Source organism: Streptoalloteichus tenebrarius, from assembly GCF_024171885.1.
GTDB lineage: Bacteria > Actinomycetota > Actinomycetes > Mycobacteriales > Pseudonocardiaceae > Streptoalloteichus > Streptoalloteichus tenebrarius.
In genome coordinates this window covers 57,672-113,681 of record NZ_JAMTCP010000017.1, presented here as the reverse complement: position 1 = coordinate 113,681, position 56,010 = coordinate 57,672, and the positions used below count along the sequence as shown (strand labels likewise).

The 56,010-nt window shown below is 74.2% G+C and carries 56 protein-coding genes and 1 riboswitch (1 of these 57 cut by a window edge); of the genes, 23 read left to right on the top strand and 33 right to left on the bottom strand.

Annotation, left to right across the window (positions count from 1 at the left end; translation table 11 throughout):
* Positions 1-11: 11 nt before the first annotated feature.
* The 9 genes from LX15_RS16305 to LX15_RS16265 all read right to left on the bottom strand — a co-directional run bounded on the left by LX15_RS16305 (position 12) and on the right by LX15_RS16265 (position 10,063).
* On the bottom strand, positions 12-1,388 hold the full coding sequence (locus LX15_RS16305) for an APC family permease (RefSeq protein ID WP_253670443.1): 1,377 nt from the start codon (positions 1,386-1,388) through the stop codon (positions 12-14).
* A gap of 1,497 nt (positions 1,389-2,885) precedes the next feature.
* Positions 2,886-4,202, bottom strand: a complete 1,317-nt coding sequence (locus LX15_RS16300; RefSeq protein ID WP_253670442.1) for an MFS transporter — start codon at positions 4,200-4,202, stop codon at positions 2,886-2,888.
* 171 nt (positions 4,203-4,373) lie between these two features.
* Positions 4,374-5,027: a pyridoxamine 5'-phosphate oxidase gene (gene pdxH, locus LX15_RS16295; RefSeq protein ID WP_253670441.1), complete on the bottom strand. Its 654-nt coding sequence runs from the start codon at positions 5,025-5,027 to the stop codon at positions 4,374-4,376.
* Positions 5,028-5,223: 196 nt separating this feature from the next.
* Positions 5,224-6,003, bottom strand: coding sequence for an urease accessory protein UreD (locus LX15_RS16290; protein WP_253670440.1), 780 nt, complete (start codon positions 6,001-6,003; stop codon positions 5,224-5,226).
* 82 nt (positions 6,004-6,085) lie between these two features.
* Positions 6,086-6,844 (bottom strand): urease accessory protein UreG, encoded by a 759-nt coding sequence (gene ureG / locus LX15_RS16285; RefSeq protein WP_253670439.1) that lies wholly within the window; start codon positions 6,842-6,844, stop codon positions 6,086-6,088.
* Positions 6,834-7,550 (bottom strand): urease accessory protein UreF, encoded by a 717-nt coding sequence (locus LX15_RS16280; protein WP_253670438.1) that lies wholly within the window; start codon positions 7,548-7,550, stop codon positions 6,834-6,836. Before LX15_RS16280 ends, ureG begins: the two co-directional genes overlap by 11 nt.
* Position 7,551: 1 nt before the next feature.
* Complete coding sequence (locus LX15_RS16275) at positions 7,552-9,318, bottom strand: urease subunit alpha (protein WP_253670437.1); 1,767 nt, start codon at positions 9,316-9,318, stop codon at positions 7,552-7,554.
* Positions 9,315-9,683 carry an urease subunit beta gene (locus tag LX15_RS16270; RefSeq protein WP_253670436.1) on the bottom strand — a complete coding sequence of 123 codons (369 nt, stop codon included), beginning with the start codon at positions 9,681-9,683 and terminating at the stop codon, positions 9,315-9,317. The genes LX15_RS16275 and LX15_RS16270 overlap by 4 nt, the downstream gene beginning before the upstream one ends.
* 77 nt (positions 9,684-9,760) lie before the next feature.
* A complete protein-coding gene (locus LX15_RS16265; protein ID WP_253670435.1) occupies positions 9,761-10,063 on the bottom strand; it encodes an urease subunit gamma in 303 nt (100 codons plus the stop codon).
* A 253-nt stretch (positions 10,064-10,316) separates the two neighbouring features.
* Here LX15_RS16265 and LX15_RS16260 point away from each other — a divergent pair, with 253 nt between their 5' ends.
* The 4 genes from LX15_RS16260 (at position 10,317) to sepH (ending at position 14,898) form a co-directional block, all read left to right on the top strand.
* Complete coding sequence (locus LX15_RS16260) at positions 10,317-11,450, top strand: citrate synthase 2 (protein WP_253670434.1); 1,134 nt, start codon at positions 10,317-10,319, stop codon at positions 11,448-11,450.
* A gap of 121 nt (positions 11,451-11,571) precedes the next feature.
* The gene (locus LX15_RS16255; protein ID WP_253670433.1) at positions 11,572-12,528 is read left to right on the top strand and encodes an SEC-C metal-binding domain-containing protein; all 957 of its coding nucleotides are present in this window, start codon (positions 11,572-11,574) and stop codon (positions 12,526-12,528) included.
* A gap of 139 nt (positions 12,529-12,667) precedes the next feature.
* Positions 12,668-13,804 (top strand): phosphoserine transaminase, encoded by a 1,137-nt coding sequence (serC, locus tag LX15_RS16250; RefSeq protein WP_253670432.1) that lies wholly within the window; start codon positions 12,668-12,670, stop codon positions 13,802-13,804.
* 197 nt (positions 13,805-14,001) lie between these two features.
* The gene (gene sepH, locus LX15_RS16245) at positions 14,002-14,898 is read left to right on the top strand and encodes a septation protein SepH (RefSeq protein WP_253670431.1); all 897 of its coding nucleotides are present in this window, start codon (positions 14,002-14,004) and stop codon (positions 14,896-14,898) included.
* Positions 14,899-15,023: 125 nt separating this feature from the next.
* Here the strand turns inward: sepH and LX15_RS16240 are convergent, their stop codons facing one another.
* Both LX15_RS16240 and LX15_RS16235 read right to left on the bottom strand, forming a co-directional pair.
* On the bottom strand, positions 15,024-15,665 hold the full coding sequence (locus LX15_RS16240) for an NADPH-dependent F420 reductase (RefSeq protein WP_253670430.1): 642 nt from the start codon (positions 15,663-15,665) through the stop codon (positions 15,024-15,026).
* Positions 15,658-15,933 (bottom strand): YciI family protein, encoded by a 276-nt coding sequence (locus tag LX15_RS16235; RefSeq protein WP_253670429.1) that lies wholly within the window; start codon positions 15,931-15,933, stop codon positions 15,658-15,660. Before LX15_RS16235 ends, LX15_RS16240 begins: the two co-directional genes overlap by 8 nt.
* Positions 15,934-16,063: 130 nt before the next feature.
* Between LX15_RS16235 and LX15_RS16230 the strand changes: the two genes are divergently transcribed.
* Positions 16,064-16,972, top strand: coding sequence for a LysR family transcriptional regulator (locus LX15_RS16230; protein ID WP_253670428.1), 909 nt, complete (start codon positions 16,064-16,066; stop codon positions 16,970-16,972).
* A gap of 139 nt (positions 16,973-17,111) precedes the next feature.
* On the opposite strand, the gene LX15_RS32530 is transcribed toward LX15_RS16230, so the two are convergent.
* Positions 17,112-17,246 carry a hypothetical protein gene (locus LX15_RS32530; protein WP_301304687.1) on the bottom strand — a complete coding sequence of 45 codons (135 nt, stop codon included), beginning with the start codon at positions 17,244-17,246 and terminating at the stop codon, positions 17,112-17,114.
* A 384-nt stretch (positions 17,247-17,630) separates the two neighbouring features.
* Positions 17,631-17,873 (bottom strand): hypothetical protein, encoded by a 243-nt coding sequence (locus LX15_RS16225; protein ID WP_253670427.1) that lies wholly within the window; start codon positions 17,871-17,873, stop codon positions 17,631-17,633.
* Between the two features lie 191 nt (positions 17,874-18,064).
* Between LX15_RS16225 and LX15_RS16220 the strand changes: the two genes are divergently transcribed.
* Together LX15_RS16220 and LX15_RS16215 are read left to right on the top strand one after the other, a co-directional pair.
* The gene (locus LX15_RS16220; RefSeq protein ID WP_253670426.1) at positions 18,065-19,915 is read left to right on the top strand and encodes an ABC transporter ATP-binding protein; all 1,851 of its coding nucleotides are present in this window, start codon (positions 18,065-18,067) and stop codon (positions 19,913-19,915) included.
* Entirely contained in the window at positions 19,912-21,987 is a 2,076-nt protein-coding gene (locus LX15_RS16215; protein ID WP_253670425.1) for an ABC transporter ATP-binding protein, read from the top strand. Before LX15_RS16220 ends, LX15_RS16215 begins: the two co-directional genes overlap by 4 nt.
* Here LX15_RS16215 and LX15_RS16210 read toward each other — a convergent pair.
* Positions 21,924-22,541 carry a DUF2537 domain-containing protein gene (locus tag LX15_RS16210; RefSeq protein WP_253670424.1) on the bottom strand — a complete coding sequence of 206 codons (618 nt, stop codon included), beginning with the start codon at positions 22,539-22,541 and terminating at the stop codon, positions 21,924-21,926. The genes LX15_RS16215 and LX15_RS16210 overlap by 64 nt on opposite strands.
* A gap of 50 nt (positions 22,542-22,591) precedes the next feature.
* Entirely contained in the window at positions 22,592-23,404 is an 813-nt protein-coding gene (locus LX15_RS16205) for a TrmH family RNA methyltransferase (protein ID WP_253670423.1), read from the bottom strand.
* Between the two features lie 200 nt (positions 23,405-23,604).
* Here LX15_RS16205 and LX15_RS16200 point away from each other — a divergent pair, with 200 nt between their 5' ends.
* Entirely contained in the window at positions 23,605-25,101 is a 1,497-nt protein-coding gene (locus tag LX15_RS16200) for a glutamate-cysteine ligase family protein (protein WP_253670422.1), read from the top strand.
* 40 nt (positions 25,102-25,141) lie between these two features.
* Here the strand turns inward: LX15_RS16200 and LX15_RS16195 are convergent, their stop codons facing one another.
* Positions 25,142-26,110, bottom strand: a complete 969-nt coding sequence (locus LX15_RS16195; protein WP_253670421.1) for a helix-turn-helix transcriptional regulator — start codon at positions 26,108-26,110, stop codon at positions 25,142-25,144.
* 62 nt (positions 26,111-26,172) lie between these two features.
* On the opposite strand from LX15_RS16195, the gene LX15_RS16190 reads away from it, so the two are divergent.
* Both LX15_RS16190 and LX15_RS16185 read left to right on the top strand, forming a co-directional pair.
* Positions 26,173-26,571, top strand: a complete 399-nt coding sequence (locus LX15_RS16190; protein WP_253670420.1) for a DUF3224 domain-containing protein — start codon at positions 26,173-26,175, stop codon at positions 26,569-26,571.
* Between the two features lie 195 nt (positions 26,572-26,766).
* Positions 26,767-27,399 (top strand): superoxide dismutase, encoded by a 633-nt coding sequence (locus LX15_RS16185; RefSeq protein ID WP_253670419.1) that lies wholly within the window; start codon positions 26,767-26,769, stop codon positions 27,397-27,399.
* Between the two features lie 187 nt (positions 27,400-27,586).
* Here the strand turns inward: LX15_RS16185 and LX15_RS16180 are convergent, their stop codons facing one another.
* The 4 genes from LX15_RS16180 to LX15_RS16165 all read right to left on the bottom strand — a co-directional run bounded on the left by LX15_RS16180 (position 27,587) and on the right by LX15_RS16165 (position 32,276).
* Entirely contained in the window at positions 27,587-28,342 is a 756-nt protein-coding gene (locus LX15_RS16180) for an ABC transporter permease (protein WP_253670457.1), read from the bottom strand.
* Between the two features lie 466 nt (positions 28,343-28,808).
* Positions 28,809-30,059: an MFS transporter gene (locus tag LX15_RS16175; protein ID WP_253670418.1), complete on the bottom strand. Its 1,251-nt coding sequence runs from the start codon at positions 30,057-30,059 to the stop codon at positions 28,809-28,811.
* Positions 30,060-30,260: 201 nt separating this feature from the next.
* Positions 30,261-30,713, bottom strand: coding sequence for a MarR family winged helix-turn-helix transcriptional regulator (locus LX15_RS16170; protein WP_253670417.1), 453 nt, complete (start codon positions 30,711-30,713; stop codon positions 30,261-30,263).
* A gap of 99 nt (positions 30,714-30,812) precedes the next feature.
* Positions 30,813-32,276, bottom strand: coding sequence for an NCS2 family permease (locus LX15_RS16165; RefSeq protein WP_253670416.1), 1,464 nt, complete (start codon positions 32,274-32,276; stop codon positions 30,813-30,815).
* A 47-nt stretch (positions 32,277-32,323) separates the two neighbouring features.
* On the opposite strand from LX15_RS16165, the gene LX15_RS16160 reads away from it, so the two are divergent.
* Positions 32,324-32,671: a DUF2530 domain-containing protein gene (locus LX15_RS16160; protein ID WP_253670415.1), complete on the top strand. Its 348-nt coding sequence runs from the start codon at positions 32,324-32,326 to the stop codon at positions 32,669-32,671.
* A 128-nt stretch (positions 32,672-32,799) separates the two neighbouring features.
* A complete protein-coding gene (locus LX15_RS16155) occupies positions 32,800-33,486 on the top strand; it encodes a pentapeptide repeat-containing protein (protein WP_253670414.1) in 687 nt (228 codons plus the stop codon).
* A gap of 55 nt (positions 33,487-33,541) precedes the next feature.
* Here LX15_RS16155 and LX15_RS16150 read toward each other — a convergent pair whose 3' ends face one another.
* A complete protein-coding gene (locus LX15_RS16150; RefSeq protein ID WP_253670413.1) occupies positions 33,542-36,547 on the bottom strand; it encodes a sacsin N-terminal ATP-binding-like domain-containing protein in 3,006 nt (1,001 codons plus the stop codon).
* A 4-nt stretch (positions 36,548-36,551) separates the two neighbouring features.
* Positions 36,552-37,328, bottom strand: coding sequence for a DUF3027 domain-containing protein (locus LX15_RS16145; RefSeq protein WP_253670456.1), 777 nt, complete (start codon positions 37,326-37,328; stop codon positions 36,552-36,554).
* A gap of 220 nt (positions 37,329-37,548) precedes the next feature.
* On the opposite strand from LX15_RS16145, the gene LX15_RS16140 reads away from it, so the two are divergent.
* From LX15_RS16140 to LX15_RS16130, 3 genes are all read left to right on the top strand, one after another.
* The gene (locus LX15_RS16140; RefSeq protein ID WP_253670412.1) at positions 37,549-38,319 is read left to right on the top strand and encodes a glutaminyl-peptide cyclotransferase; all 771 of its coding nucleotides are present in this window, start codon (positions 37,549-37,551) and stop codon (positions 38,317-38,319) included.
* Positions 38,320-38,576: 257 nt separating this feature from the next.
* Complete coding sequence (locus LX15_RS16135; protein ID WP_253670411.1) at positions 38,577-40,325, top strand: MFS transporter; 1,749 nt, start codon at positions 38,577-38,579, stop codon at positions 40,323-40,325.
* A 74-nt stretch (positions 40,326-40,399) separates the two neighbouring features.
* A complete protein-coding gene (locus LX15_RS16130) occupies positions 40,400-40,924 on the top strand; it encodes a DUF2771 family protein (RefSeq protein WP_253670410.1) in 525 nt (174 codons plus the stop codon).
* Between the two features lie 193 nt (positions 40,925-41,117).
* Here LX15_RS16130 and LX15_RS16125 read toward each other — a convergent pair whose 3' ends face one another.
* Positions 41,118-41,504, bottom strand: a complete 387-nt coding sequence (locus LX15_RS16125) for a cold-shock protein (protein WP_073480119.1) — start codon at positions 41,502-41,504, stop codon at positions 41,118-41,120.
* Between the two features lie 179 nt (positions 41,505-41,683).
* On the opposite strand from LX15_RS16125, the gene LX15_RS16120 reads away from it, so the two are divergent.
* Positions 41,684-41,902 (top strand): hypothetical protein, encoded by a 219-nt coding sequence (locus LX15_RS16120; protein WP_253670409.1) that lies wholly within the window; start codon positions 41,684-41,686, stop codon positions 41,900-41,902.
* 4 nt (positions 41,903-41,906) lie between these two features.
* Here the strand turns inward: LX15_RS16120 and LX15_RS16115 are convergent, their stop codons facing one another.
* Positions 41,907-42,551 (bottom strand): HAD family hydrolase, encoded by a 645-nt coding sequence (locus LX15_RS16115; RefSeq protein WP_253670408.1) that lies wholly within the window; start codon positions 42,549-42,551, stop codon positions 41,907-41,909.
* Positions 42,552-42,838: 287 nt separating this feature from the next.
* Here LX15_RS16115 and LX15_RS16110 point away from each other — a divergent pair, with 287 nt between their 5' ends.
* The 3 genes from LX15_RS16110 (at position 42,839) to LX15_RS16100 (ending at position 45,151) form a co-directional block, all read left to right on the top strand.
* Positions 42,839-44,074, top strand: a complete 1,236-nt coding sequence (locus tag LX15_RS16110) for an Nramp family divalent metal transporter (protein WP_301304707.1) — start codon at positions 42,839-42,841, stop codon at positions 44,072-44,074.
* Positions 44,075-44,372: 298 nt separating this feature from the next.
* Positions 44,373-44,723, top strand: a complete 351-nt coding sequence (locus LX15_RS16105; RefSeq protein WP_253670406.1) for a hypothetical protein — start codon at positions 44,373-44,375, stop codon at positions 44,721-44,723.
* A 26-nt stretch (positions 44,724-44,749) separates the two neighbouring features.
* Positions 44,750-45,151, top strand: coding sequence for a YccF domain-containing protein (locus LX15_RS16100; protein WP_253670405.1), 402 nt, complete (start codon positions 44,750-44,752; stop codon positions 45,149-45,151).
* Positions 45,152-45,217: 66 nt separating this feature from the next.
* Here LX15_RS16100 and LX15_RS16095 read toward each other — a convergent pair whose 3' ends face one another.
* The 6 genes from LX15_RS16095 to LX15_RS16070 form a co-directional block, all read right to left on the bottom strand.
* Positions 45,218-45,982 (bottom strand): HAD-IIA family hydrolase, encoded by a 765-nt coding sequence (locus tag LX15_RS16095; RefSeq protein ID WP_253670455.1) that lies wholly within the window; start codon positions 45,980-45,982, stop codon positions 45,218-45,220.
* Between the two features lie 96 nt (positions 45,983-46,078).
* Positions 46,079-47,203: a sulfate/molybdate ABC transporter ATP-binding protein gene (locus tag LX15_RS16090; protein WP_253670404.1), complete on the bottom strand. Its 1,125-nt coding sequence runs from the start codon at positions 47,201-47,203 to the stop codon at positions 46,079-46,081.
* Entirely contained in the window at positions 47,200-47,973 is a 774-nt protein-coding gene (locus tag LX15_RS16085) for an ABC transporter permease (protein ID WP_253670454.1), read from the bottom strand. Before LX15_RS16085 ends, LX15_RS16090 begins: the two co-directional genes overlap by 4 nt.
* 101 nt (positions 47,974-48,074) lie before the next feature.
* On the bottom strand, positions 48,075-48,833 hold the full coding sequence (modA, locus tag LX15_RS16080) for a molybdate ABC transporter substrate-binding protein (protein WP_253670403.1): 759 nt from the start codon (positions 48,831-48,833) through the stop codon (positions 48,075-48,077).
* Entirely contained in the window at positions 48,830-49,234 is a 405-nt protein-coding gene (locus tag LX15_RS16075; protein WP_253670402.1) for a TOBE domain-containing protein, read from the bottom strand. The genes modA and LX15_RS16075 overlap by 4 nt, the downstream gene beginning before the upstream one ends.
* A 91-nt stretch (positions 49,235-49,325) precedes the next feature.
* Complete coding sequence (locus tag LX15_RS16070; RefSeq protein WP_253670401.1) at positions 49,326-49,841, bottom strand: MarR family winged helix-turn-helix transcriptional regulator; 516 nt, start codon at positions 49,839-49,841, stop codon at positions 49,326-49,328.
* A 194-nt stretch (positions 49,842-50,035) separates the two neighbouring features.
* On the opposite strand from LX15_RS16070, the gene moaA reads away from it, so the two are divergent.
* The 4 genes from moaA to LX15_RS16050 all read left to right on the top strand — a co-directional run bounded on the left by moaA (position 50,036) and on the right by LX15_RS16050 (position 53,899).
* On the top strand, positions 50,036-51,094 hold the full coding sequence (moaA, locus tag LX15_RS16065) for a GTP 3',8-cyclase MoaA (RefSeq protein ID WP_253670453.1): 1,059 nt from the start codon (positions 50,036-50,038) through the stop codon (positions 51,092-51,094).
* A gap of 3 nt (positions 51,095-51,097) precedes the next feature.
* Positions 51,098-51,370 carry a MoaD/ThiS family protein gene (locus tag LX15_RS16060; protein WP_253670400.1) on the top strand — a complete coding sequence of 91 codons (273 nt, stop codon included), beginning with the start codon at positions 51,098-51,100 and terminating at the stop codon, positions 51,368-51,370.
* Positions 51,371-51,675: 305 nt separating this feature from the next.
* On the top strand, positions 51,676-52,554 hold the full coding sequence (locus LX15_RS16055; protein ID WP_253670399.1) for a phosphatidylinositol-specific phospholipase C/glycerophosphodiester phosphodiesterase family protein: 879 nt from the start codon (positions 51,676-51,678) through the stop codon (positions 52,552-52,554).
* Between the two features lie 489 nt (positions 52,555-53,043).
* A riboswitch (cyclic di-AMP (ydaO/yuaA leader) is annotated at positions 53,044-53,209 on the top strand.
* Positions 53,210-53,212: 3 nt separating this feature from the next.
* Positions 53,213-53,899, top strand: a complete 687-nt coding sequence (locus LX15_RS16050; protein WP_253670398.1) for a transglycosylase family protein — start codon at positions 53,213-53,215, stop codon at positions 53,897-53,899.
* Between the two features lie 377 nt (positions 53,900-54,276).
* Here the strand turns inward: LX15_RS16050 and LX15_RS16045 are convergent, their stop codons facing one another.
* The 3 genes in view from LX15_RS16045 to LX15_RS16035 are tightly spaced (at most 32 nt apart) and all read right to left on the bottom strand, a layout consistent with a single transcriptional unit that may run on beyond the window.
* Positions 54,277-55,239, bottom strand: coding sequence for a molybdenum cofactor biosynthesis protein MoaE (locus tag LX15_RS16045; protein ID WP_253670397.1), 963 nt, complete (start codon positions 55,237-55,239; stop codon positions 54,277-54,279).
* Positions 55,215-55,697, bottom strand: coding sequence for a cyclic pyranopterin monophosphate synthase MoaC (gene moaC / locus LX15_RS16040; protein ID WP_253670396.1), 483 nt, complete (start codon positions 55,695-55,697; stop codon positions 55,215-55,217). Before moaC ends, LX15_RS16045 begins: the two co-directional genes overlap by 25 nt.
* Positions 55,698-55,729: 32 nt before the next feature.
* Positions 55,730-56,010, bottom strand: partial view of a globin domain-containing protein gene (locus LX15_RS16035; RefSeq protein WP_253670395.1) — the 3' end only. The gene runs 967 nt beyond the window's last position; 281 of the gene's 1,248 nt are visible here — the last part of the coding sequence; its start codon lies off the right edge, out of view; its stop codon occupies positions 55,730-55,732.

Sequence of the window (56,010 nt, the reverse complement as noted above, 5' to 3'; positions counted from 1 at the left end):
ACCCGGTCGCCTCACGTGCCCGGTTCGGTGGCCGCGGCCCGGCTCCCGCGCAGGAACACCCGGTTGAGGCCCCACAGCGCCAGGCCGACCAACAGCAGGACCCCGGCGATCAGGTACTCCTTGGCCGGGCGGCCGGACAACGGGCTGGCCAGGTACGCGCAGGTGATCGCCCCGAGGATCGGCACCGCCGTCGGGGTGCGGAAGTGCTTGTGCGGCGCCTTCTCCCTGCGCAGCACCAGCACCGCGATGTTGACGATGGTGAACACCACCAGCAGCAGCAACGACGTGGTGCCGCCGAGCAGCGCGAGGTCCACCGTGGACACCAGGACCACGGCGATCGCGCTGGTGAACAGGATCGACACCCACGGCGTGCGGCGCATCGGGTGCACCCGGCCGAACTGCTTCGGGATGATCCGCTCGTTGGCCATGCCGTAGACGAGCCGGCTCGCCATCAGCATGTTGATCAGGGCGGAGTTGCTGACGGCGAACAGGCCGATGAACGCGAAGAGCTGGAGCGGGAAGTTCTCGGCCCCGGTCTGCACGACCTTGAGCAACGCGCCGCCGCCGGCCCCCTTGAGCTGGTCCACCGGCACCAGCAGCGAGGACGCCAACGCCACCAGCAGGTAGATCAGGCCGGCCGCCCCCATGCCCATGAGCATCGAGCGGGGGAAGATCCGCACCGGGTCCTGGCACTCCTCGGCCATGTTCACCGAGTCCTCGAACCCGACCATCGCGAAGAACGCCAGCGAGGTCGCCGAGGTGATCGCGAACAGCGTGGTCTGCCCCTGGGTGTTGAACTCCAGCAACCGGCCGGGCTCGCCCTTGCCCTGGACCACGGCGAGGACACCGATCACGATCACGATCAGCAGGCCGGTCAGCTCGACGCAGGTGAGCACGACGTTGGCCTTCACCGACTCCCCGACGCCCCGATAGTTCACCAGGGCCAGGAGCACGATGAACCCGATCGCGACCACCCACGCGGGCACCGTGACGAACTGCTGGAGGTAGGTGCCGCTGAACGCCTGCGCGGCGGACGACGCGGAGGTCAGGCCGGAACTCATCACCGCGAACGCGACCATGAAGGTCAGGAACGGGATGCCGAACGCCCGGTTGGTGTACAGCGCGGCGCCCGCCGCCTTGGGGTACTTGCCGACCAGCTCCAGGTAGCTGAAGGCCGTCAGGAACGCGACCAGGAAGGCCAGCAGGAACGGCACCCACAGGGCCCCGCCCACCTTGCCGGCCACTGTGCCGGTGAGGGCGTAGATCCCGGTGCCGAGGATGTCGCCGATCACGAAGAACAGCAGCAGCTTGGGTCCGATCGCGCGCCTCAGCTCGGGCTGCGCGGCGGGACCCGGCGTCGCCCCCGACGCTGTCGTCTCGCTCGCCATGGCAGAGGAGTGTGCCCCGTCACACCGTTCGGGTAACAGGCCGCCCCCACCTGGAGTCACCAAATCATCACCATTTGTCGCAACCCTCCTGGGCCCAAGGGCTGCGGTCTGGCCCCAGCAGCGACCCGGAGACGACCATCGCGAGGTTCTGGTCCTCACCGGCACCGTTGCGCTCCTCGCCGGCCCCGACGGGCCGACACTACGAAAGTAGAGGCCGGTGCTGCCGGGCAGGAGGCGGTCCAGCTCCCGGGCCAGCGCGTTTCAATCCTCGCCAACCCACAAGGGCCGGCGCTGCCCCCGCCTGATCGTGGTGGCCGAGGCGTGGCTGTTGATGGTGCGATCCGCGCCGGGCCTGAGGATCCAGCGCTGCCTGCTTCAGGCGAACGCGCTGCCCGCGATCGCCCCGTGGTGATCCTCGCCGGTCCCGGAGGGCCGGCCCTGCGTCCAGAGTGCACTCGCAGCCGGAGAGGGCAGCGCGTTGCGATCCTCACCAAGCCTGAGAGGCCGGCGCTACTTGCAGACGTGGGCGCGCGCCCAGTCCCAGATCGGGTTGCGATCCTCGCCGGGCCGGAACGGCCGGCGCTGCCTGGACGCCGCGCACCCTGCGCCCATCAAGGTCCGGGTTGCGATCCTCGCCGGCCCCCAAGGGCCGGCGCTGCGGGCACGGCGTTCGCCGAGGTCACGATGATCGGGGCGTTGCGAGCCTCGCCGCCCCCGAAGAGCCGGCGCTGCGCAGATCCGCAGCCTGCGAGAGTCCGGCGGCCACATGTTGCGATGCTCGCCGGACCTGAGAGGCCAGCGCCGCCAGGAGTGGCAGGTTGCCGGGTGGCTGACCCGGTGGTTGCGTTCCTCGCCGGCCCTCCAAAGGGCCGGCGCTGCGCGCGGACCCCAGCCGGTGTCGCTCGTCCGCGTCGGTGTTGCGATCCTCGCCGGACCCCAGGGGTCGCCGATGCCAGCGCGAGCCATGCGGCCAGCTCCACGACCACAGGGGTGAGATCCTCGCCTGGCCTGAGAGGCCGGCGCTGCTCCAGCGCGGACAGTCGCTCGGCGCACATCTCGGTGTTGCGATCCTCGCCAGACCCGAAGGACCCGCGCTGCACACGGCACCCTCAGCCGCGACCCAATCCCCGAAGACGTTGCGATCCTCGCCGGCCATGAGAGGCCGACGCTGCTCGGCCACGGCCTGCAACTTGGCGGCCACTTGAGCGTTGCGATCCTCGCCGGACCCAAAGAGTTGGCGCTGCCGGGCAGGGAGACGGTCCAGCTCCCGGGCCAGCGTCTTGCGATCCTCGCCGGGCCTGAAGGGCCGGCGCTGCCCTGCGTGAGCGGCCATTATCGCCGAGGTGGGCGACACGATCGAACCGAGGGAGCTGGGGGCGGGCGCGACACGCCGAGAGGGTGGTTCGGAACCTCCCGGCGTTTCCCGGCGCACCAGGGGTTCCGAACCTGCGCGTCCTTCACCCGCGCCCTGGGATCGCCCTCGGATGTGGGGGGTGGTCAGTCGGCCGTGGCCGCGCGGTAGCGGAGGAACGCGGGCAGGCACGCGGCCGCGAGCAGCATGAGCACGACGACGAGCACGCCGCCGCCGGCCGCCGCCGCCGAGGGGCCGACCGCCGAGCCGGCCGCGCCGTGCAGCACGTCGGCCAGCCGGGGGCCGCCCGCCACGACCACGATGAACACGCCCTGCATCCGGCCGCGCATCTCGTCGGTCGCCGCCTCCTGGAGCATCGAACCCCGGAACACCATGCTCACGAAGTCGGCGGCGCCGGCCAGTGCCAGGCAGATCACGGCCAGCGGCAGCGTCGGCGCGAGGCCGAAACCGATCATGGCCACGCCCCACGCGCACACCGCGACGGTCAGCCCGACGCCGTGCCGGCCGATCCGGGACACCCAGCCGGAGACCAGGCCACAGGCGAGCGCCCCGAGCGGGATCGCACCGTACAGCCACCCCAGCGCGTTGCCGCCGCCCGGCGGGTCGCCGAAGAGGTTCTGCGCCATCTCGGGGAACAGCGCGCGCGGGCTGCCGAACACCATCGCGATGATGTCGGCCAGGAAGGACGCCAGGAGCACGCCCTGGGTGGCGAGGTAGCGGAAGCCGGCGAGCACGTCGCGCAGCCCGGCCCGGCTCGGCGTCTCCCCGAGCGGGGGCAGCGGCGGCATCCGGAGCACGGCCCACAGCACCGCGCTCAGCGCGACCGCGTCGAGCAGGTACAGCACCGGGAGGCCGAGCACGGGGATCAGGACGCCGGCCAGCAGCGGCCCGACCACCGCCCCGAGCTGCATGACGGTGGAGTTGAGCGCGTTCGCGGCCGGCAGCAGCTCCTTCGGCACGAGCCGGGGCACGGAGGCGCTGCGCGCGGGCATGTTGACGGCGGCGAACGCCTGTTGCAGCGCCAGCAGCCCGAAGATCACCCACACGGAGCGGTTCCCCACGGCGGCCTGGGCCCAGAGGGCGATCGAGGCCACCGCGATGCCCACGCTGGTGAAGAGCATCAGGCGACGCCGGTCCACCGCGTCGGCGACGGCCCCGCCCCACAGGCCGAAGACGACCAGGGGGACGAGCCCGAACAGGCTGGCCAGGCCGACGTAGGCGGAGGAGCCGGTGAGGTCGTAGATCTGCTTGGGCACCGCGACGGTGGTGAGCTGGGCGCCCAGGATGGTGACGATGCCGGACAGCCAGAGCCGGCGGAACGCCGGGTGCCGCAGCGGCCGGGTGTCGATCACGACCCTGGAGGCGACGCTACGACGCCGAGGGGGCGTCTCGGGCGGTGATGATTCGGAATCCGTTCGCTCGTCGACGCCCTGCCCAGTCATGAGGGCAGCCTAAGGAGACGCGTAGCGAGTCGGCCGTCACATTTAACGGGGCTCACACACGCGCGGCCAGAAAAGGTGGTTGATGACACTTTGTCGACATGACGTCCGATTTCGGACGTCATGTCGACAATGCGCTGGCTCAGACCAGGGGCACGGGTGTGGCCGGACCGGTCACGGCCCGAGGCGCTCGACCCGCCAGCCGTCGGTGGAGGCGCGGAAGCGCAGGCGGTCGTGCATCCGGTCGCGGCGGCCCTGCCAAAACTCGACGACCTCGGGCCGGATCCGCCAGCCGCCCCAGTGTGGCGGCACCGGTACCTTCTCCGCGTCGGCGAAGCGGCGCTCGACCGCGGACAACGCGGCCTCCAGCGCCTGCCGGTCGGCCACGACGCGCGACTGCGGCGACGCCCACGCGCCGATCTGGGAGCCGCGCGGGCGGCCCTCCCAGTACGCGGCCGTCTCGGCCTGGTCGACCTTCTCCACCGGGCCGCGCACGGTCACCTGCCGCTGCATCCCGAACCACGGGAACGTGGCCGACGCGTAGCGCGTGGCGCGCAGGTCGTGGCTCTTCTGCGAGGTGTAGTTGGTGAAGAACACGACCCCGCGCTCGTCGAGGCCCTTGCACAGCACGGTCCGCGACGACGGCCGGCCCTGCGGGTCGGCGGTGGCCAGCACCATGGCGTTCGGCTCGGCCAGCCCGGCCCCGATCGCCTCGTCCAGCCAGCGCTGGAGCTGCTCGTGCCAGGTCGACGCGAGCGAGGCCTCGTCGAGCGAGCCGGCCTCGTAGGACACCCGCATCGCCGGCAACGCGATGTTCCCTTCCGGCATTGGAACTCCCTCCCCGACACCTCGCGGCCCGATCCGGTGCCGGATCGGTCGACCACACACCGTGTCGACGGACCGTACGGCGTGGAACCGGCCCGCCGGAACCGCCCGAGTGGTGATGGCTCAAGCGTCACACGACATTCGAGGTGCCGTATCGGTTCAGCAATCGGTTCAGAACGATCGACGGAAGCGACACGGATCACCCGTTGGAATGGCGGGGGATCGTTTCCCGCAGTCCGGGGTGGGCCGCGACGGCCGTCGCCAGCGCGTGGTGGGCGGTGACGGCGTCGGCCGCCAGCGCGGTGGCCATCGACCCGCCGCGCGCCAGCGGGACGAGCGACCACCAGTCCCCGCTGGCGGGCTCGGCGGGGTCGGGTCCCCACACGAGGAGTTCGGTGGCGAGCACCCTGCGGCCGGCGAGGTGCGCGGCGCTGGCGTCCAACCAGGCCTCGCCCACGTCGACCCGCTGGCGCAACAGCGGCTCGCCGGCGCGTGTCAGGTGGACGGTGCTGCGCAGGCGCCCGGCGCGTTCGCCGCTGCGCCCCAACACCAGCACCTCACGGCTACGGAACCGGGCGTCGGACGCGAGGTCGACGCGCAACGTCGCGGTGTGGTCGGCGCGGGCGGTGACGACCGTGGGCTCGGGCAGGTACTCCAGCCATCCGCCCTCGGCCACCTCGATGCGCACGTCCGCGCCGCTGCCGCCCGGGTGGTGGCCGGGCAGCGCGAGGGTGGCCGCGACGCCGTGCAGCCGCAGCCCCGCGCCCGGCCCCACCACGACGGTCAGGTCCAGCTCGTCGCCGCCCAGCGGGGCGGTGGCGGAGCTGACCAGGTGGACCGTTGCCGCGTCGTCGCCGTCCCGCGCCCGGACGCGGGGCCGCCGGGGCACGAGCGTCAGCGGTGTCATCGACCGCAGCTCCCGCACCACCGTGCGCCCCGCGTCGTCGCGCGCGACGACCAGCCGCGCCCGCGCCCTCACCCGGCCGCTCCGGTTCCCGCGCCCGAGCTGCCCACGCGACCAACGCTGTCCACGCGACCCACGCTGTCCACGCAGCCCACGCTCAGCGCGGCGCGGCGACCGGCTTCGCGGCGTACTCGGCCAGCCGCTCCCGCACCCAGGCGGCCACGTCCGGCGCGTCGGGCGTCCGCACGAGCGACTGGGTGACCACGGGGAGCCGGCCGGCGCGCATCCGGTGCGCGTCGCCCACCATCACGTCGAGGTCGGCGCCCACCTGCTCGGCCAGGTCGGTCTTGTTGATGACGAGCAGGTCGGCGGTGGTGACGCCGGGGCCGCCCTTGCGCGGCACCTTGTCGCCGCCGGAGACGTCCACGACGAAGATCTGGTGGTCGACCAGCCCCTTGCTGAAGGTGGCGGTCAGGTTGTCCCCGCCGCTCTCGATGATCACCAGGTCGAGGCCGGGGAAGCGCTGTTCCAGCACGTCCACCGCGTCGAGGTTGGCGGTGATGTCGTCCCGGATCGCGGTGTGCGGGCAACAGCCGGTCTGCACGGCCTCGATGCGCTCAGGTGCGAGCACGCCCGCGCGACGCAGGAACTCGGCGTCCTCCGTGGTGTAGATGTCGTTGGTCACCACGGCCAGCTCCAGGTCGCCGCCCAGGGCGCGGCACAGCGCGGCGACCAGCGCGGTCTTGCCGCAGCCGACCGGGCCGCCGATGCCGATGCGCAGGGCGCGCGCGCCGCCGGGCGCCGCGGGGTGCGGGTCGGGTTCGAGGGCGCTGGGGTCGAAGTTGATCGGGTGGGTGTGCCCGTGGCCGTGGCCCCGCTCGTCGGGGCCGTGGTCGTGGGTGTGGTCAACTGGCAAAGAGACGCACCTCCTGACGGTGGATGCGGATGTGGGACTCCGCGAACAGGTCGAGCGCGGGCGAGCCCGGCGCTGGCAGGTCGGCCGGGGCGGTGCCGGCGTGTCGGGCGGCCTCGGCGGCCACCCGTTCGGTCGCGGGGGCCAGTCGGGCCAGGACGGCGTTGACCGCGAAGGGGTCCAGTCCGAGCAGGCGGACGGCGGCGCCGGCGGGGCCGCTCACCGCCAGGTAGGCGGTGACCAGCGCGGCGTGGGCGGGACCGCCGCCCGCCAGGCCGACCAGGGTGCCGACCACGACCGGGTGGTGCGGGCGCGGCGCGGCGGCGAGCAGGTCGTCCAGCACCGGGGAGGGCCAGGCGACGCGGCCGGCCCTGGCGGTGCCGGCGCCCTGGGCACGGGAGGCGGCGCGTTGGGCTGGCGACGGGGTCCGCGCGTCCAGTTCGGCGTCCAGCTCGGCCCAGAACGCCCTGCCGCGCCTGCGGAGCGCGCCGTGCGCGGCGGCCGCGGCGAAGACGGCGGCCAGCTCGCCGGCGGTGCGCAACCGCCCGGACAGGAAGGACGCGAGGTCGTCGACGTCGCGCACGAATCCGCGCGCCGCGGCCTCCTCCAGTCCGCCGGAGTGGACGTGGCCGCCGCCGGGGAAGCGGGAGTCGGCCAGGGACAGCACGGACGCGGCTCCCGGTCCGCCCAGGAAGTCCATAGTGGACATATCAGTAGAGGAAGTACCGCTGGGCCATCGGCAGTTCGCCGACGGGCTCCGGCTCGACCAACTCCCCGTCCACGCGCACCGCGAAGCTGTCCGGGTCGACCCGCACGTCCGGCAGCGCGTCGTTGAGCAGCATGTCCGCCTTGCCCCGACGCCGGGTGTCGGCGACCGCGGCCATCCTGGTCCACGTCTCCACCCGCTCGGGCAGGCCGTCCTCCAGCGCGGCCTGGGACACGAAGTGCAGGCTGCTGGCGGCGGCCACCCTCGGCGACGCGCCGAACATCGGCCGGCCCCACACCGGTTGGGGCGTGGGGATCGAGGCGTTGGGGTCGCCCATCGCCGCCCACGCCACGAACCCGCCCTTGAGCACCAGGTGCGGGCGCACGCCGAAGAACTTCGGCTCCCAGAGCACGAGGTCGGCGAGCTTGCCCACCTCGACCGAGCCGACCTCGTGGTCCAGCCCGTGCGCGATGGCCGGGTTGATCGTGTACTTCGCGACGTAGCGCCGGGCGCGCGCGTTGTCCGCCCGGGTGTCGCCGGGCAGCGCACCCCTGCGCCGCTTCATGACGTGCGCGGTCTGCCACGTGCGGATCACGACCTCGCCGATCCGCCCCATGGCCTGCGAGTCCGAGCTGATCATCGAGATCGCGCCGAGGTCGTGCAGCACGTCCTCGGCGGCGATCGTCGTCGGGCGGATGCGGCTCTCCGCGAACGCCAGGTCCTCGGGCACGGCCGGGTTGAGGTGGTGGCACACCATCAACATGTCCAGGTGCTCGTCGAGTGTGTTCACGGTGTGCGGGCGGGTCGGGTTCGTCGACGAGGGCAGCACGTTGGGCTCCCCCACCACGCGGATGATGTCCGGCGCGTGACCGCCGCCGGCGCCCTCCGTGTGGTAGGCGTTGATCGACCTGCCGGCGATGGCGTCCAATGTGGACTCCACGAACCCGGCCTCGTTGAGGGTGTCCGTGTGGATCGCCACCTGCACGCCGCTGGCGTCCGCCACCCGCAGCGCCGTGTCGATCGCGGCCGGCGTCGACCCCCAGTCCTCGTGCAGCTTGAACCCGCCCGCACCGCCGAGGACCTGCTCCCACAGGGCATCCGGCCGGACCGTGTTCCCCTTGCCCAGCAACAGGATGTTCACCGGAAGGCCGTCCATCGCCTGGAACATCCGCCTGAGGTTCCACGCGCCCGGGGTGACCGTGGTGGCCTTGCTGCCCTCGGCGGGGCCGGTGCCCCCGCCGATGAGCGTGGTCAGCCCGGAGGCCAACGCGGTGTCCACGAGCTGCGGGCAGATGAAGTGCACGTGGCAGTCGATCCCGCCGGCCGTGAGGATCCGGCCGTTGCCGGCCACCACCTCGGTGCTCGGCCCGATCACCAGCGCCGGGTCGACGCCGTTCATCGTGTCCGGGTTGCCCGCCTTGCCGATGCCGACGATCCGCCCGGCCCGCACGCCCACGTCCGCCTTGACCACGCCCCAGTGGTCCAGCACGACCGCGCCGGTGATGACCAGGTCCGGCGCGCCCTCGGCCCTGGTGGCCACGGCCTGGCCCATGGACTCGCGCACGACCTTGCCGCCGCCGAACAGGACCTCGTCGCCCGAGCCGTCGGGGCCGAGGCAGCGGTCCTCGGTCACCTCGATCAGCAGGTCGGTGTCGGCGAGCCGCACCCGGTCGCCGACCGTCGGGCCGAACAGCTCCGCGTAGCGGGCCCGGTCCACGACGGCGCCGCCCGGCCCGTGCGCGGTCCCCGGCTCCAGCGACCGCGTGCTCATCGCGCCCCCTCCCCCGCGCCGAACGGGGTCTCCGGCGGGGTGGGTTCGGCGCCCCGCTCGTCCAGCGCGCCCGCCCACTCCCGGCGCAGACCGGGGACGACGCGCCGTCCCGCGATGGGCACCAGGTCGACCTCGCGCTCCACGCCGGGCTCGAACCGCACCGCGGTGCCGGCCGGCACGTCGAGCCGGTGTCCCCACGCCGCCGCCCTGTCGAAGTCCAGCCCCGGGTTCACGGCGGCGAAGTGGTAGTGCGACCCGACCTGCACGGGCCGGTCGGCCCGGTTCACCACGACGAGCCGCACGCGCGGCCGGCCGGGGTTCAGCGGAACCGGCTCGTCGGCCGGGATGATCTCGCCTGGACGCACCGCGTTCTCCCCGCGCTCCTGGTGGTGGCTGCCCCGCCCTCCGGTCCGCCGCCGCGACACGCGGCGACGCCGTCGGGTCAGGTGATCGGGTCGTGCACGGTCACCAACTTCGTCCCGTCGGGGAAGGTGGCCTCCACCTGGACGGACTCGATCAGCTCCGGCACGCCGTCGAGCACCTGGTCCCGCCGCAGCACGGTCCGGCCGCTGGCCATCAGCTCGCTCACCGAGCGGCCGTCCCGCGCGCCCTCCAGCACGTGGTCGCTGATCAACGCGACGGCTTCGGGGTGGTTGAGCCGCAGGCCCCTGGCCAGCCGCTGCCTGGCGAGGTCGGCCGCCACGTGGAGGAGCAGCTTGTCCCGCTCGTGCGGCGTCAGGTGCATGAAAACCGTTTACCACCGCAACTAGTTACCGGGCGAGACGGCGCACGTACCGTTCGTGTTAACTCCTCCCCGGTTCGACCAGTTTCACCCACATTTCGGCGACGTGACGTCCGCCACGCCCGGACGGGGGCGAAAAGTCCCCGCTGGACGATTGCCGCCAACCGCCGAACGGGTGCAAGGTCTTTCCGACACCGGGAACCAACATCGACGAACGACAGATCGTCGACCGAGTCGGGGATGCGGGGGAGACCAGGTGGCGTACGACGCGGTCCAGCGGGAAGAGCAGGGTTTCCGACCAGGGCTGGAGGGCGTCGTCGCCTTCCGGACCGAGATCGCCGAGCCGGACCGCGACGGCGGCGCCCTGCGCTACCGCGGCGTCGACATCGAGGACCTCGCCGGCAAGATCACCTTCGGCAACGTCTGGGCCCTGCTCGTCGACGGCCGGTTCGGCCAGGGGCTGCCGCCCGCCGAGCCGTTCCCCATCCCGGTGCACACCGGCGACGTCCGGGTCGACGTGCAGGCCGCGCTGGCCATGCTCGCCCCGATCTGGGGCTACCAGCCCCTGCTCGACATCGGCGACGAGGAGGCGCGGGAGCAGCTCGCCAGGGCCGCGGTGATGGCCCTGTCCTACGTCGCCCAGTCCGCGCGCGGCATCGGCCGCGCCGCCGTGCCGCAGCGGCGGATCGACGAGTGCCGCACCATCACCGAGCGCTTCATGACCCGCTGGCGCGGCGAGCCCGACCCCCGGCACGTGAGGGCGATCGACGCGTACTGGGTGTCCGCCGCCGAGCACGGCATGAACGCCTCCACGTTCACCGCCAGGGTGATCGCCTCCACCGGGGCCGACGTCGCGGCCAGCCTCTCCGGCGCGATCGGCGCGATGTCCGGCCCGCTGCACGGCGGCGCGCCGGCCCGCGTCCTGCCGATGATCGAGGAGGTCGAGCGGGTCGGCGACGCCCGTCGGGTGGTGCGCGACATCCTCGACCGGGGCAGCCGGCTGATGGGCTTCGGCCACCGCGTCTACCGCGCGGAGGACCCGAGGGCCAGGGTGCTCCGGCGGACCTGCCGGGAGCTGGGCGCGGAGCGCTACGAGGTCGCGGCGGCCTTGGAGCAGGCCGCGCTGGCGGAGCTGCGGGAGCGCCGGCCGGACCGGGCGATCGAGACCAACGTCGAGTTCTGGGCGGCCGTGATCCTGGACTTCGCCGAGGTGCCGCCGCACATGATGCCGGCGATGTTCACCTGCGCGCGGACCGCCGGGTGGTGCGCCCACATCCTGGAGCAGAAGCGCACCGGGCGGCTGGTGCGCCCGTCGGCGCAGTACGTCGGGCCCGGCCCGCGCCGGCCCGAGGACGTCGAGGGCTGGGACTCCATCACCCACACCGCCTGAGGCCGCGTCGCGGGCCCGTCGCCGGGGAGTCGGCACGCCCCCACGGCCCGGCGACGCGCCACCCGCCCGCCAGGAAGTCGTCTGCCTGGAAGCGGTCGAGAACCGGGGTTAGCGTGGACCCATGACGGTCCGCGACGTCACCGAACACGTCGCCCAGGCCCGGCGGTTCGAGTCGGAGGCCGACCTCCCCGGCGCGGACCGCGACGCGTTGTTGTTGGAGGCGGCCGGCGAGTGGCACCTGGCCGGCGACGTGGACAGGGCCGAGCGGCTCTACCAGCGCGTGGCCGCCGGACACGGACCGGAGTCCGCCGTCGGACGCGCCCTGTACGCCGGTTTCCTGTTCGACCTCGGCCGGTCCGAGCGGGCGCGGTCCCTGCTCGACGAGCTGTGGTCCGCCCGGCCGGAGGACCCCGGCGCCTACGAGTGCGCCGCCGAGGTGCTGGAGGAGGCCGGCGACCTCTCCGCCGCGCTGCGCTGGGCCAACGCCGGCATCGCCCGCTGCTACGGCCCGCTGGAGGAGCTGGACTCCGAGGAGGCGCTCGGCGACCTGGCGCTGCTCGACCTGCTCACCGTGCGCTCCCAGGTGCGGGAGGCCCTCGACCAGCCGCCCGACGACTGGGACGGCGTCGCGGTGCTCGCCAGGGAGTCGTTGGCCGACCGGTTCCAGGAGCTGGCGTGGGCGGAGGAGCGGCGTCACCCCGTGGAGCGGGTCGCCGTCGTCTACTGGCCGCGGGAGGAGTTCACGGCGCTGCTGCGCCGGTGGCCGGAGAGCTATCCGGGGCACACCACCAGCGACGATCCGCACCGGGCGCACCGGCACGAGGTGGAGGCCGCCCTGCGCCGGGCCTCGTCGAACTCGTCGCTGCGCCTCGCGGTCGGCTCGGTCGACGACTACGCCGACTTCGTCGCCGACAACGACCTGGACCCCGCCGCGCCCATGACCCGCGCCTGGTACGCGGCGGACCTGGCCCGCAGGGACCGGACGACGGCGTGGCCGCCCGGCCGCAACGACCCGTGCTGGTGCGGGTCGGCGCGCAAGTACAAGAAGTGTTGCGGCGCGACGGACTTCGCCCCGTGACAACCGGCCCCGCCGGGCCCCGCGGCGGCGGATCTTCCGCCACCCGGGCGTCACCCGAAGGACACTCGACTGCCACACTGTCAGCCCGGCAACGGCGCCGGCCAGGACCCGCGTACGACCTCGCCCCGGGAGGCGCCGCATGACGCAGACGGCCGATCCGACCACGTTGCAGATCCCCGCCGACCTCCGGCCCGCTGACGGCCGCTTCGGCTGCGGGCCGTCGAAGGTCCGCCCCGAGCAGCTCGCCCGGCTCGCCGCCGAGGGGGCGGCCCTGATGGGCACCTCGCACCGGCAGAAGCCGGTGAAGTCCCTCGTCGGCCGGGTGCGCTCCGGCCTGCGCGAGCTGTTCTCGCTGCCCGACGGCTACGAGGTGGTGCTCGGCAACGGCGGCACCACCGCCTTCTGGGACGCCGCGGCCTTCGGCCTGGTCCGCGAGCGTTCCCTGCACCTGACCTACGGCGAGTTCTCCGCGAAGTTCGCCAAGGTCACCGCCGGCGCGCCGTTCCTGTCCGACCCGGTGGTGGTCGGCGCGGAGCCGGGCGACGCGCCGGAGCCGGTGGCCCAGGAGGGCTGCGACCTGATCGCCTGGGCGCACAACGAGACCTCGACCGGCGTGATGGTCCCGGTGCGGCGGCCGGAGGGCGCGGGCGACGCGCTCGTCGCGGTCGACGCGACCTCGGGCGCGGGCGGCCTGCCCGTGCGGGCCGAGGACTTCGACGTCTACTACTTCGCCCCGCAGAAGTGCTTCGCCGCCGACGGCGGGCTGTGGATCGCGTTGATGAGCCCGGCGGCGCTGGAGCGGGTGGCCGAGATCGGCCGCTCCGACCGGTGGGTGCCGGAGTTCCTGTCGCTGCCCACCGCGCTGGACAACTCGGTCAAGGACCAGACCTACAACACCCCGGCCGTGGCCACCCTGTTCCTGCTGGCCGACCAGATCGAGTGGATGCTCGGCAACGGCGGCCTGGAGTGGTGCGTCTCGCGCACGGCGGAGTCCTCGTCGCGGCTGTACCGCTGGGCCGAGGGCAGCGAGGTCACCACCCCGTTCGTGGCCGACCCGGCCAAGCGGTCGCAGGTCGTGGGCACCGTCGACTTCGTGGAGGGCGTGGACGCCGCCACGGTGGCGAAGGTGCTGCGCGCCAACGGGATCGTCGACGTCGAGCCGTACCGCAAGCTGGGGCGCAACCAGCTCCGCGTCGGCATGTTCCCCGCGGTCGAGCCGGACGACGTGACCGCGTTGACCGCGTGCGTCGACTGGGTGGTGGAACACCTCGGTTAGGCGACGGCGCGGCGTTCCTCCGGTGGCGTACTCCTTCCGGTTTGAGTAGTTCTCACGTTGGCAACACCGGTCATGACCGGGCAAGATCACGCCCGGATCGCGATCGGATCGCGGTGCGACCCGGCGCGCCTTCCTCGTCACGGTGGCGCGCCGGCCTACCGTCGGACCGGCGAGGTGGAGTCAGTGGGGAGGCCGTGATGCGAGCGCTGCGCGTGGTCGGGCTCGACGAGGACGGCAGGAACGTCATCCTCGAGGACCCCGCGCGCGGCGAACGGTTCACCGTGCCCGCGGACGAGCATCTGCTGGCCACGCTCCGCGGCGGCCTCGCCCGGCTCGACCAGATCCAGACCGGGACGGAGAGCCCCATGCGTCCTCGCGAGATCCAGGCCCGCATCCGCGCCGGCGAGTCCGTCAGCCAGGTCGCCGAGGTCGCCGGCATGCCCCCGCACCGCGTCGAGCGGTTCGCCTACCCCGTGCTGCTGGAGCGGTCGCGCACGGCCGAGCTGGCGCAGCGCGCCCACCCCGTCCGCGCGGACGGCCCCGACGTGCAGACCCTCGGCGAGGTCGTGGCGCACGCCTTCGGGCTGCGCGGCCAGGACTACTCGCAGGTGAGCTGGGACTCCTGGCGGGGGGAGGACGGCAAGTGGGTCGTCCAGCTCCGCTGGACGGCGGGGCGCTCGGACAACCGGGCGCACTGGGTGTACCACCCCGGCGCGCACGGCGGCACCGTGACCGCGCTGGACGAGCACGCCGCCGACCTCATCGACCCCTCCCCGAACCGGCAGCTCCGCACCGTGCGACCGGTGACCCCGTTGGCCAGGCAGGCGCTGCGGATCGACGAGCAGGGCGCGGCCGACGATCGGGGTCCCGAGGAGGTCACCGGCACGACACCGGCCGCCGAGCCCGAGCCGGACCGGGCGGCGCGGGAGCCCGAGCGGCCCGCGGACCGGCCGGAGCACCAGGCCGCGCCGGCCGCCAAGGGCGAGCCGGAGGGCGACGGCAAGCAGGGCGGCGCCCGGCGCGGGCGCAAGAACCACCCGATCGTGCCGTCCTGGGAGGACGTCCTGCTCGGCGTCCGCACCCAGCGCGGCTGAGAAACACCGGGAACACCCGGAACACCGGGAACACGTGAGACGGAGAACGGCGGAAGCGGGAGGCGTGGGCCACGCCTCCCGCTTCCGCCGTCTCAAGCGCCCGCGCCGGTGCCAACGCCGTCGCGTCAGCTCTCCTCCGGCTCCGGCTTGCCGAGCAGCCGCCAGCTCACGTACGGGTGGTGTCCGTAGCGGACGGACAGCTCGCGGGCCAGCAACGTCATCCGCTCGATCGTGCGGTTCCGGGACAGCGGGCCGGCGTCGAGGAACCGGAACGGCATCGGAGCCAGCGCCGCCATCACCCGCCGGCGGGCGTCATCGTCGTCGCCGGTGACCAGGACGTCGCTGAGCCCCTCCGGGAACTCCGGCTTCGCGAACACACCCCAGAAGGTGTTCTTGAACGCGCCCACGACGACGGACTCCGGCGCGGCGGCGGCCAGCGCCTCCGCGGCCGAGGAGTCCGGCGGGGTCGTGAAGTCGGTGTAGTCCTCGTTGTACGGGTTGGCCATGCTGACCAGGATGTTTCCGGCCAGCGCCGCGCGGTGCCGCCGGGCGAACGGCAGCTCGTCCCGGTGCCAGAGCGCGGAGAACACGATGTCGGCGTCGAGCGCCCGCGCGTGGTCGACCGGGGTCGCGCCCAGCTCCCCCGCCCTGGCGGCGATCCGCTCCGGCTCGCGGCTGCCCCACAGGACGGTGTGGTGGGGAGCCAGGCCGGCGACCAGCGCGTCGCCCATCCGCCCGCTGCCGAGGACCGCGATCCGCTCAGACACGGGGCACCGCGCCCCGGGTCGGCACGAACTCGACGATCTCGTAGGTCGCGGCGCCGGCGGTGACGAACGGGTCGGTCTCCACGACGGCGGCCAACGCGTCGCGTCCCTCCGCCTCGGCCAGGATCACGCCGCCGGAGCGCGGCGACCGGGGGCCGGACATCAGGAACGTCCCCGCCGCGTAGTGCCGCTCCAGGTACTCGCGGTGCGCCGGCAGCAGCCGGTCGATCTCGGCGAGCGGAGCGCGGTAGTCCAACAGGATCAGGAACACGGTGTGGGCCTCCCCCAGGAATGTTGGCGCGCGGTCTCCGCGCCTCCTGACAGCCAGTACACGGCCGGCCGGGTCGACCCGTCCAAGACCGGTTTCCACTCGCGCGATAGGCGTTGCCTATCGTTGCCGGGTGACCTGGGACCTCCGGCGGTTGTCCTACTTCCGCGCCGTGGCCGAGGAGCGGCACTTCGGGCGGGCGGCGCGGCGGCTGCGGATCGCCCAACCGTCGCTGAGCCAGCAGATCAGGGCGTTGGAGCGGACGGTCGGCGCTCCGCTGCTGGAGCGCTCCCCGCGCGGCGTGTCGCTGACCCCGGCCGGCGCGGTCCTGCTCGACGAGGCCAGGGCGTTGCTCACCCAGGCCGAACGCGGCCTCGCCGCCGTGCGCGCCGCAGCCGGGGTGGCGAGCCCCGAGGTCCGCGTCGGTCTGCCGTCGGGAGTGGACGCCGCCCTGCTGCGTCGCGTCAAGGAAGCCACGACCGCCCTCGGCACGGGGGCCGTGGCCACGTTCCACGACACCACGACGGCCGCCCAGCCGGACCTGCTCCGCGCCGGCGAGCTGGACCTCGGGCTGCTGCGGGAGCCGGTGGACGCCGACGACCTGCGCCGGCTCACCCTGGTGACCGAACCGCTCGGGGTGGTGCTGCACGTGGCGCACCCCCTGGCCACGCGGGCCGAGCTGCGGGTGGCGGACCTCGGGGGACAACGCCTGGCGTGGTTCCCCCGGGAAACCGCGCCCGGCTACCACGACGAGGTGCTGGCGACCTGCCGCCAGCACGGGTGGGTCCCGGACACGTGGGCCTGCCCCAGTCAGCGGCACACCTCGTTCGTGGTGCAGCTCACCACCAACGACAACGTGGTCGCGTTGCTCCCGGAGCACGCGACGCGCCACGAGCCCGAGCTGACGTGGCGACCGCTCCTCGGCTCTCCCCTCTGGCAGCGCATCTCCCTGGCCTGGCGGCACGACCTGCCGGCGGGGCCCGCGCTGTCGGTCGTCCGGGCGCTCTCGCGCGACACCCCGCGCTCGGCCCCGGCCCGTTGACCACCAGCCCGTGTTTCAGATGTGGCGTGGCCAGATGTTGATGCCGCTCTCCACCGCGTGGCTCTGCTCGGAGACCTGCGTGTCGATCACGGCTGGCCGTCCGGCGTGGGAGCCTTGAGCCGTGCGATGGGCAGCCTGGTCACGCGGGGTGGTCGATGGACGCCTTGATCTTCCACTGACGCCGGGAGGCCCGGTCGGCCCGGCAGATGTAGGCCCTGCCGGCCAGAACCCGGTCCGGTCGGGCGCGTGGACGGCCGGCGTCTGGCACGGGCACCCGGATCACCTCGATCACCGTCGTGACCTGCGGGTTGGCACCCCGTTGCCCAGCGGTGACCAGCAGAGCCAACGGCCGCCACCGGCCACCGCTGTTGTTCGCAGGCCAGGTGGAGCGTGCTGGTCCACCCACCCCGCAACCACCCCACCCCGTGATCCTTCGGCGCACCCCCGCGTCGGTGTCGAGCGGCTCGACCTGAAGATCCCCGTTCCGCGCATCGGCGGCGTGCTGGTGCGGGCGTGATCGTGGAATCCACGCTGACGTCCCACACGACCAGCCCGTCGGCGTCCGCGACAACGTTCCGGCCACCGACCCCGCCGCCGGTCACCTCACTTCTGAAACACGACCCAGCCCGACGGCTGGGCCGGAGCGCGGCCGGGAACCCTACCTCGTCGGCGTGGGCACGGCGTCGAGCCAGGCGGGGTCGATCTCCTCGCGGCGGCACCACTGTTCGGCCCGCTCCCGCGTCAACGGCTCGACGCCGCTGGGCAGGTGTCGACCGAGGGTGACCCACCCGTCGGCGGCGAGCACGAGCAACCGCCCCTGCCGGGTGGCCAACAGCCGACCGCGGGGGAAGGCCATGGTTCGCGGGGTCAGGTAGTAGCGCACGGCCTCGGGTCGCGTCACCCGTCCGATGATGCCGCGCCGAGCCGGCCGCGCCGAGCCCCCGGACCACACGAACGAGTGGTTTTCGGTCGTGGGAGAACCGCTGGCGGGCGGGCGGATGCCGAGGTCAGCGGGCCGGCGGCCGACGGGAAACGAGATGCCCCACCCCCGCGGCGTCCGTAGCGTCGCGCACGCTGACCAGGGGGACGGTGATGGTGACTCGACCAGCGCGGCGGGACCGGCGCTCCACGCTCGCGGTGCTGCGACGGCTCGGCCCCTACCTCCGGCCGGTCAGGGGCGCGGTCGCGCTCGCGGTCGGCGCGGCGCTGGCCGCGACGCTCGCCGGGCTGTCCGTGCCGCTGGTGCTGCGCGGCGTGCTGGACGGCCCGGTGGCCCACGGCGACCTCGGCGCGCTGCCGCCCCTGCTGCTCGCGGTGCTCGGCCTCGGCGTGCTGGAGGCCGGCCTGTTCTGGGTGCGCCGCCGGGTCCTGAGCGGGCCGATCACCGGGGTGGAGCGGCGGATGCGCGCCGACCTCTACCACCACCTCCAGCGGCTGCCGGCGGCCTTCCACGACCGGTGGCAGTCCGGCCAGCTCCTCTCCCGCGCCGTCGGCGACCTGGCCACCATCCGCCGGTTCATGAACTTCTCCGTGGTGTTCCTGCTGGTCAACACGCTCGTGGTGGTGACGGGGACGCTGTTGCTGCTGTGGCTGTCGCCCGTGCTGGCGGCCGTGCAGGTCGCCACGACGCTCCCGATGATCGCGTTGGTCGCGCGGTACGAGCGCCGGTACCGCGAGGTGGCCCGGCAGTGCCAGGACCAGGTGGGGGACCTGGCCACCGCCGTCGAGGAGTCGGTGCTGGGCGTCCGGGTGCTCAAGGCGTTCGGCAGGGGGCCGCACCTGGCCCGGCGGTTCGCGGCGCAGGCGAGGGAGCTGCGGCGGCGGGAGCTGCGGCGGGTCAGGATGCTGGCGGTGCAGTGGACCGTCGGGATCGTGCTCCCCGAGCTGGCCCTCGCCGGTCAGCTCGCGGTCGGCGGCCACGCGATCGCCCACGGCGCGATGACCGTCGGCACGCTGGTCGCCGCGATCACGACGACCAGCTACCTGCGCTGGCCGATCGACTCGTTGGGGTGGATGCTCGCCGAGGCCAACAACGCCGCCGCCGCGTGCGAGCGGGTGTGGGAGGTCCTCGACGCCCCGGTCTCGGTCGCCGACCCGGAACGGCCGCGCGCCCTGCCCGCCCCGGCGCGGGGTCGCCTGCGGTTCGAGGGGGTGCGCTTCGCCCACCCCGGCTCCCACCGGGAGCTGTTGCGGGGCGTGGACCTGGAGGTGCGCCCTGGGGAGACGGTCGCGTTGGTGGGCGCGACCGGCTGCGGCAAGACCACGCTCACCGCGCTGGTCCCCCGCCTCTACGACGTGACCGGCGGCCGGGTGCTCGTGGACGGGGTGGACGTCCGCGACCTGCGCCTCGCCGACCTGCGCCGGGCCGTGGCCGTGGCGTTCGAGGATCCGGTGCTGTTCTCGGCGAGCGTGCGGGAGAACGTGCGGCTGGGGATGCCGGACGCCACCGACGAGGAGGTGCGCGCGGCGTTGCGCGTCGCGTGCGCCGAGGAGTTCGTCGACGCGCTGCCGTGGGGGCTGTCGACCCGCGTCGGGGAGCAGGGGCTGACCCTGTCCGGAGGGCAGCGGCAGCGCCTCGCGCTGGCGCGCGCGGTGCTCGGGCGGCCCGCGGTGCTCGTGCTCGACGACCCGCTGTCCGCCCTCGACGTGCACACCGAGGCCGAGGTCGAGGCGGCCCTGCGCCGGGTGCTGCGCGACGTCACCGCGCTCGTCGTGGCGCACCGGCCGAGCACCGTGCGGCTGGCGGACCGGGTCGCGCTGTTGTCCGACGGCAGGATCGCCGCCGTCGGGACGCACGAGGAGCTGTCCGCCACCTGCCGCGAGTACCGCACGCTGATGTCCACAATGGACACCGAGGTCCCCGGGACCCTGGTCGTCGGGGGTGACGTGCGACGCGAGGAGCGGCCAACCCGCGACCAGGTCAGGGAGGCGGTGGCGCGATGAGCCGTCCCCACCCTGGCCCGACCGGCGGCCGTCCGACGGACACGGACCAGTCGACCCGGCCAACGCCGGCGACCGCGCACGACGACGACTGGCGCGGGGTCGCCGCGGAGGACCGGGAGGAGGTCGACCGCCGGGTCGGCGTCCGGCTCCAGGCCCGGTCCCGCCGGCTGCTCCGGTCGCTGCTGCGGCCGCACGCGGCCGGCGTCCTGCTGGCGCTCGTCCTGGTCGTCGCGGAGAACGTGGCCCAGCTCGCCGGCCCGCTGCTGATCGCCACGGCCATCGACACCGGCGTCCCCGCCGCGATCGCCGGCCGGCCCGGCCCGTTGTCCTGGCACGTCGGCGGGTACCTCGGCTGCGCCCTCGCCACGGCCGTGCTCCGCCACGCCTTCCTCCGGCTCTCCGGGCGCATCGGCCAGGACGTGCTGCTGGAGCTGCGGAAGCGGGTCTTCGACCACGCCCAGCGCCTGTCGCTGTCCTTCCACGAGTCCTACACGTCCGGCCGGATGATCTCGCGGATGACCAGCGACCTCGACGCGCTGGACGACCTGCTGGAGATGGGCCTGGACGGACTGATGTCCTCGGCCCTGACCGTCGTCGGCGTCGCGGTGCTGCTGGTGTGGCTGGACCAGCCGCTCGGGCTGACGGTCCTCGCGACCTTCGTGCCGTTGTTCCTGGTGGCGCGGTGGTTCCGGCGCCGCTCGCAGTCGACCTACCGCCGCACCCGCACCACGGTCGCCAGGGTGATCGTCCAGCTCACCGAGACGATGAACGGGATCAGGGCCGTGCAGGCGTTCCGCAGGGAGCGCCGTAACGAGTCCATTATGGACGGTCTCAGCGGGGAGTACCGCGCGGCGCACCGGGACTCGCTGCGCCTCGTCGCCCGGTTCACCGCGGTCGTCCGGCTCTTCGGCAATCTCACCACCGTCGTCGTGCTGGCCGTCGGGGCGTGGCGGGTGGCCCACGGCGAGCTGGAACTCGGCGTGCTCGCCGCGTTCCTGTTGTACCTGCGCAAGCTCTACGACCCGCTGGACGAGCTGGCGATGGTGGCCAACGCCTACTCGTCGGCGGCGGCCGCGCTGGAGAAGATCTCCGGGGTGCTGGAGGAGGCGCCCGCCGTGCCCGAGCCGGCGCGGCCGATCCCCCTGCCCGCCCCGCGCGGCGAACTCCGGTTCCACGCCGCCGGGTTCCGCTACACCGACCACGGCCCGCTCGTGCTCCCCCGCCTCGACCTGCACGTTCCCCCCGGCCAGACGGTCGCCCTCGTCGGGGCCACCGGCGCCGGCAAGTCCACGCTGGCCAAGCTGGTCGCCCGGTTCTACGACCCGACCGAGGGCGCGGTCACGCTGGACGGCGTGGACCTGCGCCGGATCAGCGACGCCGACCTGCGCCGCGCGGTCGTCATGGTGACCCAGGAGTCGTTCCTGTTCGAGGGGTCGGTCGCCGACAACATCGCGTTGGGCCGGCCGGGGGCGACGCGCGCGGAGATCGAGGCGGCCGCGGCGGCGGTGGGCGCGCACGAGTTCGTCAGCGCCCTGCCCGAGGGGTACGACACCCACGTCCGCAAGCGCGGGGGCCGGCTGTCCTCGGGCCAGCGGCAGCTCGTGGCGTTCGCGCGGGTGTTCCTGGCCGATCCCCGGGTGATCGTCCTCGACGAGGCGACGTCCAGCCTGGACCTGCCGAGCGAGCGCGCGGTGCAGGCGGCGATGGAGACCGTGCTCGCCCACCGCACCGCGCTGATCATCGCGCACCGGCTGTCCACGGTGCTCGTCGCCGACCGCGTCCTGGTGATGGCGGACGGCCGGATCGTCGAGGACGGGCCGCCCGTCGAGCTGGTCGGCGGCGACGGCCGGTTCGCCCGCCTGCACCGGGCCTGGCTGGACTCGCTGGCCCCCGCCGAACCCTCAGCCCCCTCGGGGCTCGCAGAACCGTCCGCCCCCTCAGAACCCCCTCCGGCCTCCTCAGCCCCTCCGGCCTCCTCAGCCTCGGCGGACACCTCCGGCCGGAGCGGTCAGCCCAGGAGGGACAACGCCAACGCGAACCAGGCCGCGCCCAGACCGGCGGCCACGCCGTAGGCCACCCACCGCCACACGGGGAGTTCGCGGGTCAGCCACACCGACGGGGCGAGGCCGCCCACCACGACCAGGTTCGCGACGAGGCCCAGCCACCACCGCGTCTCGGCCAACGCCAGCGTCAGCCCCACCACGGCGGTGGCGACCACCGCGGCCGTGAGCGCGCTGACCGTCAGCCCGGTCGCCCACGGGGTGGGCTCGGCGGGCTCGGTGGGCACAGACGGGGGCGGAGCCGGGGCCGGCTCGTTCCTGACGGGTCGCGGAGGCGCCTCCACCCGCTCCAGCCCGCCCCGGAGCGGGTCGGCGTAGTCGACCGGGGTCCCCATGGCCTGCGCGAGCCGGCCGGCGAGCTGTCGCCCCCGGCGCGACACCAGCTCGGCGGTGGTCTCGCCGGGCGCCGCGCCGGAGCCGCTCACGGCCGCCACCACCTGCGCCCACTCGTGCAGGGCGGTGGCCAGGCCGCTCGGCAACGCCAGCGAGTCGGGATCGACCTCGTGGACGACCCCGTCCCGCTCGCCGACGACCACGGCGCGTCCGGCCCGAGCGTGCAGTTCCACGCGTGCAGCCTAGGCCGTGCGGACGGCGGATGAAGATCGTTCGAGCCGGGTCAGGGCCGCGCCGCCGCGTGGAAGGCGATCGCCGCCGCCGTCGCCACGTTCAGGGAGTCCACGCCGGAGGCCATGGGGATGCGCACCGCCGAGTCGGCGGCCGCGATGGCCTCCTCGGTCAGGCCCGGCCCCTCGGACCCCAGCAGCAGGGCGACGCGGCCGCGGTCCAGACCGGCGTCCCGCAGGGGCACGGAGTCGGCCCTCGGGGTCAGCGCCACCACCCGGAACCCCTTGTCCCGCAACAGGGAGAGCCCTCGGGGCCACGGCTCCAGCGCGGCGAACGGCACCCGCAGGACGTGCCCCATCGACACGCGCACGCTGCGCCGGTACAGCGGGTCGGCGCACCCGGCCCCGAGCAGCACGCCGTCGACGCCCAGCGCGGCGGCGTTGCGGAACATCGCGCCGAGGTTCTCGTGGTCGCCGACGCCCTCCAGCACGGCCAGGCACCGCGCTCCGCGCGCGGGGTCGGTCAGCTCCTCCACGGTCGGCTGGGGCGCGCGGTCGGCGGAGGCGAGCACGCCCCGGTTGAGGTGGAACCCGACGACCTCGGCCATGACCTCGGCGGAGGTCACGTAGGCCGGCACGTCGAGCTGGTCGAGGTCCTCGGCGAGCGCGTCCATGCGCCGTCGCACGCCCAGCAGCGCCCGCACCGGGTACGGCGAGGCGACCAGGCGACGCACGACCACGACGCCCTCGGCGATCACCAGGCCCCGGCCGCCGGGGCGGTCGGGGCGGCGGTCGGCCCGGGAGAGGTCGCGGAAGTCGGCCAGCCGCTCGTCGGCCGGGTCGGAGATCTCGATCAGGCGTGCCACCGGCCCAGTGTCGCATCGGCCACGTCCGGGCAGCCCCGAACACCGGAGCGGACGAGCCGGTGACCAGCGGTCCCTTGCTCAGCGTGATCCGAATGTCACGCAGTGCACCGGTTTGGACGCTAGCGGACCTGTCGACCCTGTGTCACGGTGGGCCATCCCCGGAACCGCTTCCGAACCAGGCCGACCGGAGGGGAAACGGCATGGGTAGGGACGTCAGCGAACGGAAGTTCTCGCGGGAGGACCGACAGCGCTACCGGGAGAAGGTGCAGCGCTGTCTGGACGCGTTGGCCCGGATGCTCGCGAACGACGCGTTCCACTTCCCGAGGCAACAGATGGGGCTGGAGATCGAGCTGAACCTCGTGGACGAGGTGTTGCGCCCGGCGATGGCGAACACCGTCGTGCTGGAGAAGATCTCCGACCCGTGCTTCCAGACCGAACTCGGCCAGCACAACATCGAGATCAACGTGCCGCCGCGGCCGTTGGCCGGGGACGAGGCGCTGGAGCTGGAGCGCGACCTGCGCGACTCGCTGAACTCGGCCAACGCCAAGGCCAGGGACGCGGGCGCGGCGCTGGTGATGATCGGGATGCTCCCGACGTTGCGGCGGGAGCACTTCGACCCGCACTGGCTGTCGGTGGGTCCCAGGTACACGATGCTCAACCGGCAGATCTTCGCCTCGCGCGGCGAGGAGATCGTGTTGGAGGTGGACGGCGTCCCCATGCCGGGCCGCCCCAAGGAGAAGCTGCGCTGCTTCTCCGAGTCGATCCTGCCGGAGGCGTCCTGCACCTCCGTGCAGTGCCACATCCAGGTGGCGCCGAAGGACTTCGCGGCGCACTGGAACGCGGCGCAGTGCCTGGCCGGCGTGCAGGTCGCGCTCGCGGGGAACTCCCCGTTCCTGCTGGGGCGGGCGTTGTGGCACGAGACCCGCATCCCGATCTTCGAGCAGGCCACGGACACCCGCCCGCAGGAGCTGAAGAACCAGGGCGTGCGGCCCAGGGTCTGGTTCGGGGAGCGGTGGATCACGTCGATCTTCGACCTGTTCGAGGAGAACGTGCGCTACTTCCCCGCGCTCCTGCCGGAGTCGGAGTCCGAGGACCCGTTGGAGGCGCTGGAGGACGGCCGCGCGCCGCAGCTCTCGGAGCTGAGGCTGCACAACGGGACGGTGTGGCGGTGGAACCGCCCCGTGTACGACCTCGTCGACGGGGTTCCGCACCTGCGGGTGGAGAACCGCGTCCTGCCGGCGGGGCCGACCGTGGTGGACACCATCGCCAACGCCGCCTTCTTCTATGGCGCGCAGCGGGCGTTGTGCGACCAGGAACGTCCACTGTGGACACAGATGTCGTTCCAGGCGGCCGAGGAGAACCTCTACGCCGGCGCCAAGCACGGCCTGGACGCCCAGCTCTACTGGCCGGGCATCGGCTGGGTGCCCCCCGACGAGCTGGTGCTGCGCCGTCTGCTGCCCATGGCGCACGAGGGCCTGCGCGCGTGCGGCGTGTCCGACGCCGCGCGGGAGCGGTACCTCGGCCTGATCGAACAACGCTGCGTCGCCCGGCGCACGGGTTCGGTGTGGCAGCGGGAGACCGTGTCCCTGCTGGAGTCCCGCGGCATGGACCGGGAGGCGGCGTTGGCCGCGATGCTCCACCGCTACGTCGAACACATGCACGCCGGGGAACCGGTCCACAACTGGCCGGTCGCCTGACCCCGCGCCCGACCCTGACGGCCATGGCCCGGCCCTGGCGTCAGCTCGCGTAGAGCTGGGTCATGGCCTGGACGGTGTCGGCGATCCGCTCCCGCAGCTCCTGCGGCGCCAGCACCTCCACCTCGGCGCCGAGGCGCAACAGGTCGACCTCGGCGTGCCGCACGGACTCGATGGGCAGCTTCACCTCGACCCACCCGTCGGGATCGGGCGTCCCCGCGCTCTCCCTGGCCAGCTTGCTGACCACCGAGCCCAGCAGGAACAACATCTGCATCCCCCGGGGCGACAGGCGCACCACGGCCTTGTCCCGGTACATCCCGGTCTCGAAGCGTTCCGTCCACGACCGCCAGTACGCGACCAGGTCGAAGTCCTCCGGCCGCTCGAAGTGCTCGTCGAGGACGGTCAGCTCCAACAGCCGGGACACGCGGTAGGTGCGCAGGTGCTCCCCTGAGCGGGCCACCAGGTACCACGTGCCGGCCTTGAGCACGATGCCCAGCGGCTCCAGCCGGCGCGTCACCTCGCCCTTGCCGTCCCACATGCGGTACCGCACCTGGATCGGGCGCTGGTTCCACAACGCCTCGGCCACCTCCGCCAGGTGGGAGGGCGTGTCGTCGCTGAACCAGCGGGGCGCGTCGAGGTGGAAGCGCTCGCGGATGCGCCCGGCACGGGACCTCAGCTCCGGCGGCAGGGCGGCGAGGAGCTTGAGCTGCGCCGCCGCGAGGACGCTGCCCAACCCGAGTTCGGAGGCGGGCCCCGGCGCGCCCGCGAGGAACAGCGACTCCGCCTCGTCGGTGTTCAGCCCCGTCAGCCGGGTCCGGTAGCCCTGGAGGACCTGGTACCCGCCGGTGCGCCCCCGGTCGGCGTAGACGGGGACGCCCGCGGCGCTCAGGGAGTCCATGTCCCGGTAGACGGTGCGCACCGAGACCTCGAGTTCGTCGGCCAACTCCTGCGCGGTCATCCGCCCCCTGGTCTGGAGGAGCAACAGGATCGACAACAACCGGCTCGCCCTCATGCTCCCCAAGTGTCCGGGAATACCTGACAGAAGGTGACAGGTATGACGGGGATCTTCGGGACATGACGAGCCACGCCAGGGGAACGCTCACGCACGAGAGTTGGGAGGAGCACCCGGTCCGGGAGTGGGACGGGGGCGGGCGGATCGCCCGCGCCGTGGTGACCTGGCGCTGCCACGGCGACATCGAGGGCGTCTGGACTCAGGTCACGCTCACGGCCCACCCGGACGAGAGGTCCTCCAGCTTCTGCGGGCTGGACCACGTGGAGGGCCGGCTCGGCGGCCGCTCCGGCGGCTTCGTCCTCCGCGCCGCCGGGGAGTGGGACGGCGAGTCCGTGCGCGGCACGTGGTCGGTCGTCCCCGGGTCCGGCACCGGCGAGCTGGCCGGCCTGCGCGGCGAGGGCACCTTCACCGCCCTCGACCCGACGACCATGGCCTACACCCTCGACTACGACCTCACCTGAGCCGAGGGGGCTGTCCCCCAGGAGCCCCCTCACGTGGGCCCGACCTCGCGGGCGCGGCGGGGTCGGGCCCCGTCGTGCCAGGGGGCGCGCCGACGCCGACGGAGGGGTCCGTGTCACAGCGGAGATCAGTTGCCACTAGGTTGCAACTGAGGAAGGCTTGCAACTGGAGCGGGAACCCTGACCAAGGAGGCGGAATTGGGTCGGTACGTCCTGCCGGACCTGCCCTACGACTACGGCGCACTCCAGCCGGCCATCGCGGGCGAGATCAACGAGCTGCACCACAGCAAGCACCACGCCGCCTACGTCAAGGGCGTCAACGACACCCTGGACAAGATCGAGGAAGCGCGGGACAAGGGCGACTTCGGCTCCATCGTGGGCCTGGAGAAGACCCTGGCGTTCAACCTCGCCGGCCACGCGATGCACGTCGTGTGGTGGAACAACCTCAGCCCCGAGGGCGGCGACAAGCCGACCGGCGAGCTGGCCGCGGCGATCGACGAGTTCTTCGGCTCGTACGACAAGATGCGCGCCCAGATGACCGCGGTGTCCACCACCGTGCAGGGCTCCGGCTGGGGCGTCCTGGCCTGGGAGCCGATCGGCAAGCGCCTGGTGGTGCACCAGCTCTACGACCACCACTCGAACCTGTCGATCAGCGCCACCCCGCTGCTCGTCTTCGACTGCTGGGAGCACGCGTACTACCTCCAGTACAAGAACGTGCGCCCGGACTACGTCGAGAACCTGTGGAGCCTGGTGAACTGGGCGGACGTCCAGCGCCGCTTCGAGAAGGCCCGCGCCGGCGACAACGGCCTGTGGGTGCCGGAGACCGTCTGAGTCTCCACCCGATCTGGCCGTGGATGCTCCGACAAGCTCCGACGGCCACCGCGTCGAGGCCCCCTTCCGGGGGCCTCGACGTGTATTCGGGTCCCTCACGTGCCACGAGGCCCCGCCCTCCGGTCGGAGGGCGGGGCCTCGTGCGTTCCCGAACTGACTGCCGCTCCCACCACGAAGCGGACGTTGGTTAGGTTAGCCTAACTTCACTGCTTTGGGAAGTCCTGCGCACGGCGCCCCGCGCGACCAGCTCCACGACCACGGCGATCGCCGCCGCCTCGACGGCCAACAACGCCAGCAGGACCAGCAGTTGGACCGCGCCGGCCTCCCACGCGGGCGCCCCGCCGAGCACCATCCCGACGAACGCCCCGGGCAGGGTGACCAGGCCGACCGTGCGGGTCTGGTCCAACGCCGGCAGGAGGGCGTCGGCCGCGGGAAGGCGCACCAGCTCCCGCGCCGCCTCGGCCTCGGTGAACCCCAGCGCCAACGCGGCCTCGTACTCGCCCCGGCGCTGCTCCAGCACGTCGAGGGCGCGGCGCGCCGCCAGGGTCGTCGCCGTCATCGCGCCGCCGATGAGGATGCCACCCAGGGGCACGACGGCCACGCCGCGCGGAGGGACCAGACCACTGGCCAGCAGGAGCCCCAACGCGGGCACCGCCCCGCCGAGGACGGCCAGGGCGACCGGGAGGACACGCGCCGCCTTCGCGCGCCTGGCCGCCGTCACCGTGGCGACCACGGCCATCAGCAGGAGGAAGCCCGCGGACAACGGCAACGACGCGAGGACCACGGCGACCACGGTGGACACGACCGCGAGCTGGACGACGGCCCTGACGGCGGCCCACAGCACGGGCCGGGCCGCGAAGAGCCCGGCCGCGCGCCCCACGAGCGCGGTCACCGCCACGAACACCACGCAGACGAGCGCGAACGGAACCCATCCGTGGGTCATCGCGAGCACGGGCACCTCCTGCGTCCCGGAGGCTGTCACCTTTTCCGGCGGGGACAGTGTCAGCCGGCGGTGGTGAGCACGTCACGCCCTCTCCCGCAACCCGTTGACCCTGGTGCTGTGGATGGGTGGGCTCGGTGACCCGACGGTGGAGTGACGTCGGGCCTTCTCGGGCCGAGTTATCCACAGGCGGGCCGATTGCGCTGTCGTCGGGTGCCGGCTGATCGCTAGGCTGGAGCGGGGCTCGCCCCCCGGGACGGGTGGGGGCTGACCTCGGTGAGGTGGGTCGGGGGTCCGGGAAGTCCGGGCGTCTCGACGGGATCCGGCGCGGGGCCACCGAAGGGTGCGCGGGCGACGGGCCCGCGCCGTCAGAGGCAGCGCCGTCAGAGCCAGCGCCAGCGTCAGGGGCGGCGGCGTCAGGGGCCGGCGGTGACCGGCCGGTGGAGGCCATCAAGGCCGGCGGCGACCGTCAGGGCCGGCGCACCACCCGGAAGTCCGACCAGCGCCGCAACCTCAGGCGGAAGCCACCCCTGCGGGCGAGGACGATCCCGCACGCCAGCGCGGACAGGGCCGACAACAGTCCGCCCAGGACCAGGGGCGCGCGGCCGCCGTAGTGGTCGCCGACCCATCCCATCAGCGGGCCGCCCACCGGCGTGCACCCGATGAAGATCAGCAGGTAGAGGCCCATGACCCTGCCCCGCATCGCCGCGTCCGTGGAGAGCTGGACGGTCGCGTTGGCGGTCGTGGTGAAGGTCAGGGTCGCCGCGCCCGTCGGCACGAGCAACGCCGCGAACGCGAGGTAGGACGGCATGACGCCGGCCGCCGCCTCCAGCAGCCCGAACGCGAGCGCGCCGCCGATGAGCAGCCGCATCCTCGGCCGCCCCCGCGTGCTGCGCCGGGCGGCGAGCGTCGCGCCGGTCAGCGTGCCGACGGCCAGCATCGTGGACAGCAGCCCGTAGCCGTCGGCGTCCCGCTGGAACACGTCGCTGGCCACGTAGGCGAGCGTGGTCTGGAAGTTGAGCCCGAAGGTGCTGACCAGACCCACCAGCGTCATCACCACGACCAGGTCGGGCCTCGCGCGGACGTACCGCAGGGCCTCCCTGATCTGGCCCCGCCGCCGGGGCGCCGGCTGGCCGCGGAACAGCCGCGCGGGGTCCATCCGGAACAGGCCGGTGAGGACGCCGACGAACGTCGCCGCGTTGATGAGGAACACCCAGCCCGTGCCGACCATCGTGATCGCGACGCCGGCGACCGCGGGGCCGACGATGCGCGCGACGTTGAACGTCATGGCGTTCAGCGCGACGGCGTTGGCGAGTTGGTCGGGGCCGACCATCTCCTGCGCGAAGGCCTGGCGCACCGGGGTGTCGAGCGCGCTGAAGACGCCGAGCGCGACGCACAGCGCGTAGACGTGCCAGAGCTGGACGGTGCCCGCCACGTCGAGCAGGCCGAGCACGAGGCCGGACAGGCCCATGCCCGCCTGGATGACGATCAGCAGCCTGCGCTTGTCGTAGCGGTCGGCGAGGACGCCGGCCCACAGCGAGAGCAGCAGGGTCGGGGCGAACTGGAGGGCGGCCGCGACGCCGAGCGCGAGCGCGTTGCCGCCGGAGAGCTGGAGCACCAGCCAGTCCTGGGCGACGCGCTGCATCCAGGTGCCGACGAGCGAGACGACCTGGCCGGAGGCGAAGAGCCGGTAGTTGCGCACCCGGAGCGAGGCGAACATCCCGCCTCGGCCGCCCCGCCGGGTGTCTTCCGGGGCCGGGCGCGGCGCGTGGCCGGACGTCGGCCCGGCCGGCGGGCTGGTGGGTGACGTGGTGGCCGACGGTGGCGCGGTGCTACCGCCGGGACGGGTGGGGGAGCTGACGTCGGGTGGGTGGGTGTCGTCGATCCGCTGGATTCCCTGACCACCCGTGGAAGTCACTCGTTACTGCCCCGCCATCCTGTCGATGATCTCCGCGGCGCGCGTGAGCACCGCCCGTTCCTCGGTGTCGAGCGCGGCGAGCCGCTGGTCCAGCCAGCGCTCCCTGGCGCAGACCTCGGCCCTGACGAACCGGCGTCCCTCGTCGGTCACCTCGACGATCGCCTGGCGGCCGTCGGTCGGGTGCGGGCGGCGGGTCACGAACCCGTGCTCCTCAAGCGCCGCGATCACCCTGGTCATCGACGGGGGCTGCACGCCCTCCTTGGCGGCCAGCTCGCCCGGGGTCAGCGGACCCCAGTTGTACAGGCAGGACAGCGCCGAGATCTGGGTCAGTGTCACCGACGAGTCGGTGCGCTGCGCCCGCAGACGCCGGTTGAGGCGGACCACGGCCAGTCGCAGGCGGCTGGCCAGCGACGGCTCGGGCTCCTCCACGTCCGACACATCCTTAGCGTACCTCACGATCTGCCTCCGTGTGGATCTTGAGCGTTCCCGGCCGCCCGCGGCGGAAGGCGTCATGACACGCCGCCCCGCCGGGAGGGCGGCCGGGAACGCGCTGGCTCAGGCGCCGAACGCGGCGCGGATCGGACCGATGGCGAAGTAGGCGACGAAGGCCACCGCCACCACCCACATGAGCGGGTGGACGGAGCGCGCCCGGCCCGTGGCGGAACGCAACACGACGTAGCTGATGAAGCCGGCGCCGATCCCGTTGGCGATCGAGTAGGTGAACGGCATCACCACGATGGTGAGGAACGCGGGCAGGCCGATCGTGAAGTCCGAGAAGTCGATCTCCCGGATCTGGCCGATCATCAGCGCGCCCACCACGACCAGCGCGGGCGCGGCGGCCTCCACCGGGATCACCTGGTAGAGCGGGGTCAGGAACATCGCGGCGAGCAGCAGGACGCCCGTGACCACGTTGGCCAGGCCGGTGCGCGCGCCCTCGGCGATGCCGGCGGCCGACTCCACGAAGACGGTGTTGGACGACGCCGAGCCGACACCGCCGGCGACCGCGCCCACACCCTCCACGAACAACGCCTTGCCGACACCCGGCAACTGGTTGTCCTTGTCCACCAGCCCGGCCTCCTTGCCGAGGCCGGTCATGGTGCCCATCGCGTCGAAGAAGTTCGCCAGCACGAGCGTGAACACCAGCAGCGCCACGGTGATCGCCGGCAGCCGGGTCCACGCGCCGAACGAGACGTCGCCGAACAGCGACAGGTCCGGCAGGTCCACGACCTTGTCCGGCAGCGCCGGGTAGCCCAGGTTCCAGCCCTTGGCGTTGCTGCCGTGCGACGGGCCGACGTTGACGACCGCCTCCAGCGCGATCGCCAGGACGGTGGTGCCGAGCACGCCGATCAACAGCCCGCCCCTGACCCGCCGCGCGACCAGCACGCCGGTCAGGAGCAGCCCGAACACGAAGATGGCCGTGGGCCAGGACGCGATGGAGCCGTTGATGCCCAGCCCGACCGGCACGGTGGTGTTCGCGGCGTCGGGGACGCGGCGGACGAACCCGGCGTCGACCAGGCCGATGAGGCAGATGAACAACCCGATGCCGACCGAGATGGCCGCCTTCAGCTCCGCCGGCACCGCGTTGAACACGGCGGTGCGGAAGCCGGTGGCCACCAGCAGCAGGATGATCAGGCCGTCCACGACGACGAGGCCCATCGCCTCGGGCCAGGTCATCTGCGGGGCGATGGTCACCGCCAGCAGCGTGTTGATGCCCAGGCCGGTGGCGATCGCGAACGGGTAGTTGGCGACCAGGCCGAACAGGATGGTCATGACCCCGGCCACCAGGGCGGTGACCGCCGCGACCTGCGGCACGGGCAGGACGTGGCCCAGCAGGTCGCGCTTGGCCCCCGGGTCGTCCGCGGAGAAGCTGCCCAGGATCAGCGGGTTCAGCACGATGATGTAGGCCATGGTCACGAACGTGACCACGCCGCCGCGGACCTCGCGGCCGATGGTGGAGCCGCGCTCGGAGATCCGGAAGAAGCGGTCCAGTCCGGAGCGGGCGGTGGAGGTGCTCGCCATCCTCTCCCCCGTTAGTGGTAATCGTTGCGGCAGGTAGCCTGCCTGACGTGGTGCAGGCGAGCGAACGCGACCCGGGTGCGACGCCCACGGAGCCGGGCGGCGTTGCCCCCGATCGGGCGGGTGAGGGCTCCTCGGCGGCCGGTGGACTCCGGGCGTTGCCTCCGCTGCCCCGCACCCTGGTGAACCCCGATCCGCTGGTGTTCGTGGGCAGCGCCGCGTGGTTCGTGACGTTCTGTGTCCTCCTTGTCACCCAGGTGGTGCTGGGCGCGGGTCCGGGCGTGTGGTTCTGGACCTCGCTCACCGGCTGGCTGCTGGGCGGCCTCGGCCTGCTGGTCATCCGGTGGCAGCGGGCGGCGGTCCGCCGCGGCTCGCGGGGCGCGCAACAGGGACTCTGACCGCCCGTCCCCTCCTCTCCCCGCCGTCCGCGCGGTCGTGCTGAGGCGTCGGCCCGGTCCTCCGCGACGCCGCGCGCGCTCCTCCGAGCCGGTGTGTACTCGTGGCGACGGCGAGGGGCGGTGTTGCCATGGGCGCCAGGCGCGCGGTCAGGAGCTGGCCGGAGGACCCGGACGCGACCCGGGCGCTCCAGGCGTGGCTGGCCGAGCCCAGGGGCGCGCTGTTCGCCGACGACCTCGACTTCCGGGGAGCCGACCTGTCCGGGGCGGACCTGGCGGGGGCCTGGCTCAACGACAGCGACCTGCGCGGCGTCGTCCTCGCCGGCGCCGACCTGACCGGCGCCCACCTCAACGGGGCGCGGCTCACCGTCGCCGACCTCAGGGACGCCACGATGGTCGCCGCCGAGCTGGACAGCGCCGACCTCACCGGGGCGCGCCTGGACCACGCCGACCTCCACGACGCCTCCTGCTGGGGCGCCACCGCCAGGGACGTCAGCCTGCGCTCGGCCAGGCTGGACCACTGCCGGCTGGAGCGGGTCGACCTGCGGGGCGCCGACCTGACCAACGCGCGGCTGGACGACGTGGTCTTCGACGTCTGGATCGACGACAACACGGTGGTGCACGGCCTGACGGGGACCTTCTCCGGGCCGACCCACGTCGGGGACCACGACCTGCACGCCGAGGAGCTGCGACGCTGGCTCAGTGAGCACGGGGCGCGACCGACGGTGCTGCCCGACCGGCTTCCCCGGCAACGCTCGTCGTTCGCCGGCCCCGACGCCGACTGGCCGGCGCCGACTGACGACACCGACACCGAATGACGGCACCGACACCGACTGATGACACCGACGCCGACTGACCGGGGACGCCGCGCCGTCAGCCCAGGTAGGTGACCGGGGACGGCCCGTGCGGGTCGGCCAGCAGCGCGGCGAGCAGGTGCCGGTCGTCCCAGCGGCCCAGCGCCCACGCCAACGCCCGGGACAGCCCGGTCGGGTCCTCGACGGCGTGCAGCACCCCGTCGTCGTCGACCCACCACGGCACGGCGACGTCGCCGTCGGCCACCCGCACCACGAGTCGCTCGTGGACCACGAGCGGGTCCTCGGGCAGGGCGCGGCCGGTCAGCCCGCACGCGTCGGCCACGCCGTCCAGGTCGGACCAGTCCAGCTCCCGCCCCGCGCCGCGCACCTCGCCGACCACCTCGTCGGCGGCGAGGGGCAGGTCGAGCAGCTCGGCCAGGGACTCCGCGCGGCCACCGGCCACGACCCGGCCGGGGTCGAGGACGCCCAGCAGCCAGGGCACGTCGAGCACGACGGCGTCGTCGGCGGGCACGGCCGCCCCGGTCAGCGTCCTGACCCTGTCGGGAGGGTCGACCTCGGCCGGGTCGACGACCCGGTCGGCCACGGCCTGGGCCAGGGCGGTGTGCGCGCGCAGGGCGACACCGGGCGCGACCAGCCGGTCCGGGTCGCCCAGTCGCCGCACCAGGTCGGCGGCGTCCTCGGCGTCGGCCACCGCCAACCGCTCCCGCACGCCGGCGGCGACCAGCACCGCGGGGTCGAGGTCGGCGGCGCTCCCTGGCGGGATCACCTCGTACAGGCCGGCGAGGTCGTCGGCCCCCGGCAGCCGCCAGTGCCGGGGCGGGCGACCGGCCAGACGCGCGTGCCGGGCCAGCCACCAGGTGGTGTAGCCGGGCTCGCGCAACGCCCGCCGGGTGTCGGGGTCGGCGGCCAGCAGCCGCAGGGCGGCCGGCCACGCGTCCTCGGCCACCAGGTCCAGGTCGCGCACGGCGACGAGCCGTTCCGGCGGCGTCGGCCGGCTGGCCCACCACTCCTCCTCGTCGGCCAGGTCGTGGTCGGGGCCGCCGGGCGTCTCGTCGACGAGCAGCGGGAACCGGTCCAGCACGCCGACGGCCGTGAGCAGGCTGGCCGGCCAGCGCCGGGCGTACTCCTCGGACAGCTCGCGCAGCGGAGCGTCCTCGGCGAGCACGTCCAGCAGCGCCGAGCCGGGCAGGACCAGCTCGTCCGCCCGGCAGACCTCGCCGTCCGCGTCGGTCATGGCCAGCGCGGACAGCCACGGCAGCTCGCCGGGGCGCAGGCCGGCCCGGTCGGCGAGCAGGAGCACGGTCTCGGTGAGCGGAGCGGCGTCGACGCCCGCCTCGGCGTCGTCGACGCCGCGCTCCACCGGCTCCCGCAACGCCTCCAGCAGCTCCGCCGGTCCCGCGCGGCGGGCGCCAAGGCGCTCCAGCAACGGGTGCGCCGCGTCGGGGTGCGCGACGCGCAGGCCGCCGAGGTCGGGAGCACCGAACCCTGGGTAGTCCACAGTGGACTGACCAGAGAGGGCGTCGAGCGCGGCGCGGTCCGCCTCCGGCAGCAGGACGTCCCTCGGCCCGGTGACGACCCGCCCGTCCACCAGGGGGACGGGCAACGCGCCCAGCTCCTCCCGCGCCGACGGGTCGGCCTCGACCCACGTGAGGAGGGCGGCGTACACCCGGGCCCACCACGCCGGCTCCCGGTCCAGCCCGGCCAGGGCCGCCGCCACCTCGGCCGGGGTCAGCCGGGGGACGCCGAGCGCCGTGAGCGCCCGCGCGTGCGCCGGGGCGGAGAACTCCGGAGCCACCAGCTCGGGCACCACCTCGGCCAGCAGCGGAGCCAGCTCGTCCACCGGGGCGTCCAGCACCCGCGCGACCGAGGGCGCGAGCAGCCGCTCCCCGGTCGCGGCCGGCAGCCACTCCGCCCGCCGCAGCTCCTCCAGCACGCGCCCGCGCAGGACTCCGTCCACTTCGGACAGAGGGAAGTCGGGGAGGGGCACCAGGGCGGTGCGCCGCCCCGCCGGCGTCGCCAACACCAGGTCTGGGTAGGCGGCGGCAGCCGCGTCGAGCACCGCGTCGGTCGCCGGTCCCGGCAGCAGCCGCCGCCGCGACGGCTCCACCGGCAGGGTGGCCACCAGCCTGGCCGGCAACGACAGGCGCTCGTCGGTGGGGGTCGGCGCGTGCAGCACGTCCTCGGTCACCGGCCGCGGATCGTCGTCCCCGCCGACCGGCACCGCCCAGCAGACCGTCCACTCTGGACGCTCACGGGCCTCGGTCGCCAGCCCGCTCAGCGCCGGCTCAGCCAGGCGACCGTGCCGCCGCAGGACCAGCCACCGCGTCGCGTCCTCGCCGTCGTGGACGACCACCCGCCCGGTGTCCAGCTCGCCCTCTCGCCACCACACGCGGTCGGCGACCTCGATCCGCTCCAGCGCCGGCAGGGCGAGCAGCAGGTCGCCCGCCTGCTCGGCGCACGACGCGAGCAGGGCGTCCGCGTCGACGTCCTGGCGCAACGGCAGCCGCACCTCGGTCGTGAACCCCTCGGGCGGCGGGGGCTCCCCCGGCTCCACCGGCCACACGAGCCGCAGCACGGGAACGGCCCCGCCCCGGCCGGCCAGCTCGTCGGCCAGCTCGGGAACGCCGGCCACCTCGGCCCTGGTGCGTTCCGCCGAGAACGCCACCCCGCCGCCGGTGGACACGATCCTCGGCGCGTCGGTGGCGGCGAGCACGGCGGCGAAGCCCACGCCGAACCGGCCCACCGTGCCCGACTCGCGCTTCGCCGAGGCCCGCAACGACGCCAGCGCCGCGACCCCGGCCGCGTCCAGCGGCGCTCCGGTGTTGGCCACCCGCAGCTCGCCGTCGACGACCGCGAGCCGCACCCGCCCCCGCTCCCGCTCCCCCGCGTGCGCGGCCGCGTCGGCGGCGTTCTGCGCCAGCTCGACGAGCAGCCGGTCCCGGTAGCCGCCGAAGTGCAGGTCCTCCTCGGCGTTGGCGTCCTCCCGGAACCGCGTCGGGGACCCGCGCCAGGCGTCCAGCACCGCGCCCCGCAGGGCGGCGGTGCCGAACGGGTCGGCGGTCATGGGCTCAGGCGTTCCGCGGGCCGGTCCCGGCGCTCGCCGGGGTCGCCACGCCCGCCGGCAGCGGCTCGACGTCGAGCACCGCGTCGTCGTAGACCACCTCGGCGACCGGCACCGACGGCGACGTGTCGATCTCGGCCTCGGAGTGGGCGCCGCAGCCGTACTCGGCGTGCACGACGCGGCCGTCCGCCGGGGCGTACTCGTTGCCGCACGCGCCGAACGCGGCCCGCAGGGAGCCCGCGAGGGGCAGGTAGAAGGCGCAGGTGCCGCAGGTGGCCGGCGCGCTGCGCGCCATCTCGCTGCGCGGCCCGAAGTCGCCCCGGTGCCAGCGCTCGGCGGCCAGGGTCCTGCCGTGCCGGGACAGCACCCGCAGCCGGCCGAGGCCGACCTCGCGCGCGACCTCCTCCACGGCCGGGTCGTCGCTGGCCAGGTAGGCCGGGGCCAGCCTCGGGTCGTCCGGCGCGGTGGGCAGCAGGTCGCCGACGCCGAGGTCCCCGGCGCGCACCCGCTGCTGCCACGGCACCCAGTCGGGGGCCACCAGCGCGTCGGGGCCGGGCAGCAGCACGACCTCGCTCACCGTCACCGGCGTGCCGGGACCCGCCCACGCGACGGTGACCGCCCACCGCCAGCCGGCGTAGCCGGGCAGCACCGCCTCGAACAGGTGAGTGACGGCGGCGCCGGCCGGGTCGTCCTCGGCCTGCGCTCCGACGTGCGCGCCCACGCCGTCGGCGCCGGCCTCCTCCCTGGCGGCCGCGCGGGCGAGCTCCACCGCACCGGCCAGCACGGGATCCGGATCGCGGTGGGCCCCCGTGCCGCCGACGTCCCCGGCAACCGTGGCTCGACCCGGCGAGCCGGTCTCGCTCGAAGTGGGCGTTGGCGTCACGCCCCCGATTGTGCCCCACCTCCCCGGCCGCTCCCGCACCCCGCCCGCCCTCCCGGGTGAGGGCCGCGCCACCCGGACGCGCTCGGCGGCGACGGCGCCGGCGACGTGCCAGGCTGGGGCCATGCGGAGGCGCGTTGTCCTGCTGACCGGGTTGCTCGCGCTCACCGCGTGCGGCGGCGTCGCCGGCGCGGACGCCCCCGCGCGGCTGCGCGTGGACGTGCTCGCCACGCTCCCGCACGACCGGTCGGCGTTCACCCAGGGCCTGGAGCTGGCCGACGGGGTCCTCTACGAGGGCACCGGCCGGGTCGGAGCCTCCTCGTTGCGGGAGGTCGACCCGGCCACGGGCGCGGTGCGCCGGCGCGCGGAGCTGCCGCCACCGTTGTTCGGCGAGGGCGTCACGGTCGTCGGTGACCGGATCTGGCAGCTCACGTGGCGTGAGGGCGTGGCCGTGCAGTGGGACAGGGCCAGCCTCACCGAGGTGCGGCGGGTCGGTTACGCCGGCGAGGGCTGGGGGCTGTGCTTCGACGGCTCCCGGCTGGTGATGAGCGACGGCGGGGCCCGCCTGGCCTTCCGCGACCCGACCACCTTCGAGCCGACCGGCCAGGTCGTGGTGCGGCGCGGTGGGGAGGAGCAGACCCGGCTCAACGAGCTGGAGTGCGCCGCGGGGGCCGTGTGGGCGAACGTGTGGGGCAGCGACGAGATCGTGCGGATCGACCCGGCCTCCGGAAGGGTGACCGGGGTGGCCGACGCGTCCGGGCTGCTCCCGGCGCACGAGCGGGCGGGCGCCGACGTGCTCAACGGGGTCGCGGCCGTGCGCGGCACCGACCAGTTCCTGGTCACGGGCAAGAACTGGCCGAGCATGTTCCGGGTCCGGTTCGTGCCGGTCGACTGAGCGCCGCGTTCCGGTGACGCGCCGGCCGGGCGGACGACCGCCTCCGAGGCCACACGGCGGGCCACACGTCGGCCCCCACGGCGGAGCCCTCAGAGGACACGGAGGACACGGAGGACGCGGAGGACACGGAGGACACGAAGGCCGCGGAGGAACGACGAGGACAAGACGAGGACCACGCCGAGGATCACACGGACGCCGCCGGCCGGCGCCCGGCGGAACCGCGCGGCGGGTGACCCGGTTGGGGCAGGATTGAAGGCGTGACCAGGTCCGGGCCCGCCGAACGTCCCGACGGCACGCCCAGCGGCCGTCCGGGCGGTGACGGCGCTCGTCGGCCGGACCCCCCGACGGAACGCCGGTACCCCTGGCAGGACGACCCGGACTACCGGGGTTCGTCGGCCCCGACCCGGCCGTGGCGCACCACCCGCCCCTTCCCGATCGAACACGCCCCGACCGAGCCGGTCCGGCGGCGGCCGCTGCCGCCGCTGCCGCCCCGCGACTCGCTCCACGGCCCCCAGGGCACGCGGCGCCTGTCCGCCGGGCGGGCCGGCGAGGACGACGGCGCCGGCGCGCGGGACGAGGCGCCCTCCCCCGGCGCGCCCCAGCTCCCCAGGAAGCTCACCGTCACGCGGGTCGCGTTCTGGCGGGGACGCCAGCTCACGCAGCAGGCCGTGGACGCCTTCCGCCGGGCGGCCCACGCCGACGGCGCGGACCGGTCGGGGCTGGCGAAGCTCACCTACACCGTCATGGCCAACTACGCGGTGGACGCCGCGATCGCCGTGGCCTTGGCCAACACACTCTTCTTCTCCGCCGCGACCGCCGAGAGCCGGGGCAAGGTCGCCCTCTACCTGTTGATCACCGTCGCGCCGTTCGCGGTGATCGCGCCGCTGGTCGGTCCCGCGCTCGACCGGTTGCAGCGGGGCCGGCGCATCGCGCTGGCCGCGTCCTTCGCCGGGCGGGTGGTCCTGGCCGCGGTCATGGCGCTGCACTTCGACGACTGGCTGCTCTACCCGGCGGCGCTGGGCAGCATGGTGCTGTCGAAGTCCTTCGGCGTGCTCAAGGCGGCGGTGACGCCCCGCGTGCTGCCCCCGGAGATCACGCTGGTCAAGACGAACTCGCGGCTCACCGCGTTCGGCCTGGCCGCCGGCGGCGTGTTCGGCGCGGTCGCGGCGGGGTTCGCCGCGCTGCTGGACTCCCCCGGCGCGCTGTGGTTCACCGCCGCGTTGTGCGTGGCCGCGACCTGGCTGTGCCTGCGCATCCCCGCGTGGGTCGAGGTGACCGAGGGCGAGGTGCCGGCGTCACTGAGCCGGCACCCGCACAAGCCGCGCCGGCAGCCGATGGGTCGCCACGTGGTCGTCGCGCTGTGGGGCAACGGGACCATCCGGGTGCTGACCGGGTTCCTCACCCTGTTCGCCGCGTTCGTGATCAAGGCGGAGACCGAGCACTCCCCCGGCCGGCAGGTGGTCCTGCTCGGCGTCATCGGCGCGGCCGCCGGCGCCGGCAACTTCCTCGGCAACGGGCTGGGCGCCCGCCTGCACGTGGGCCGGCCGGACCAGGTGGTCCTGGGCTGCCTGTCGGGCGTGCTGGCGATGACGGCGGTCGCGGCGCTGGTCCCCGGCATCGTCACGGCCGCGGTGCTCGGCCTGGTCGGCGCCACCGGCAGCGCCATGGCCAAGGTCAGCCTGGACGCGGTGATCCAGGACGACATGCCGGAGCAGTCCAGGGCGTCCGCCTTCGGCCGGTCCGAGACGATCCTCCAGCTCACCTGGGTGTTCGGCGGCGCGCTCGGCCTCCTGCTGCCCGCGACCTGGTGGATCGGGTTCACCGTGGTGGGCGCGCTGCTGGCGGTGGGCCTGGCCCAGACCGCGCTGTCGCGGCGCGGGGCCTCGCTCGTCCCCGGCCTCGGCGGCGACCGGCCGCTGCGCCCGGAGACGGTCCCCGACGAGCCGCCGGCCGAGCCGGGGAGCTGGTCGACCCGCCCGTTCCCGGACGCCGGCTCCCGCACCTGAGGGGGCGCGCCGGACGCCGCCCGGCCGGCGGACCTGGGCCGGACGCGGCGGAGGGCACCACGTAGGGTCGAAGCGTGCGTCGTCAAGGTGTCAGCGCTGTTCGAGGTGCCCGCCGCAGGAGTGCCGCCGTCCTGGTGCTGGCGGCGGCGGGCCTGGCGGTGGCCGGCTGCTCGGCCCCGCCCAAGCCGGAGGTGACCTTCTACGCCGCCGGCCACTCGGTCGCTGTCCGCCCCACCCAGCACTGCGACGAGAACGTGGAGAACTGCTCCGCCGACCCGGACGCGGCCGCCGTCCTCCGGGTGCCGGCCGGCCGGCCGTTGCAGATCTCGGTCGACGACGGCGTCGCCGCCACCCCGTGGCAGGTGGTGTTCCGCTACCGCGTGCCCGGTGGCGAGCGGGTCGACGGCCGCAGTGAGGTCTTCGCGCCCGACAAGCAGTTCGCGTACACGCTGCGGCTGCCCGAGGAGGGCGCGCAACTGGAGACCGTCGAGGTGCACCAGTTCGGCGCGGTGTTGTTCCAGCGCGTGGACGGCGGGATCGACTTCCCGACGCGGGCGACCTGGGTCCTCTCGGTCGACGACCGGGACGACAGGGGCTGAGCGCCACCCTCCGTCCGACCTGTCCGCCTCGTCCGACCGCCGTGCGGGGCGGGCGGACGCGAGGACGAGCCCGCTCTCGTGTCTCGTGCCTGGTGGCCGTGGGCGACGGCAAAAAGCGTGAAGAGACGGACGCCGCACGCCAGACCCGTGGTCGGCGTGCGGCGTCCGTCACGACGCCTGATGGCCTGGTGGCCTACGGCTCCAGCTCGCGCGCCACCGCCCTGACGACCTCGGCGATCCGCTTGGTCATCTTGCGGTCGGGGTAGCGACCGCGCCGCAGCTCCGGCTGGACCTTGGCCTCCAGGAGCTTGATCATGTCCTCGATGAGGCCGTGCAGCTCCTCGGCGGGCCGCCGCCGGGCCTCCACCACGGACGGCAGCGGGTCGACCAGGCGCACCGACAGTGCCTGCGGTCCGCGCCGACCCTCCGCGACGCCGAACTCGACGCGCTGGCCGGTCTTCAACCCCGGCACCCCGGGCGGCAACGCGGAGGCGCGCACGTACACGTCCTCCCCGCCGTCCTGGGTCACGAAGCCGAAGCCCTTCTCCGCGTCGTACCACTTGACCCTGCCGGTCGGCACTGTTCTCACCGTTCCCTCAGTCCGCTACCCACGTCGTGCCCCGGCACGACGAACGCGTCCCGGGCGTGCCCGGGACGCGCGTCCCAAGCGTAGCGAGAACACCACCTGTCGTGCGAAGCAACATCTGACGTGGCCGCCCGAGAACCAAGATCCACCCGACCGGCCTAGGCTCGGACTCCGTGCAGGCGCGAGCTGGTGTTACCAAGTTGGTCCCCGTCGGGGTGGCGTTGTTCGGGATCGGGCTGCTCGCCGTGGTCGCGATCTTCGTGTTGTTCGCGACCGGGCGGACCGAACTCCCCGTGTGGCTGAACGCCACCGCGGGGCTGTGTCTGCCCGTCGGGCTGGCCCTCGGCGTGATCGGGGTGATCAGGGACGCGCGCCGGGCGCGCCGGCGCTGACCGCTCAGCCCGCCTCGGCCGCCAGGTCGTCCTCGCCGGCGCCGGCCAGGTGCCCGGCGAGCCAGTCGGGGAACGCGGTGAGGTCGGCGAGCACGACGTCCGCGCCGGCGCCGGCCAGCTCCTCGGCGGTGCAGGGCCCGGTCGTCACGCCGACCGACACCGCCCCCGCGGCCTGGGCGCCGCGCACGTCCCCGACGTGGTCGCCGACGTAGACGGAGGCGCCGTGCTGTCGCAGCGCGGCGCCCTTCCCCGACGACCACAGCCCGCCGACGAGGTGGTCGACCTCCCAGCCGAGGGCGCCGAGGTGGCGCGCGGCGTTCAGCGCGTACTTCCCGGTGACCACGACGGTGTTGCCGCCGGCGGCGCGCACCGCGGCCAACGCCTCGGCCGCGCCCGGCAGCGCGACGGTGACCGGGACGACAACCTCGGGGTAGATCTCCCGGAACCGGGCGACGAGGGCGTCGATCGTCGGCTGGTCCAGGCCGTAGCCGGCGAAGACCGACTCCAGGGGTGGGCCGAGGTGGGCGGCGAAGGCCTCCCCGTCCAGGGGGATGCCGGTCTCGCCGGCGAGCACCTCGAACGCGCGGACCATGCCCGGCCGCGGATCGATCAACGTCATGTCCAGGTCGAAACCGACGGTCAGCGGCACGCTCGCACCCTACGCCGGCCGGGGGAGCGATTGACTCCTCTGAGTAGTTGTCCTCGTCACGCGCCACCTACCGTCAGTGATCTTGGCGGGCGGTGGCGCGCACAATCCCCTGGTCCGGTGGTCCGCCCGCGCGGTGTGGTCGGTCCCACCCTCCCTCGACCGCGCCCTGTTGCATAAGGTTTGCAACAAGAGGGTGACGTCGGACCGTGCGCGGGTGGTCGGCGACCTGGTCGCGCCCGCTCCCGCGCGGTGACGCGTCGCGGGGACGGGAGGGCCACGTGGTTTCGCTGGGGGACGCGCTGCGCACGGCGCTGCCCCGGGTCCGCTCCCGCGCCGCCCTCCTCGGCCCGGCGTTCGTCGCCGCCATCGCCTACGTCGACCCCGGCAACGTGGCCACCAACACCACCGCCGGCGCCCGCTACGGCTACCTGCTCGTCTGGGTGCTGGTGGGCGCCAACGTGATGGCGGGGCTGGTCCAGTACCTGTCGGCCAAGCTCGGGCTGGTCACCGGTCGCTCGCTGCCGGAGGCGGTGCGCGACCACCTGCCCCGGCCCGCGCGCCTGGCCTACTGGGCGCAGGCCGAGCTGGTCGCGATGGCGACGGACCTGGCGGAGGTGCTCGGCGGGGCGGTCGCGCTCCGGCTGCTGTTCGACCTCCCGCTGCTGCTGGGCGGCGTGATCACGGGCGTGGTGTCGACCGCGTTGCTCGTGGTGCGGGACCGCGGCGGGCAGCAGCCCTTCGAACGCGTGGTCACCGGCATGCTCGTGGTGATCACGATCGGCTTCGCCGCCGGACTGCTGGTGTCGCCGCCCTCCCCCGGCGGGGCGGTGGCCGGCCTGCTGCCCCGGTTCGACGGCGCGGAGAGCGTCCTGCTGGCGGCCGGCATGCTCGGCGCGACCGTGATGCCGCACGCCGTCTACCTGCACAGCGCCCTGGCCAGGGACCGGCACGGCCGCCCTGAGCCCGGTCCCGCCCGGCGGACCCTGCTCAGGGCCACCCGCACGGACGTGGCCGCCGCGATGCTCCTGGCCGGCGCGGTGAACCTGGCGATGCTGCTGCTGGCCGCGAGCGCCCTGCCCGGCGCGGCCGACGTCGAGTCCCTCGACGGGGTCCACGCCGCACTGGGCTCCTCCCTCGGCGCGGCGGTCGCGGCCCTGTTCGCGGTGGGCCTGTTGGCCTCGGGGTTCGCCTCCACCGCCGTGGGCTGCTACGCCGGCGCGGTGGTGATGGGCGGCCTGCTGCGCCGCCGGGTCCCGCTGCTGGCGCGGCGGCTGGTGACGCTGGCGCCGGCCCTGATCGTCCTCGCGGCCGGGATCGACCCCACGTGGGCGCTGGTGCTGTCCCAGGTGGTGCTGTCCTTCGGCATCCCGTTCGCGTTGGTCCCGCTGGTGCTGCTGACCGGGAGCCGGTCGGTGATGGGCGACGCGGTCAACCGGCGGGGCACCACGGTGGTCGCGTGGGCGGTCGCGGTCGCGGTGATCGCCCTGAACCTGGCGCTCATCGTGTTGACGCTCCGTGGTTGATCCACGAATGGGTGAAGATTGCGCCATCCGGCGTCACGGAAGGACAGTTGACGCGTCACGTAGTCACGGGCGCCGTCGCCCAACCGACGCGCCCGACCCGTCCCCATGACACCACCGGCGGCAACGCCGGACCGGTCGCATGAGGGGGTCGCCCGCCAGCCAGGACGCCGTGGAGCATGACGAGCATGGGACAACAGGCCAGGGACCGGGCCGCCGTGAGCCGGCCCGCCACCGCGCGCCGACCGCCGGCCGGGCGGCGTCCCCTCACCGGCGTCCGCACCCACCCGGAGGGGGTCCGATGATCACTGATCGCGACCTGGAACGGATCGCGACCGCGATCGACGACGCGATGCGCCACACGTCCGCCGCCCGACCCCGGGCCTGCTGGGAACACGTGGAGTGGCTGCGACTCAAGGCCGACCTGCTGGACCGGCTGGCGGCGGCGCAACGCTCGTGGCACGGGTCGTTGTCCCGCAGGGCCGAACTGATCAGGGACAACGCGGAGCGCCTCGCCGACGACCTGACCGGGGCGCTGACCGCCCGCGAGCTGGAGGTCCTCCCCCAGCAGGGCGGGATGGCCCGGTCCCAGGCGGCGCCCCGGTGGGCCGAGGCCACGGCCCGCGCCGCCGACTCGGCCGAACCCGAGTGAGGCGGGTCCCGGGCACAATCGACCCGGTGCGGCTCCTGCTCAACGTCATCTGGTTGGTGTTCGGCGGCCTGCTCATGGCGCTGGGCTACGCCCTGGCCGGGGTGCTGTGCTGCGTGCTGGTCGTGACGATCCCGTTCGGGATCGCCTCGTTCCGGATGGCCGCCTACACGCTCTGGCCGTTCGGGCGGACCATCGTGGACCGCCCGGGGGCCGGCGCGGGCTCGGCCGTCGGCAACGTCGTGTGGATCCTGGTCGCCGGCTGGTGGCTGGCGCTCGGGCACGTCGTCACCGGGATCGCGCAGTGCCTGACGGTCGTCGGCATCCCCCTGGGAGTCGGGAACCTCAAGCTGGTCCCGGTCTCGCTGACGCCGCTGGGCAAGGCGATCGTGGACGTCGACGACCGCACGGCGTTCGCGCCCCGCCGCTGAACCCGTTTCGGCTGGGCCCCGCTTTGGGGAGGGTGGCCGCCGGGCCGGGCGGCCACCCTCCCCCGCTCAGTCGCCGAACGGGTCGGTGACCCTGCCGATCAGGTCGGCCACCGATCCGATGACCTTGGTCGGCCGGTACGGGAACCGCTCGGCCGTGTCGGCCGCGGAGATCCCGGAGAGCACGAGGATCGTCTGGAGTCCGGCCTCCAGCCCGGTGCGGACGTCGGTGTCCATCCGGTCGCCGATCATCAGCGTGTTCTCGGAGTGGGCGCCCAGCGCGCGCAGCGCCGACCGCATCATCAGCGGGTTGGGCTTGCCGACGAAGTAGGGGGCGCGGCCGGTGGCCCGTTCGATCAGCGCCGCGACCGAGCCCGTCGCCGGGAGCACGCCCTCGCGGCTCGGCCCGGTCTCGTCGGGGTTGGTGGCGATGAACCGGGCCCCTGACTCGACGAGGCGGATCGCCTTGGTGATCGCCTCGAAGCTGTAGGTGCGGGTCTCGCCGAGCACGACGTAGTCGGGGTCGCGGTCGGTGAGCACGTAGCCGATGGAGTGCAGCGCGGTGGTGAGCCCGGCCTCGCCGATGACGTAGGCGCTGCCGCCGGGGCGCTGGGTGTCGAGGAACCGGGCGGTGGCCAGCGCCGAGGTCCAGATGGCCGACTCGGGCACGTCGAGTCCGGTGCGGTGGAGCCTGGCCCTCAGGTCCCTCGGCGTGTAGATCGAGTTGTTGGTCAGGACCAGGAACGGGACGCCGTGGGAGCGCAGCTCGGCGAGGAACTCGTCGGCGCCGGGCACGAGGTGTTCCTCGTGCACCAGCACCCCGTCCATGTCCATCAGGTAGTTCCAGGTGGCCGACTTCGAGGTCGAGCCGGACCGGGACTCGGCGCTGGTGTCCTCCGCTCGCGTCACCCCGTCATCATCGCATCGGGGTCACCGCGCCGACACGGTTTCGCCGGGAGCGGGACAGAGCGTGACCTCCGTCGCCTTCACCGCGAACCACACCGGCAGACCCGGCTCCAGGCCGAGGTCGGCCACCGCGGCCGGGGTGACGTCCGCGGACAGGCCCTCGGCCCAGCCCGGTCCGCCCGGGGCGGCGGCGGCCCGCAGCCGCACGACGTCGGCGCGGGGCTCCAGCCCGGCCAGGACCACCGGGAACACGTTGCGGGGACTCCCGTTCGGGCGTTCCCGGTGCACGGCGACGGCGCGCGGCGGGAAGACCGCCACGGCGGGGACGCCGTCCACCAGGCCGGGTTCCCGGTGGCCGGCCAGCACCGCGCCGTCGGGGGCGCGCAGGCCGGTCGGCGCGGCGACCCCGGCGACCAGCTCCAGCCCGGCGATCCGCGCCGTGAAGGCGGTGCGCGGCCGGGCGAGGACCTGGCGCGTCGGCCCCGCCTCCACCACGACGCCGGCGTCGAGCACCACCAGCCGGTCGGACAGCACCAGGGCGTCGAGCGGGTCGTGGGTGACGACCAGGGCGGTGCGCCCGCCCGCCCGCAGGACCCGACCCAACACGGCGCGCAGGGCGGGGGCGGCGTCGACGTCGAGCGCGGCGAACGGCTCGTCCAGCAACACCAGGTCGGGCTCGGCGGCGAGCGCGCGGGCGACCGCGACCCGTTGGGCCTGACCGCCGGACAGCTCGGCGGGGCGGCGGTCGGCCAGCTCCAGGACGTCCACCTCGGACAGCCAGCGCCGGGCGATCTCCCGCGCGGCCCGTCGGGGCACTCCCCGCGCCCTGGGGCCGAACGCGACGTTGGCCTCCGCCGTGAGGTGCGGGAAGAGCAGGGGCTGTTGGGCGAGCAGGCCGACGCCGCGCCGGTGCGGGGGCACGTGCGCGCCGCGGCCGGCGTCGGTGAGGGTCCGTCCACCCAGGACGACGCGCCCCCGGTCGGGCCGCAGCAGCCCGGCCAGCACGCCGAGGAGCGTGGACTTGCCCGAGCCGTTCGGCCCCAGCACCGCCAGCACCTCCCCCGGCTCCACGCGCAACGCCACGGACAACGCGAACCCGGGCCGGCCCAGCTCGACGTCGACGTCCAGCGCGGACGAGCGCGGGGTCATCGCGCTCCCTCCACGGCACGGGGCCGCGCCAGCACGACGACGACCGCGGCGACCGCGACGAGCAACAGCGACAGGGCCACTGCTCCGTCCACATCGGACTCCCGTTGGAGGTAGATCTCCAGCGGCAGCGTGCGGGTCTGGCCGGCCAGGCTCCCGGCGAAGGCGATGGTCGCGCCGAACTCGCCGAGCGCGCGGGCGAAGGCGAGCACGACGGCGGAGCCGAGACCCGGCAGCAGCAGCGGCACCGTGACGCGCCAGAACACCGTCCACGGGCGGGCGCCGAGCGTGGCGGCGACGGTTTCGTAGCGGTCCCCGGCGGTGCGCAGCGCGCCCTCCAGGCTCACGACGAGGAACGGCATCGCGACGAACGTCTGGGCCAGCACCACGGCGGTCGTGGTGAAGGGGACGCGGACACCCAGGTAGAGGTCGAGGTAGCGCCCGACCAGTCCCGTCCGCCCCAACAGGTAGAGGAGCGCGAGCCCGCCGACGACGGGCGGCAGCACCAGGGGCAGCAACACCAGCGAGCGCAGCACGCGCAGGCCGGGCGGTCGGCCCCTGGCGAGCACCACGGCCAGCGGGCCACCCAGGAGCAGGCAGAGCGCGGTCGAGGCGGCCGCGGTGCGCAGGGACAGCCCCAGCGCGGTGAGCGCGGCGTCGCTCGTGACCAGCTCGGGCAGCCGGACCCAGTCGGCGCGCGCCACCAGGCCGAGCACGGGCAGGACCAGCAGGCCCAGCCCGGCGAGGGCGGGACCCCAGAGCGGCCACGGCAGCGCGGCGCGCGTCCGATGGCGGTCCGCCCCGCCCCTGCCGAACGGGACGGACGGCCTGTCGGGGCGGAGTGGTCCCGGTGACGACGGCGCGGCAGCCATGGTCACGGCACCTGGAACCCGGCCGCCGTCAACGCCTCCCTGCCGACCTGCCCGCGCACCAGCTCGACGAACTGGCGGCCGAGCTCGGCCTCGGGCGCCCCCGAGGGCACCGTGATCGGGTAGTCGTTGCGGGCGCCGGCCGCCTCGGGGAAGGCGACGCCCCGCACCCTGTCGCCCCGCGCGTGCACGTCGGTGACGTAGACCAGCCCCGCGTCGGCCTCCCCGGCCACCACCTTGCCGAGCACCGACTTGACGTCGGGCTCCTCGCTGGCGGGCCGCAGCCGCACGCCGGCGGCCGTCGCCACCTTCTGGGTGGCGGCGCCGCAGGGCACCTGGGGCGCGCACACGACGAGGACGACCCCGTCCTTCGCCAGGTCGGCCAGGGAGCCGATGTTCTTCGGGTTGTCGGCCGGCACCGCGATCCGCAACTCGTTCGTGGCGAAGACCCGCGGCTGCCCGGCCAGGCCCGCCCTGGCGACGGTGTCCATGGTCGAGGTGTTGGCGGCGGCGAACACGTCGGCCGGCGCCCCGTTGACGATCTGTTGGGCGAGGTCGGAGGACCCCCCGTAGCTGATCTTGACGTCGACCCCGGGGTGTTCGGCCTCGAACCGCTGCTCCAGCCGCCCGAACACCTCGGTCAGCGACGCGGCGGCCAGGACGGTGACCGTCCGCCGGGGCGCGGGGTTCCCCCCGCCCGACCCGCAGGCCGCGAGGGCCAGCACGAGCGCGACGGCCAGGCCGAGCGGCGCCCGCGCCCTCACGACATCCCTCCGGGCGTCTCGACCACGACCTGCGTGGACTTGACCACCGCCACCGCGAGCACGCCGGGCCGGAGGTCGAGTTCCCGCACCGCCTCCGTGCTCATCAGGGACACCACCCTGTGCGGACCGCACTGGAGTTCGACCTGCGCCATCACCCGGTCGGTCACGACGTCGGTGACCAGGCCGACGAACCGGTTCCGCGCCGAGCGGCCCACGCCGGAGGGGTCGGGCGTCGTCCTGGCCTGCGCCCTGGCGAAGGCGGCCAGCTCGGCGCCGTCGAGGACCATCCGGCCGGCGTCGTCGCGGTGGGCGGTGAGCTGACCGCCGTCCACCCAGCGGCGCACGGTGTCGTCACTGACCCCGAGCAGCCCGGCTGCCTCGGCGATCCGATACTGCGGCATGACCGGCAGTGTAGGTCCGTGAACGCGGAAGGGAGACGCCCAGGAACTCCGTACTTGCGGATGGGCTCCGCGTCGTCGTCGGCTTCGGCGCTCAGCGCCGGATCGCCGGCGGCAACTCACCCAGCCGGGCGGTCTCGCGCCGCAGCACCTCGGTCATCGCCTCCAGGAAACCCTCCACGGCGGCGAGCTGCGACTCGTCGTAGAGCGCCACGATCTCCTCCACACCGCGACGCAGGCCGTCGAACAGCCCGGCGGCGATGCGCTCGTGCGCCCCGGTCGTCTCCACGAGGACCTTGCGCCGGTCCCGGGGGTCGCGGACGCGCCGCACGTACCCCGCCCGTTCCAACCGGTCGATGACCCCGGTCACGGCGCCGGTGGACAGGCCGGACAGCTCGGCCAGCCGGCCGGCGGTGATCGGGGTGCGCGCCTGGAGCGCGAGGTCGAGGCACTTGTGGTCGGACGGCGACACGCCCAACCGCTCGGCGACCTGCGAGTGGAACATGACGGTCGCCGCGCCGAGCGACCGCCCGAGCTCCGACACGCGCCGCGCCGCGTCCGCTCCGCCCGCCGCCTCGCCCACCGCGCACACCCCTGTCTTCTCGTCCATCAAGAGGCTCAGTGGCCGAGCCACTCGCCGTGCGAGGAGAGGGTAGCCGCGGCGGGGACCGGGCCGCGCCCGCCGAGAAGGCCCTCCGGTCCCGCCGTCCGGGTGACACACCCCACCGCGACGACACCCGGTTCGTGACCTTCGGACGCGCGGAGCACCGCCCCCTCGGGACTACCCTCGACTGTGTGACCGCGGTGCACCTCGGGTGGCCGGCCCTGCGCAGCGCCAGCCGCGCGACGGGGCCGGGAGCACGTCCGGACACCCCCGCGCTGGTGGACCGGTTCGGCCGGGTGGCCACCGACCTGAGGGTCTCCCTGACCGACCGGTGCAACCTGCGGTGCACCTACTGCATGCCCGCCGAGGGGCTGGACTGGCTGCCGACCTCCGCGCTGCTCACCGCGGGCGAGCTGAGCCGGCTGATCCGCGTCGCCGTGGAGCGCCTGGGGATCACCGAGGTGCGGTTCACCGGAGGCGAGCCGCTGCTCCGACGGGACCTCACCCAGATCGTGGCCGCGACCACCGGGCTGCGGCCGCGGCCGTCGGTCTCGCTGACGACCAACGGCATCGGGCTGGCCCGCCGGGTCGACGACCTGGTGGCGGCCGGCCTGGACCGGATCAACGTCTCGCTGGACACGCTCCGGCCCGAGCGGTTCAGGGCGATCTCCCGCCGGGACCGGCTGGCCGACGTGCTCGCCGGGCTCGCGGCGGCGAGGGCGGCCGGGCTGTCGCCCGTGAAGGTCAACGCGGTCCTGCTGCGCGGGGTCAACGACGACGAGGCGGGAGCCCTGCTGGACTACTGCCTGGACCACGGCTACCAGCTCCGCTTCATCGAGCAGATGCCGCTGGATCCCCAACACGCGTGGGACCGCCGGTCGATGATCACGGCCGAGGAGATCCTCGCCGCCCTGCGCCGCACCCACCGGCTCACGCCCGACCCCGCGGAACGGGGCTCGGCGCCGGCCGAGCGGTGGCTGGTCGACGGCGGCCCCGGCGTGGTGGGCGTGATCGCCTCGGTCACCCGCCCGTTCTGCGCGACCTGCGACCGCACCAGGCTGACCGCCGACGGGCAGCTCCGCACCTGCCTGTTCGCCCGCACCGAGACCGACCTGCGCGGCGCCCTGCGCTCCGGCGCCTCCGACGAGGAGCTGGCCGAGCTGTGGCGGGGCGCGATGTGGGGCAAGGCCGCGGGCCACGGCATCTCCGACTCGGACTTCACCCAACCGCAACGGCCGATGAGCGCGATCGGGGGTTGAGAGTTGGCGGAGCAGGCGACGTCGACCCGGGTAACCGTCCGCTACTTCGCGGGCGCCCGCGCCGCCGCGGGAACACCGGAGGAGGTCCTGGAGCTGCCCGCCGGCAGCACGGTGGCCCAGGTGCTCGCCGAGCTGGAGCGCCGACGGGGAGAGAAGCTCTCGCGGGTGCTCGCGGCGTGCAGCTTCCTGGTGAACGGCACGGCCGTCCGTGACCGGGAGGCCATCGTCCCCGACGGCGGGGAACTCGACGTGCTGCCGCCCTTCGCCGGCGGCTGAGGCCCTTCCTCTCCTCTTTCCTCTTCTTCCCGCCTGCCGTCTCCTCCTTCTCTTCTTCTGTCTCTTCTCCTGTCTCTCTGCTCTCTCCTCCTGCCTCTTCTCCTGGCTTCCTCCTTCTCTTCTGTGCCCTCCTCGCCGCCGGCCCTGCCACGCGGCGTCCAGAACAGCGCGCCGGACGCGTTCGGCCGCTCGCGGTCATCCATTCGGACGCATCGCCCTCCCTGCTCACCCCCGGTGATCACTCGCTGACAGGGTGCCGCTAACGTGTGGCCCCTCATCGCGCTCTTGATCACTGGAGGTGAGTCGTGGTCGACCGGAAGTCGCTCTTCGGCGTCCTACTCGCCCTGGTGTCGGCGATGGTGTTGGTCGGGCCCGCGACGGCCCAGGCGGCGACGCCGGTCCTCCCGAACGCGCACGCGCACAACGACTACCAGCACGCCCGTCCGCTACTCGACGCCCTCGACCGCGGGTTCACCAGCGTCGAGGCGGACATCTACCCCGCCTTCGGCCACCTCTACGTCGGGCACTACCCCTGGGACGTGCGCCCGGAGCGCACGCTCCAGTCCCTGTACCTGGAGCCGCTGCGCCAGCGCGTGGCCGCCAACGGGGGCCGGGTGCTGCCCGGGTGGGACGGCGAGTTCCAGCTCCTGGTCGACATCAAGTTCAACGAGAACGACGGTTATCGGTGGCTGGACGCCGCGGTGCGCGACCCGCGTTACGCCGGCCTGTTCACCCGGTACGTCAACGGCGAGGTGCGGCGCGGTCCGGTGACGATCGTGCTCAGCGGCCGCCAGCCCCGGGACGCGGTCGCCGGCCAGGCCGACCGGTTCGCCTTCCTCGACGGCCGCCCGGGGGACCTCGGCTCCGGCGTCCCGGCCACGCTCGTCCCCCTGGTCAGCGCGGACTGGACGACCCTGTTCGGCTGGCGCGGTCAGGGCCCCATGCCGGAGGGCGAGCGGGCGGCGCTGCGCGAGCACGTCAGGAAGGCCCACGCGGAGGGCAGGCGCGTGCGGTTCTGGGCGACGCCGGACGCTCCCGGCGCGGACCGGGAAGCGGTGTGGCGCGAGCTGCGCGCCGCCGGCGTCGACCATCTGGGTAGTGATGACCTCGACGGCCTGGCCGCGTTCCTCGCGACGCCCGGCGCGACGTCCGTTCGGCCCAACGCCCTGGTCGGATCGCGTTAGACGGTGTCACTCCCCGGGACGGACCTCGCCGCCGGCGGTCACCCGGCCGTTCAGGTGATCTTGGAACGAGCCGGGGCCGACCGGCGGCCGACCCGCCCCAGGATCGGAAGCGGGCCGGAACGGGCCGCCCGGCGCGCCCGGTCCTCCACCCTGGGATGTGCGTTATTCGGACAATTCCCCCAAAGAGGGATCTTCCACACACTTCCTGTGATCACGCTCACCAGCACTGTGCGTACTCGGCGCGTCGTCGGACGTCGTAGTCACGAGGACGTCCATCTCACTCTCCGTGATCGATCTCAGCTTGGATACGGGCCGGTAACGGCCCTCTGACCTGCGAAAACAGCGATGATCGTTTCCAGACGCCGGATCGTTACTGTGACGAGCGTCACGGCTCAGGGGGTTCGCAAAACCGCTCTCGGTCACTTAGCGTCGCTTTCCGGTCGGCCCCGACCGACCGAGCAAGGAGCTGGAGCCCGTGCACCGAACCCTGTCCAGCGGGCTCCGAACCCCGAGCGAAACAACAACCGGACAGGGGCGGGGGAACCACCTGACGGGCGCGAGCCAGCGTCCTTGGGGTGAAGCCGGCACCAGCCGGCCGGGCTGCCCTCCAGCCCGAACCCGACAGCTCACCTCGCAGGTGCGGTACGGAGAGAGGGACATGGCTTCCTATCGAGGCAAGCACCGCAAGCCGTCGGCCGCTGGCAAGCACATCGCGCGTCTGGCCCTGGCCGGCGTCGTGATCGGCGCCCCGGTCGCGATGGCCGGCACCGCCAACGCCGCGCCGGAGTCCACCTGGGACGCCCTGGCGCAGTGCGAGGCCGGTGGCAACTGGAACATCAACACCGGTAACGGCTTCTCCGGCGGCCTCCAGTTCACCCCGAGCACCTGGAAGGCCTACGGCGGCGGCCAGTACGCGCCGAACGCCCACCAGGCCACCAGGGACCAGCAGATCGCCGTCGCCGAGCGGGTCCTCCAGGGCCAGGGCTGGGGCGCGTGGCCGGCCTGCTCCAGCAAGCTGGGCCTGCGCGGTGGCCAGGCCGCCGCCGCGCCGAAGGCCCAGCCGCAGAAGGCGGCGCCGCAGAAGCCCGTGCAGAAGCCGGCGGCGCCCCAGAAGGCCGTGCAGAAGCCGGCCACGCCGCAGAAGGCGGCCCCCAAGCCCGCCGCGCCGGCCGCGCCGGTGCAGAAGAACGGCGCCGACTACACCGTGGTCGCCGGTGACACGCTGTCCGGCATCGCCCAGAAGCTGGGTGTGCAGGGCGGCTGGCAGGCCCTCCACGAGCGCAACAAGGACGTCGTGCCCGACCCGAACCTCATCTTCCCGGGTCAGCAGCTCGACGTGCGCTGAGTCCCTCTCCCCTGACCTCAGGGGTGGACAGCCGAGCAAGGCCCTGGTCGGGTCGTCCCCCGGACCCGACCAGGGCCTCGGCATGTCCTCGGCATGTCCTCGGCATGCCCTCAGCATGTCCTCAGCACGCCGGCGGGACCGGTGACGGGGCCAGGGCCGGCGACATCCGGCCTGTCCTGATTCAGCCCGGTTCACCCGAAAAAGCGCACCTGATGCGTCCGGCAACGCTGCGCGAGACGTCGGATTCGCTGGACACGCGCCACGACACGCCATCAACGCCCGTGCTGTCGGATGGCGTCCCTACCGTCGCCGGCATGACGTTCTCCTTCTCGCCCAGCCGCGACACCCTCAGGTCCCCGCTCGCGCCGCCGCGCGTCTCAGGGGCAGTTGACCCATTCCTCCGTGCCGTCGTCGAAGACCTGCCGCTTCCAGACCGGCAGCCGAGCCTTCACCTCGTCGACCAGCTCCGCGCAGGCGCGGAACGCCTCCGCGCGGTGCTCCGCCGCCACGGCCACGGCCAGGGCGACGTCGCCGATCGCCAGCACCCCGATCCGGTGGCTGACCGCGGCCGCCCGCAGCCCGGGGTGCCGGGCCGCGACGTCGGCCGCGACCTCCGCGACGATCCCGGACGCGCTGGGGTGGCCCGTGTACTCCAGCTCGCGCACGCCCCGACCGTGGTCGTGGTCCCGGACGACCCCGCCGAAGGTGACGACCGCCCCGGCCGCCCGGTCGGCCACGAGCCGGGCGTGCTCGTCCACGTCCAGGGGGGCGTCGACGACCTCCGCGCGCAGCACGGTGGCGGGCTCGTGGGCCGGCGGCGCGGCCGCAGGCGCGGTCCGCCCGTGGTCACCGCCGTGGAGCTGGTCGACGGCGTGGTCCAGCACGTCCGCCAGGACCGCGAGCCCGTCCTTCACCCCGCCGGTGGAGCCGGGCAGGTTGACGACGAGGGTCCGCCCGGCCACGCCCGCGACCCCTCGGGAGAGCACCGCGGTGGGCACCCGGGGCAACCCGGCGGCGCGGACGGCGTCGGCGAGGCCGGGCACCTCGTAGTCGAGGAGCGCCCTGGTCACCTCGGGCGTGCGGTCGGTCGGGGTGATCCCGGTACCGCCGGTCGTGATGACCACGTCCACGCCCTCGGCGACGGCCGCCCTGAGGGCCGCCCCCACCGGCTCGCCGTCGGGCGTCACGACCGGCTCGTCCACGCGGTACCCCCGCGCGCGCAGCCAGTCGACGATGACCGGTCCCGTGCGGTCCGGGTAGACACCCGCGCTGGCCCGGTTGGAGGCGACCACGACGCGGGCGACGCGCTCCCGGGTCACCTGTCCTGCGGTCTGGTCCACGTGCCCGCCTTCCCGCCGTCCTTGCGCTCGACGCGCACCGCGTCGAGCACGGCCGCCGGGTCGACGGCCTTCACCATGTCGTGCAGGGTCAGCCCGGCCACCGCCACCGCGGTGAGCGCCTCCATCTCCACCCCGGTGCGGTCGGTGGTCCGCACGGTCGCGGTGATCCGCACCTCCGCGCCCTCGGCGGCGAGGTCGACGGTCACCCCGGACAGGGCGATGGGGTGGCACAGGGGCACCAGGTCGGGGGTGCGCTTGGCGGCCATGATCCCGGCGACGCGCGCCGTGGCCAGGGCGTCGCCCTTGGGCAGGCCGTCCCGCCGGAGCAGCTCGACCACCTCGGCGGTGGTCCTGAGCACCCCGGTGGCCACGGCCGTCCTGGCGGTCGGCTCCTTACCGGTCACGTCCACCATCCGCGCCGCGCCACCCGCGTCGACGTGGGTCAGCCCTTCACCCATGCCGCGATGCTAGAGGGCTGGCGGGACGGCCATCACCCGACCGGGGCGGCCGGAGCGGCCGGAGCGGCCGGGGTGGACCGGGGCAGCCAGGCGTCCGAGCCGAACACCTCGTAGTGGATGCGCTCGGCCGGCACGCCCCGGTCGAGCAGGCCGCGGCGGACGTGCCGCATGAAGGGCAGCGGGCCGCAGAGCAGCACCCGCGCCCCCGCCGGCAGGCGGAGCGCGGCGGGGTCGAGGAGGCCGGAGCGGACCTCGACGCCGGCGGGCGCCGCGGCCGAGTCGGCGTCCGACTCGTACCAGAGCTGGACGGTGT

Coding starts and splice junctions, on each gene's coding strand:
- LX15_RS16305 (WP_253670443.1), bottom strand. CDS start 1,388: ATGGCGAGCGAGACGACAGCGTCGGGGGCGACGCCGGGTCCCGCCGCG.
- LX15_RS16300 (WP_253670442.1), bottom strand. CDS start 4,202: ATGACTGGGCAGGGCGTCGACGAGCGAACGGATTCCGAATCATCACCG.
- pdxH (WP_253670441.1), bottom strand. CDS start 5,027: ATGCCGGAAGGGAACATCGCGTTGCCGGCGATGCGGGTGTCCTACGAG.
- LX15_RS16280 (WP_253670438.1), bottom strand. CDS start 7,550: ATGTCCACTATGGACTTCCTGGGCGGACCGGGAGCCGCGTCCGTGCTG.
- LX15_RS16275 (WP_253670437.1), bottom strand. CDS start 9,318: ATGAGCACGCGGTCGCTGGAGCCGGGGACCGCGCACGGGCCGGGCGGC.
- LX15_RS16265 (WP_253670435.1), bottom strand. CDS start 10,063: ATGCACCTGACGCCGCACGAGCGGGACAAGCTGCTCCTCCACGTGGCG.
- LX15_RS16255 (WP_253670433.1), top strand. CDS start 11,572: ATGACGGTCCGCGACGTCACCGAACACGTCGCCCAGGCCCGGCGGTTC.
- serC (WP_253670432.1), top strand. CDS start 12,668: ATGACGCAGACGGCCGATCCGACCACGTTGCAGATCCCCGCCGACCTC.
- sepH (WP_253670431.1), top strand. CDS start 14,002: ATGCGAGCGCTGCGCGTGGTCGGGCTCGACGAGGACGGCAGGAACGTC.
- LX15_RS16220 (WP_253670426.1), top strand. CDS start 18,065: ATGGTGACTCGACCAGCGCGGCGGGACCGGCGCTCCACGCTCGCGGTG.
- LX15_RS16215 (WP_253670425.1), top strand. CDS start 19,912: ATGAGCCGTCCCCACCCTGGCCCGACCGGCGGCCGTCCGACGGACACG.
- LX15_RS16200 (WP_253670422.1), top strand. CDS start 23,605: ATGGGTAGGGACGTCAGCGAACGGAAGTTCTCGCGGGAGGACCGACAG.
- LX15_RS16195 (WP_253670421.1), bottom strand. CDS start 26,110: ATGAGGGCGAGCCGGTTGTTGTCGATCCTGTTGCTCCTCCAGACCAGG.
- LX15_RS16190 (WP_253670420.1), top strand. CDS start 26,173: ATGACGAGCCACGCCAGGGGAACGCTCACGCACGAGAGTTGGGAGGAG.
- LX15_RS16180 (WP_253670457.1), bottom strand. CDS start 28,342: ATGACCCACGGATGGGTTCCGTTCGCGCTCGTCTGCGTGGTGTTCGTG.
- LX15_RS16175 (WP_253670418.1), bottom strand. CDS start 30,059: ATGTTCGCCTCGCTCCGGGTGCGCAACTACCGGCTCTTCGCCTCCGGC.
- LX15_RS16165 (WP_253670416.1), bottom strand. CDS start 32,276: ATGGCGAGCACCTCCACCGCCCGCTCCGGACTGGACCGCTTCTTCCGG.
- LX15_RS16155 (WP_253670414.1), top strand. CDS start 32,800: ATGGGCGCCAGGCGCGCGGTCAGGAGCTGGCCGGAGGACCCGGACGCG.
- LX15_RS16150 (WP_253670413.1), bottom strand. CDS start 36,547: ATGACCGCCGACCCGTTCGGCACCGCCGCCCTGCGGGGCGCGGTGCTG.
- LX15_RS16140 (WP_253670412.1), top strand. CDS start 37,549: ATGCGGAGGCGCGTTGTCCTGCTGACCGGGTTGCTCGCGCTCACCGCG.
- LX15_RS16105 (WP_253670406.1), top strand. CDS start 44,373: ATGATCACTGATCGCGACCTGGAACGGATCGCGACCGCGATCGACGAC.
- LX15_RS16095 (WP_253670455.1), bottom strand. CDS start 45,982: ATGGACATGGACGGGGTGCTGGTGCACGAGGAACACCTCGTGCCCGGC.
- LX15_RS16090 (WP_253670404.1), bottom strand. CDS start 47,203: ATGACCCCGCGCTCGTCCGCGCTGGACGTCGACGTCGAGCTGGGCCGG.
- LX15_RS16075 (WP_253670402.1), bottom strand. CDS start 49,234: ATGCCGCAGTATCGGATCGCCGAGGCAGCCGGGCTGCTCGGGGTCAGT.
- LX15_RS16070 (WP_253670401.1), bottom strand. CDS start 49,841: ATGGACGAGAAGACAGGGGTGTGCGCGGTGGGCGAGGCGGCGGGCGGA.
- LX15_RS16050 (WP_253670398.1), top strand. CDS start 53,213: ATGGCTTCCTATCGAGGCAAGCACCGCAAGCCGTCGGCCGCTGGCAAG.
- moaC (WP_253670396.1), bottom strand. CDS start 55,697: ATGGGTGAAGGGCTGACCCACGTCGACGCGGGTGGCGCGGCGCGGATG.